This window comes from Ottowia beijingensis (assembly GCF_013423955.1).
GTDB lineage: Bacteria > Pseudomonadota > Gammaproteobacteria > Burkholderiales > Burkholderiaceae_C > Ottowia > Ottowia beijingensis.
Map to the genome: position 1 here is coordinate 3,581,214 of NZ_JACCKX010000001.1, position 57,671 is coordinate 3,638,884.

Consider the following 57,671-nt stretch of genomic DNA (forward strand, 5'->3'; position numbering starts at 1 on the left):
CGCCAACGCCGCTGCGGCCCAGGCTGCCGACGCCGCCGCCACCGCTGCCACGGCTGCTGCTGCCGGCGCCACCAACGCTGCCACGGGCGCCGCCAACGCGGCTGCCACCGCTGCCGAAGCTGCTGCCAGCGCAGCCAAGTAATCGACAGCCAACACGCTCCGGCGCCCTGCGCCGGGCGGTTTGCAAAGCCACCTGCTACAGGTGGCTTTTTTGTTGGTCTGCATCAATGCCGTTGGGCGCTCAGACCGCGAGCCAGCCGCGGCCATGGCGCTGCGTCAGCAACACGTCCTGCTCGCCACAGCCGAGCGCGGCGGCAAACGCGCGGGCCACCAGTTCGGGCCGGTTGTTGCGCTCGCTCAGGTGCGCGGCGACCACGGTGTTCAGCCGATCGTGGCGCAGCACTGCCAGCGCCGCGGCGGCCTGCGCGTTGCTCAGGTGTCCGTGCTGACCGGCCACGCGGCGCTTGAGAAAGTCGGGGTAGGCCGACCGCGCCAGCAGGTCCGGTCGTGGTTGCTCTCCAGCACCAGCGCGTGCACACCGGCCAGGTTCGACAGCGCATGGGCCGTGACGTGCCCCACGTCGGTCATCAGGCCCCAGGCACGGTTGCCATCGGTGCAGCACAGCTGAAGGGGCTCGCGGGCATCGTGCGGCACGGTGAAGGGGCGGAATTCGAGGCCGCGGATGGCGAACACCTGACCGTCGCCCACATGATGCACCGGCGCATCGGCGTCGTGCGGCAGCTTCAGCGATTGCGCGGTGCCGGCGCTGGTCCAGATCGGTACGCGGTAACGCGCGGCCAGCATCGCCACGCAACCGATGTGATCGCCATGCTCGTGCGTGATGAACACGCCATCCAGGTCGGTCGGGCTCAGGCCGTCGGCGGCCAGCGCGGCCTGCAACTGCCGCAGGCCTAAGCCGCAGTCGATGAGCACCCGCGTGGGGTGCAGGCCGTCATGGGCTTCGATGAGCGTGGCGTTGCCCGAGCTGCCGCTGGCCAGGCTGCGAAAACGCAGCATCGGCGGCGGCGCCTTATCTCAGCTCGTCGGCCAGCACCTTGACGATGCGCTGCGCATCGGCCGTGGGCGCCGGCGCGCCGTTGCGGTCGAGCACGGTGACCTGGCTGTTCTGGCCCTCGGAGCGCACGGCGATCTGGTACTGGCTGGTCGGCAACTGCTGGCTGCCGCGGCCGAACATCTTGCCGAAGAAGCCGGGCTCCTTCTTCTCGACCGTCGGGTCGACGTAGCGCACGAAATAGATGCCCTTGCTGCGGTCGCGATCCTCGACGGTGAAGCCGGTGCGATCGAGTGCCAGGCCGACGCGGCGCCAGGCGCGGTCGAACTCCTCGTTCAGCTGCACGGCCGAGGTGCCGCCGGCGGCCACCACGCGCGCCGCCTGGGGTGCGGCTTGGCCTTGTGCCGCGGCGGCCAGTGCGGCCTTGGCCTGCTCCTGCGACACGCCCAGCTTGACCATCAGGCGGCGCAGGAATTCGGCTTCCAGCTCAGGGTCGCGCGCGCGCGGCTGCCAGACGGTGCTGTCGCGGCGTGCCGACGAATACACCTCTTCCATGCCGCGGTGGGTGACGAAGATGTCGGTGCCGCCGGCCGCGTTGCGCTCCAGCCGGGTGCGGAACTTGTCGCGCTCGCCGGTGGAATACAGCGAATCGAACACCTTGCCGATGGTGTTGCGGATGAAGTCCTGCGGGATCTTGGCGCGGTTCTCGGCCCAGTCGGTTTCCATCAGGCCCATGTTGGCCTGGTCCACCGCCATCAGGAAGCCGCTTTCCAGCCAGAAGTCGCGCACCGATCCCCACAGCTTGTCGGGCGTGCGGTCCACGCGCAGCCAGCGCTCGCCGTCCTGGCGCATGAACTGCACGTCGGCGATCTGGTTGGCGGCCGTGGGCGTGCCGGCGGCCTGTGTGGCGGCCTGGCCCGCCTGGTAGCCGGTGGCGGTGACGGTGCCGCTGCTGACGGCATAGCGCGACTGGCCGGGCAGCTGGCTCAGGTCGGGCGGCACCTCGAGCGAGACGCCGCGGCCGGAGCTCTTGTAGTCGATCTTGTCGGGCTCCAGCACCGAGCAGGCGCTCAGCGCCACGGCAGCGGCGGTGCCCAGCAGGGCGAAGGAGATTCGGCGTTCGGCAGACTTCACGTTATCCGTTCCTTATAAGGAAAATAGGGCTCCAGCGCCCGTCCTTGCTGCGCGAGCAGCTATGAATATCAGAGTAAACCAGCGCTCTTCAGGGCTTGCTCGACCACGGGCTCGTTGGCCTTCGACAGGGGCGTCATGGGCAACCGCAGCGTGCCGCCACACAGGCCCATGCGCGCGGCGGCCCACTTCACGGGGATCGGGTTGGCCTCGACGAACAACTGCTTGTGCACGGGCATCAGCTTGAACTGGATCTCCATGGCCTTCTTCACGTCGCCGGCGATGGCGGCCACGCACAGCTCATGCATCAGGCGCGGCGCCACGTTGGCCGTGACGCTGATGTTGCCCTGGCCACCGCACAGCATCAGCGCCACGGCGGTGGGGTCGTCGCCCGAATACACGGCGAAACCCTTGGGCACGTCGCGGATCAGCCATTGCGCGCGCTCGATGTTGCCCGTGGCCTCCTTGATGCCGACGATGCCCGGCACCTGCGCCAAGCGCAGCACCGTGTCATGCAGCATATCGGCCACGCTGCGGCCGGGCACGTTGTACAGCACCATCGGCAGGTCGCCCACGGCTTCGGCAATCGCCTTGAAGTGCTGGTACTGGCCCTCTTGCGTGGGCTTGTTGTAGTAGGGCACCACCTGCAGCTGGCTGTCGGCGCCCACCTTCTTGGCGAACTTCGCCAGCTCGATCGCCTCGGCCGTGGAGTTGGCGCCGCAGCCGGCCATGATGGGCACGCGCCCGGCGGCCTGCTCAACGGCGACGCGGATGATTTCCTGGTGCTCCTCGACGTTCACCGTGGGCGATTCGCCCGTGGTGCCGACCACGCCGATGCAGTCGGTGCCTTCGGCGATGTGCCAGTCGATCAGCTTGCGCAGCGTGGGGTAGTCGACGCTGCCGTCCTCGAGCATGGGGGTGACGAGGGCGACGATGCTGCCGGTGAGAGGTGTCATGAGGTCCGTGTGCTTTGACGGTAAACGATCATTTTAGTGGGCGCGCCAGCTTGGCGACCGCGCTGAGGCCGCGATTCGCCGGTCACAACGGATAACGCGTCGGCGCGCTGCCGGTAGGCATGCCAGGCCGCACTGCCGCGATGCGCTGCACGAAGCGCTCGGGCTGGGGCAAAAAGCCGTCCTCGTAGGCCACCACGTGCCAGTTGGCGCCGCTGCACAGCGCCAGCAACTCGCCCGGGCGCAGCAGAAAGTCGGGCCGCGAGGGTTTGCCCACGGTGTCGTTGCCCTGGGCGAAGGTTTCGTACAGCAGCACGCCGCCGGGGGCCACGGCACCGAGCACGGTCAGCAGCAAGGGGCGCCACAGGTAGTTGGTGACGACCACGGCGCCGAAGTGCCGGTCGGCGAAAGGCCAGGGCCCGTTCTCGATGTCGGCTTCGACCGTTTCACCCCAGGCCCGTGCAGCGCCCAGCGCCTCGGCATCGCGGTCCACCCCCGTCACCGTGTGCCCACGCTGGGCGAACCAGTGCATGTGGCGGCCACGCCCGCAGGCCACGTCGAGCACGCTGGCGCCAGGCTGCACCAGCGGCGAGAAGCGCGTGATCCAGGGCGAAGGCTGCACGCTGGCGTGGGGGTGGCTTCAGTCATGGGCGGAGCATACAGCAACTTCAAATTTCATAGCTTCTCGCGCTTGATGGGTAAGCGCTGGAGGCCTATTTCGCTATGAATCTGGTGCGGCTGCATGCATACCCCTGCCGCACCAATCTGTGTTTGCATCCAGTAATTTCCGGCCCGGCAGGTTAAAATGCGCGGTTATGTCCACGTCACCCGCATCGTTCGCCGCCGGCTATTCCGAGGGTTCCATCAAGGTCCTGAAGGGCCTGGAGCCCGTCAAGCAGCGGCCCGGCATGTACACCCGCACCGACAACCCGCTGCACATCATCCAGGAGGTGATCGACAACGCCGCCGACGAGGCGCTGGCCGGCTTCGGCAAGAAGATCAGGGTGACGGTGCACACCGACCAGTCGGTCAGCGTGGAGGACGATGGCCGCGGCATCCCGTTCGGCCTGCACCCCGAGGAAAAGGCACCGGTGATCGAGTTGGTCTACACGCGCCTGCACGCCGGCGGCAAGTTCGACAAAGGCTCCGGCCATGCCTACAGCTTCTCGGGCGGCCTGCACGGCGTGGGCGTGAGCGTGACCAACGCGCTGTCGAAGCGGCTGGAGGTGAGTTGCCACCGCGAGGGCCAGGTGGCCCGCATCGTGTTCGCGGCGGGTGATGTGATCGAGCCGCTGGCACTGCGCAAACAGGAAGCGGGCGACCGCAAGCAGGGCACCACCGTGCGGGCCTGGCCCGACATGAAGTATTTCGAATCCAGCGCGCTGCCGGTGGGCGATCTGGTGCATCTGCTGCGCAGCAAGGCGGTGCTGATGCCCGGCGTGAGCGTGACGCTGGTGAACGAGAAGACCCGGGAAACGCAAACCTGGCAGTACAAGGGCGGCCTGCGCGACTACCTGGAGCAGACGCTGCCCGCCGACGCCGTGATCCCGGTGTTCGAGGGCGAGGGCTATGCCGACAAGCACTCCGACAGCTTTGCCGATGGCGAGGGCGCCGAGTGGGCCGTGGCCTTCACCGAAGACGGCACGCCGGTGCGCGAGAGCTACGTCAACCTGATCCCCACCACGGCCGGCGGCACGCACGACAGCGGCCTGCGCGACGGGCTGTTCCAGGCCGTCAAGAGCTTCATCGAACTGCACGCGCTGTTGCCCAAGGGCGTGAAGCTGATGCCCGAGGACGTGTTCGCCCGGGCCAGCTACGTGCTGTCGGCCAAGGTGCTCGATCCGCAGTTCCAGGGACAGATCAAGGAGCGGCTGAACTCGCGCGATGCCGTGCGCCTGGTGTCCAGCTTCGTGCGCCCGGCGCTGGAGCTGTGGCTGAACCAGCACGTGGATTACGGCAAGCGGCTGGCCGAGCTGGCCATCAAGGCCGCGCAGACCCGCCAGCGAGCCGGCCAGAAGGTGGAAAAGCGCAAGGGCAGCGGCGTGGCCGTGCTGCCAGGCAAGCTCACCGACTGCGAAAGCCGCGACCTGAGCGTGAACGAGGTGTTCCTAGTCGAGGGCGATTCGGCCGGCGGTTCGGCCAAGATGGGCCGCGACAAGGAAACCCAGGCCGTGCTGCCGCTGCGCGGCAAGGTGCTGAACACCTGGGAGGTGGACCGCGACCGCCTGTTCGCCAACACCGAGATCCACGACATCTCGGTCGCCATCGGCGTCGATCCGCATGGCCCCCAGGACGAGCCCGACCTCTCCGGCCTGCGCTACGGCAAGATCTGCATCCTGTCCGATGCCGACGTGGACGGCTCGCACATCCAGGTGCTGCTGCTCACCCTGTTCTTCCGCCACTTCCCCAAGCTGATCGAGACCGGCCATGTGTACGTGGCGCGCCCGCCGTTGTTCCGGGTCGACGCGCCGGCCCGCGGCAAGAAACCGGCGGCCAAGATGTACGCGCTGGATGACGGTGAGTTGGCAGCCATTCTCGACAAGTTGCGCAAAGATGGCGTATCTGAGGGAAAATGGACGATTGGCCGTTTCAAGGGCCTGGGCGAGATGAACGCGGAACAATTGTGGGAAACCACGCTCAATCCCGACACCCGCCGCTTGTTGCCGGTGCAACTGGGCCCATTTGATTTCGTGCAGACGGCGGCCGAGATGACCAAGCTCATGGGCAAGGGCGAAGCCGCGTCGCGGCGCGAGCTCATGGAACTGCACGGCGACGCCGTGGAAATCGACATCTAGATGACACACCACCATTCAGCCTCCGGCCTCAGCAGGTTCGCGCGTCGCGTGCGCCTGTCGGCACTGGGCGTGGCGCTCTCGGCGCTGCACCTGGGTGCCCATGCCGATCTGTGGACCTATGTGGACGACAAGGGCATCACGCACTTCGCGGCTTCGCAGGTCGACGAGCGCTACCAGCTGTTCTACAAGGGCAGCGATGCCGGCAAGCTCAACCTGACGCAGGGCGGCGCCGCTGCCGCCGCGCTGGCGCCCGAGCCGAAGCAGCCCCGTGTGGGCCTGAAGGCGAAGAAGGGCGAGCCGAAGTTCGAGGTGCCCAGGCGCTTTGCCAACATCGACTCGTCGAAGAGCTACAAGAACGTGCAGAAGCACATGCGCGCGGCGGCCAAGACGCACCAGGTCGATTACGAGTTGCTCAAGGCGGTGATCGCCGCCGAGTCGGGCTTCGACCCCGAGGCGGTGTCGCCCAAGGGCGCCGTCGGCCTGATGCAGCTGATGCCGCCCACGGCGCAGCAGTACGGCGTGGTGGCCGACAGGGATGGCCGCAAGGACCGCAAGGGCAACCCGCTGCCGGCACGCAGTGTGGAAGAAAAACTGACCGACCCGCAGATCAACATCAACGCCGGCGCGCGCTACCTCGCCTACCTGATCAAGCTCTTCAAGGGCGAGCTGGAACTGGCCGTGGCCGCCTACAACGCGGGCGAAGGCGCCGTGCAGCGCGCCGGCAACAAGATCCCGAAATACAAGGAAACGCAGGGCTACGTGAAGACCGTCATGGGCCTGTACGGCGTGTTCAAGCCCGAGCAGACGGTGGTGGCCGACGCCCGTGCCACGCCGGCGCAGCCGGTGGCCAGGGCCGCGGGCCGCGTGGGCGGGCGCGTGCGGGTCGAACTGGCGGGCGCCGGCAAGGCGATCGAGGCCGCCACGCCGGCGGCCGTGGCGCCCGCGGCTGATGCGGCGGCCAGCGTGCTGACGCCGGTGCTGTTCACCGTGCCGCGACTGGGCGCCGACGTGCGGGTCGACAGCACCACCAGCACAAGCAGCGGAAGCTGATTTCCTTTTCTTTTTCCTTTCCTGAATGAACGATCAAACGGTCCTCGATCTGGCCGGGGAGGGCGGCGGGTCGGATGACGACCTGGCGCTGGCCACCTACGCGCAGCGCGCCTACCTCGAATACGCACTGTCCGTCGTCAAGGGTCGAGCCCTGCCCGACGTGGCCGACGGCCAGAAGCCGGTGCAGCGCCGCATCCTGTATGCGATGTCGCGCATGGGCCTGGGCTATGGCGGCACCGGCGGCAACACGCCGGCCACGCCGGTCAAGAGCGCCCGCGTGGTGGGCGACGTGCTCGGCAAGTACCACCCGCACGGCGACACCGCCGCCTACGACGCGCTGGTGCGCATGGCGCAGGACTTCAGCCAGCGCTATCCGCTCATCGACGGCCAGGGCAACTTCGGCAGCCGCGACGGCGACGGCGCCGCCGCCATGCGCTACACCGAGGCGCGGCTGGCCAAGATCACGCGCCTGCTGCTGGAAGAGATCGACGAAGGCACGGTCGACTTCCAGCCCAACTACGACGGCCGCGAGCAGGAGCCGCGCCAACTGCCCGCGCGCCTGCCGTTCGCGTTGCTGAACGGCGCCAGCGGCATCGCCGTGGGCCTGGCCACCGAAATCCCCAGCCACAACCTGCGCGAAGTGGCCGATGCCTGCGTGGCGCTCATCAAGTCGCCCAAGCTGAGCGACGACGAGCTGTTCGCGCTGCTGCCCGGCCCCGACTACCCCGGCGGCGGGCAGATCATCAGCCCCGCCACCGACATTGCCGACGCCTACAAGACCGGACGCGGCAGCCTGAAGGTGCGCGCGCGCTGGAAGATCGAGGACCTGGCGCGTGGCCAGTGGCAGCTGGTCGTCACCGAGCTGCCGCCCGGCACCAGCGCGCAGAAGGTGCTCGAAGAAATTGAGGAACTCACCAACCCCAAGGTCAAGACCGGCAAGAAGGCGCTGACGCCCGAGCAGACGCAGCTCAAGGGCACGGTGCTGGCGGTGCTGGACGAGGTGCGCGACGAATCGAGCAAGGACGCGCCGGTGCGCATCGTGTTCGAGCCCAAGAGCCGCACCATCGGCCAGGACGAACTGATCAACACGCTGCTGGCGCACACCAGCCTGGAAACTTCGTCCTCCATCAACCTGACCAGTGTCGGCCTCGACGGCCGGCCGGTGCAGAAGTCGCTGCGCCAGATGCTGGTGGAATGGATCGACTTTCGCCAGCAGACCATCACCCGCCGCAGCCAGCACCGGCTGCAAAGGTGCTCGATCGCATCCACATCCTCGAAGGCCGGCAGCTGGTGCTGCTGAACATCGACGAGGTGATCGCCATCATCCGCGAGAGCGACGAGCCCAAGGCGGCGCTGATCGCGCGCTTCAACCTGACCGAGCGGCAGGCCGACGACATCCTCGACATCCGCCTGCGCCAGCTGGCACGGCTGGAGGCGATCAAGATCGAGCAGGAGCTGAGCGAGCTGCGCAAGGAGCAGGGGGCCTGGAGGACATCCTGGGCAGTCCGGCCAGCCTGCGCCGCCTGATGGTCAAGGAGATCGAGGCCGATGCGAAGCAGTTCGCCGACGCGCGCCGCACGCTGATCCAAGCCGAGAAGCGCGCCGTGGCCGAGGTCAAGGTGGTCGACGAGCCGGTGACGGTGGTCGTGAGCGAGAAAGGCTGGGTGCGCGCGCGCCAGGGCCACGGGCACGACGCGGCGGCCTTCGCCTTCAAGGCCGGCGACGGGCTGTACGGCACCTTCGAATGCCGCACCGTCGATCACCTGCTGGTGTTCGGCAGCAACGGCCGCGTGTACACCGTGCCGGTGGCCAACCTGCCGGGCGCGCGTGGCGACGGCCAGCCGATCACCACGCTGATCGACCTGGACGCCGGCACGCAGCCGCTGCACTACTTTGCCGGCGCCGAAGCGGTCACGCTGCTGCTGTCGGGCTCGGGCGGCTACGGCTTTCTGGCGCGCATCGAGCACATGCTGTCGCGCCAGCGCGGCGGCAAGGCGTTCATCACTGTGGGTGCGGGCGAGCAGGTCTGCAGGCCGTCGGTGGTGGCTCTGGGTTCAGAGCCGAAATCGACCCCAGCGCCCAGTGGGCAAGCGCAGGCAGTTATCAGTTTCGCAGCGGCCACACACGTGGCTTGTGCCTCCACGGGCGGGCGCATCCTCACCTTCGAGATCGGTGAACTGAAGCTGATGGAAAAGGGCGGCCGCGGCCTGACTCTGATCGACCTGGAGCCCAAGGACACGCTGGCCGGTGCGGCGGCCTACACGCGCAGCGTGCGCATCTTCGGCATCGGCCGCGGCGGCAAGGCGCGCGAGGAGCAGCTGGAAATCCGCAGCCTGAACAACGCCCGCGCCGCCCGCGCGCGCAAGGGCAAGGCGGCCGATCTGGGCTTCAAGCCCACCGGCATCGTGCGGGTGGAGTGAGCATGCAACTCGATCTGTCGTTCTTCGGCGTGTTCATCATGGTGCTGATGGCCGTGGGCAGCTTTCTGCTGGGCCGCTGGCTGTCGCGCCACTGGCGGGCGCGGCGCCGCGCCAGGACATCGCCGCCGCGCGCGCGCAGGAAACGCGCCAGCAGCGCCGGGCGCGCGAACGGCGCGAGCGCGGCTGACGGCCGGCGTTCAGGGCGGCGGGCAGCTGGGCTGCGCCACCACCGGGCACTTGTCGAAGGCCTCGGGCCGCACGCCACCGCCCTTGAGGCGATAACCATCCATGCAGGCGTAGGCCGCGTTGTAGCGCTGCCATTGCGCGGCACAGCTCTGGTCGTCCGGGCGCGGCGCCGATGCACCGGCCTGCGGTGCCGCGGCGGCCGACGCGGCGGAGGCGGCAGGCCGCGCCGGCTGCGCCAGATCGTCGCGGTACTTCTGCAGGCGGGCGTCGGCGGCGGCCTGGTCGGCGGCACTCAGCGGCGGGACGGGCGCGATGCTTTCCACCTGGGTGCCGGGCGCCGTTCTGGTGGGCAGCGCGTCCGAATAGTGCACGACGCCGCGCTCGTCCACCCAGCGCTTGATCTGGGCCGTGGCGGGCAGGGCGGTGGCCAGCAGGCAGGCGGCAAGGGCGGCCAGCGCAGGCCGGTGCGCTGCGGAGGTCAGGAGGGTGTTCATGGCCGGGGTTGTACCCCAGCCGGCCGTGCCTTGCAAAGCACGGCCTGACGTGTGGCGGCAGGCGCCTGATCACGGCCTGCCCATGGAGGTACCAAGGCAGGGGGACTTTGAAAATAATAATGATGACGAAAAACGGCTCTGGCGCTTGTATATCGGGCGCTGGCAGCTCCTGAATCAATACTTGCAAACGGCGTCAAAACGTTGTCGCCTGATATGGCGCGCCTGGCGGCTTGCAGTCCGCCCACGGCCGCGGGGCGCGCGGCTTCAGTCGTTCACCAGCACCAGCTTGCCCTTGACCTCGCGCGAGCCCATGCGCGCGTAGGCAGCTTTCAGCTCGCTCATCGGCATGGTGCGGTCGATCAGCGGCTTGATCCTGCCCTGCGCGTACCAGCCGGCCAGCTCCTGCATCATGGCGGCGTTGGCAGCCGGCTCGCGGCGCGCGAAGTCGCCCCAGAACACGCCGACGATGCTGGCGCCCTTGACCAGCGCCAGGTTGATCTTGATGGCCGGGATGTCGCCCGCAGCGAAGCCCACCACCAGGTGCCGCCCGCGCCAGGCAATCGAGCGGAATGCCGGCTCGGTGAACGGGCCGCCCACCGGGTCGTAGATCACGTCGGGGCCCTTGCCGCCGGTCAGTTCCTTCAGGCGCTCGCGCAGGTCCTCGTTGCTGTAGTTGATGGTTTCGTCGGCGCCCAGTTGCTTGCAGAAGGCGCACTTTTCGTCAGTGGAGGCGGCAGCGATCACCTTCGCGCCCGCGATCTTGGCAATCTGGATCGCCGACATGCCCACGCCGCCGGCCGCGCCCAGCACCAGCACCGTCTCGCCGGCCTTGAGCTGGCCGCGGTCCATCAGCGCGTGGTGGCTGGTGGCGTAGATCATGATGAAGGCCGCCGCATCCACCGGCGGAAAGCCCGGCGGCAGCGGCATGCACAGCTTGGCCGGCGCCAGCGTGTGGGTGCCGAAGCCGCCTGTGCCGCTGAGGCAGGCCACGGCCTGGCCCACCTTCAAGTCCGTCACGCCTTCGCCCACGGCCTCGACGACGCCGGCGTATTCGCTGCCGGGCACGAAGGGCAGCTCGGGCTTGTGCTGGTACTTGTTCTGCACGATCAGCAGGTCAGGAAGTTCAGACTGGCGGCCTGGATGCGGATCAGCACCTGGCCTTTGCCGGGCTGCGGCGTGGGCAGTTCCTTCCAGGTCAGGGCGTCGACACCGACGGGGTTTTCGCAAAGCCAGGCGTGCATGAATCAGGTCTCCTCGAACAATCGGTAAGCTGGCGCCGCGGCACCAGGGTGACGCCGCATGATAGAAGCGGGCACCAGCCGCGCCATGTCTCAGCCGTGACCGCGCCTGCCGGCGATGGCCGGGCGACGGCGCGCCTACAATCCGTTGCATCTGCGCGCACCCCTCCATGAAGATCCTGCTCTGTAACGACGACGGCTACCAGGCCACCGGCATCGTGGCCTTTCACGAGGCCCTGAAGGCGCTGCCGGACGTGCAGGTGGAAGTGGTGGCGCCCGAGCACAACAACAGCGCCAAGTCCAACGCCCTCACGCTGCGCGCGCCGCTGTACGTGTACCAGGCGGCCAACGGCTTTCGCTACGTCAACGGCACGCCGGCCGACTGCGTGCACATCGCGCTGACGGGCCTGCTGGACTACCGGCCCGACCTGGTCGTCTCCGGCATCAACAACGGCGCCAACATGGGCGACGACACCATCTACAGCGGCACCGTGGGCGCGGCCATGGAAGGCTACCTGTTCGGCATCCCGGCCATTGCGTTCTCGCAGATCGAGAAGGGCTGGGGCCACATCGACGCCGCGGCGGCCAAGGCGGCCGAGCTGGTGCAGCGCATCGGCGCGCACCAGCTGGACGGCGGCAAGCCCTGGCTGCTGAACGTGAACATCCCCAACCTGCCGCTCGACCAGATCAAGCCGCCCAGGGTGAGCCGCCTGGGCCGGCGCCACGCGGCCGAGCGCGTGATCACCATGGACAGCCCGCACGGCGACACCATGTACTGGATCGGCGGCGCTGGGCCGGCGGCCGACGCGGCCGAAGGCACCGACTTTCACGCCACGGCCGAGGGCCACATCGCCATCACGCCGCTGAAGGTGGACCTGACCGACCGCGACGCGCTGGGCTACTGGTCGCAGGGCCTCAGGCACATGCTGGGCGGAGGGCACGGCTGATGGCCACGCCACCGCAGCGCCCGGGCTTTCCGGCCCGCATCGACCTGGGCGCGGGCAGCCGCGCGCCGGCCCGGCCGGTGGCGCGGCCCGCCGTGCCTGCGGCCGCCACGCCGCCGCTGACCAGCACCTCGGCACCGCAGGCCGCCAGCATGGCGCGCGACCCGATCCCGGCGCGTGCCCGCATGGTGCAGTTGCTGGCGGCCGAGGGCATCAGCGATGCGCAGGTGCTGCGCGCCATGGGCAGCGTCGACCGCCACCGCTTCGTCGACAGCGCCTTGCTGGCGCAGGCGTACGAGGACACGGCGCTGCCCATCGGCCTGGGCCAGACCATCAGCAAGCCCAGCGTGGTGGCGCGCATGACCGAGCTGCTGCTGCAGGGCGGCCTGCGCGGGCCCGACGGCAAGCTTGGCCGCGTGCTCGACATCGGCACCGGCTGCGGCTACCAGGCCGTGGTGCTGGCGCAGGTGGCCAGCGAGGTCTACAGCATCGAGCGCCTGCGCGACCTGCACGAGAAGGCGCGCGCCAACCTGCGGCCGCTGCGCATCGCCAACGTGCACCTGATCCTGGGCGACGGCATGGCCGGCTTTGCCAAGGGCGCGCCTTACGCGGGCATCATCGCCGCCGCGGGCGGCGAGGCCGTGCCCGACGCCTGGATCGACCAGCTGGCCTACGGCGGGCGCATCGTCGCCCCGGTGGCCACGGCCGGGGCCAGCAGGCACTGATGGTCATAGACAAGTCCCGTCAGGGGATACAGCAGACCATTCTCGAAGCCGTTCACTTCGTGCCTCTAAAATCAGGGGTTGCGTAGAGCGCAAGCAAGAGGAAAGTCTCATATGTATTTCTCAGGTCGCAAGACTTGGATGGCCGCCACCCTGGTGGCGGCCGCGGTGCTGGCGGGATGCTCGTCCACCTCGGTCAATCGGGCTCCGGTGGAAGACCGGGGCACGGCAGGCGCCCCGCGCGTCGACCCGGCCACGCTGCCGGGTGCCGAGAACGCCGGCAAGCCCGGCTTCTACACGGTGCGCCAGGGTGACACGATCATGCGCATCGCCACCGAGGTGAACCAGCCCTGGCGCGACATCGCGCGCTGGAACAACCTCGACAACCCGAACCTCATCGAAGTCGGCCAGGTGCTGCGCGTGGTGCCGCCGGCCGGCACCACGGTGGCATCGGCCCCGGCGCTGACCGAAGGGCCGCGCCCCGCCGCCGGCACCCCGGCACCTGCCCCCGCGCCCGCCAAGCCCGCGGTGCCGGTGGCCACGCAGACCACCCCCGGCGTCACGCCCGCACCGGCGCCTGCGCCGGCCTCGCCCCACCGCCGCCTTCGGCCGGCGCCGACGACGTGGACTTCATCTGGCCCGCCAGCGGCGCGCTGATCGCCGGCTTCGACGAGGCCAAGAACAAGGGCCTGGGCATTGCCGGCAAGGCGGGCGATGCGGTGCTGGCCGCCGCCGATGGCCGCGTGGTGTACGCCGGTGCCGGCCTGCGCGGCTATGGCAACCTGATCATCCTGAAGCACAACAACACATTCCTCACGGCCTACGCGCACAACCAGACGCTGCTGGTGAAGGAAGACCAGACCGTGAAGAAGGGCCAGAAGATCGCCGAAATGGGCTCCACCGACGCCGACCGCGTGAAGCTGCACTTCGAGATCCGCCGCTCGGGCAAGCCGGTGGATCCGGCGCGCTACCTGCCGGCTAGATAAGCTCCCCCTGTGCCGCTGGCGCGGCTTCCCCTGAGGGGGACGGCGCTGGTGGCCGGCGCGGGTCCGGCCACGGCGCCCCCGCATGGCCTGCTCCGCGGCATTTTGTGCGGCTTGCTGCGCAGCCTTCTCCCTCTCCCGCAGGCGGGAGAGGGTTGGGGTGAGGGCAGGGCCGTGCGCCCGTGGGATGCTTCTTTATTCATAGCTGCTCGCGCTTGTCCAGCAAGCGCTGGAGGCCATTTTGACCATAAACACGGAATCCTCCTCGCCTGCGTTTCCGCCCGACTGGCTGCACATCGACGCGATGGACCTGGACGCGCAGGGCATCGCGCGGCGCCCGGACGGCAAGGTGGTGTTCATCGACGGCGCGCTGCCGGGCGAGCTGGTGTCGGCCACTGTCACGAAGCGCAAGAACCAGTGGGAAGCCGCCACGCTGACCGCCGTGCACCGCGAAAGCAGCCAGCGCGTGGCGCCGCGCTGCCCGCACTTCGGGCTGCACCAGGGCGCGTGCGGCGGCTGCAAGATGCAGCACCTGGAGGCGTCTGCCCAGGTCGCCGTCAAGCAGCGTGCGCTGGAGGACAACCTGTGGCACCTGGGCAAGGTGCGGCCCGAGGTCATCCTGCGCGCCATCGAGGGCCCGGCCTGGGGCTACCGCTACCGGGCGCGCCTGTCGGTGCGCTACGTGCAGAAGAAGAACGAGGTGCTGATCGGCTTTCACGAGCGCAAGAGCCGCTACGTGGCCGACATGCGCGAATGCCACGTGCTGCCGCCGCAGGTGAGCGCGCTGCTGCTGCCGCTGCGCGCGCTCATCATGGGTCTGGAGGCGCGCGAGACCTGCCCGCAGATCGAGCTGGCGGCGGGCGACGAGATCACGGCGCTGGTGCTGCGGCATCTGGAGCCGCTCTCCGACGGCGACCGGCAGCAACTGCGCGACTTCGGCGCGCGCCACGGCATCCAGTGGTGGCTGCAGCCCAAGGGGCCGGACACGGTGCACCGGCTGGAAGAGGGCGGCCCGCCGCTCGCGTACGCGCTGCCCGAGTTCGGCATCGCCATGCCGTTCAAGCCGACCGACTTCACCCAGGTCAACCCGCACATCAACCGCGTGCTGGTCACGCGCGCGCTGCGGCTGCTGGGCGCGCAGCGGCACGAGCGCGTGATCGACTGGTTCTGCGGCCTGGGCAACTTCACACTGCCCATTGCCACGCAGGCCGGGCAGGTGCTGGGCGTGGAAGGCAGTGCCGCGCTGGTGGCGCGCGCGCGGCAGAATTGTGAACAAAATCAGGCTTCAGCGCCTGCCCATCAAGCGCTGGCAGCTACTGAATTTGCAGCACGCAACCTGTTCGACATGACCGCCGCGCAACTGGTGGCCGACGGCACGGCCGACCGCTGGCTGGTCGATCCGCCGCGCGAAGGCGCGTTCGCGCTGGTCAAGGCGCTGGCGGCCATCCACCAGGCGCGCATCGGCGCCGAGGATGCCGAGCCGCTGCCGCCCGGCGCCGAAGGCTGGCAGCCGCCGCGCCGCATCGTCTACGTCAGCTGCAACCCGGCCACGCTGGCGCGCGATGCCGGCCTGCTGGTGCACCAGGCGGGCTACCGCTGCAGCGCGGCGGGCGTGGTCAACATGTTCCCGCACACCGCGCACGTGGAGAGCATGGCGGTGTTCGACCTGGCCAACTAAAGCCAGGGGCGCCGAAAGGCGCTCAGCCGTCGCCGCTGCCCTGCTGAATCGCCCGCTGCTGCTCGCGCATGCGCACGCACTGCGGGTGCTGCTGCAGCGCGGGCTTGCCGCACTCGCGCTGCAGGCACAGCGCGTGCGCCAGAAAGCGTGAATCGGCGCACAGGCCCGCGGGTGGGCTGGCGGGCGCGGGCGGTGGCGCGGGCCGGGGCGAGGCCACCTGGGGCGCCGCGGGCGGTGGCGCCGGCGCCGGATCCGGCCGAGGCGCGCGCGGCGCGGGTGCGGGGCGTGCCGGCTTGGGGGCCGCGGGCCGGGTGTCGATCATGGCCGCCGGTGCGGGTGCCGGGGCAGGGGCACTGGCCGGCGCCACCGCGGGCGTGACCGGGGCGCGGCGGCCAGGCTGGGTGCCGGCGTCGGCGCCGGTGCCGCGGGCGCGGGGCGCGGGGCGGGTGTGGTTGTCGCCGGTGCCTCGGCCAGCGGGGCGGGCGTGCGCGCTGCGATGCGGCCGATGCCCCACAGCGCCCCGATGGCGAACACCGCCAGCAGCGCGATCAGCACGGCATGCGGGCGCTTGCCGGGCGCGGTCGCTTCGCCCTCGGCGGGCCGGCGCTTGCGGCGCCGCTTGCGGGTGCTTCAGGCGGCGCAGGTGCCGGGCCCAGCGCGACCAGCTGGTGCGCGCATTTCAGGCAGAACTTGGCGGCATCCCGGTTCTCGGCGCCACACTTCGGACAGATCAAGGCCATGGGTGATGAAGAGGGGGCAGGCGGCAAGCCGGGCAATCACGCGCCTGCCAGCCGTCATGCAACAAAATGTACCTCATGCCCGCAGGGTGCGGGTCCACGCGGCGCACCGGCGCGGTCGTGCGCGCCGGCCAAACGCTGGAAAACTGCACGCAGGCGCCGGCTTCAGGCCGCCGTGTCCTCGGCAGGTGGGTTCACCAGGCGGGCGATCAGCCCCTGCTCGGCCGGGCCGTCGATCGGAATCCACACCCGCAGCGGGTTGCCGGCCGCCACGTCGATGGACTGGCCTTCCGCGTTCTTCATCACGTCGAGCCGCACGGTTCGGTTGCCCTGCGGGGTGATGATCTCGATCCAGTCGCCGACGGCGAAGCGGTTCTTGGTCTCGACCTCGGCCCAACCGTCTTTGGCGCTCTTGATTTCGCCCACGAACTGGCTGCGCGTGGCCACGGAGTGGCCGGTTTCGTAGTTCTGGTAATCCTGCGACGGGCGGCGCTCCAGAAAGCCCGAGGTGTAGCCGCGGTTGGCCAGGCCTTCCAGTTCGGTGATGAGGTGCGGGTTGAAGGGGCGGCCGGCCACGGCGTCGTCGATGGCGCGGCGATACACCTGCGCGGTGCGCGCCACGTAGTACAGGCTCTTGGTGCGGCCTTCCACCTTCAGCGAATCGACGCCGATCTTCGCCAGCTTCTCGACCAGCTCGACCGCGCGCAAATCCTTGCTGTTCATGATGTAGGTGCCGTGCTCGTCCTCCATGATCGGCATCAGCTGGCCGGGGCGGCCTTCCTCCTCGATCAGGTACACCTTGTCGGCCGCGGGGTGGCGCTGGCCGTTGCCGCAGGTCGAATCCTGTTCCGCGCGCTCCGCCTCGGCGGCGAAGTTGAAGCCCTGCAACTGCTCGCCCGCCGCCATCGCCTCGCCCGTGTTGGGGTCGACGGCGGCGTCCATCGTCTTGTAGTTCCAGCGGCAGGCGTTGGTGCAGGTGCCCTGGTTGGGGTCGCGCCGGTTGAAGTAGCCGCTCAGCAGGCAGCGCCCGCTGTAGGCGATGCACAGCGCGCCGTGCACGAACACCTCCAGCTCCATGTCGGGGCATTCCTGGCGGATCTGCTCCACCTCGGCCAGGCTCAACTCGCGCGAAAGAATGATGCGCGCCACGCCCATCTTCTGCCAGAACTTCACCGCCGCCCAGTTGGTGGTGTTGGCCTGCACGCTCAGGTGGATGGGGATGTGCGGCCACTTCTCGCGCACCAGCATGATCAGGCCGGCGTCGGCCATGATGAGCGCGTCGGGCTTCAGCGCCACCACCGGCTCCAGGTCGCGCAGGTAGGTGCGCAGCTTGTCGTTGTGGGCGATCAGGTTGCTGGTGACGAAGAATTTCTTGCCACGCGCGTGCGCTTCGGTGATGCCCTGGGCAATCTGCTCCAGGCGGAATTCGTTGTTGCGTGCGCGCAGGCTGTAGCGCGGCTGGCCAGCGTACACCGCATCGGCACCGAAGTCGTAGGCGGCGCGCATCTTGTCCAGGCTGCCGGCGGGCAGCAGCAGTTCGGGGGCTTTGGGCGTCATGGGGGCGTATTGTCCGCGTTCCCGGTTTTTCCCGTGCGGCGGCGGCCCATGTCTTGACTCGCGTCAAGCCTGCGCCCGGCGCCATGCGCTATGGTGTCGGTGAAGAAGTTTGAAACCACCCCCAAGGAGAACACATGATCCGTGAAGTCGAAGGCGACATTCTGCTCAGCGATGCCCAGGTGATCGCGCATGGCATTGCCACCGCTGATCCGTTCGATTCCGGCCTGGCACTGGCGCTGCGCGAGCGCTTTCCGTCCATGGTCAAGGACTACCGCCACGCCACGCACGCCAAGCAGCCCGACACCGGCGACATCTGGGCCTGGGGCGGCGTCAACGAAGACGGCAGCGTGCGCGGCATCGTCAACCTGTGCACGCAGGGCATGCAAAGCCAGGCCAAGTCGGCCCGCCCGGTCAAGGCCAAGCTGGAAGACGTGAACCGCACGCTGCGCGAACTGGCGACCTGGGTGCGCAAGGAAGATGTCAAGAGCGTGGCGCTGCCGCGCCTGGCCACTGGCGTGGGTGGCCTGGACTGGGCCGACGTGAAACCGCTGATCCAGCAGCACCTGGGCGACCTGGGCATTCCGGTGCTGGTCTACGAGGTGTACCGCAAGGGCGAGAAGGCCGACGAGAAGCTGGCCTGACGCACCCCGCCGCGCTGAAGCGGCGATGAGCAAAGCCCCGCTGTAGGCATCCGCCTACCGGGGCTTTGCCGTGCTGGGCGTACGATGGCTCTTTTCTCGACCGCATCGCACCATGAAAGCATCCTTCATCGTACTGCTGGCCGCGCTGGCCACCAGCGCAGCGCAGGCCCAGGGCCCCACCGGCATGAAAGCCGGCCTGTGGGAAACGCGCACCACCGCCATGAGCCTGGACGGCAAGGACATGCTGCCGCAGATGCTGGCCGCCCGCGAGGAGATGCGCAAATCCCTGGCCAGCCTGCCGCCCGAGCAGCGCAAGAAGATGGCCGCCATGCTGCCGCCCGAAGGCGGCGATCCGCTGTCTCAGCGCATGTGCATCAGCCCCGCCATGGCCGCCCGCGACCAGACCATGGTGCCGCGCCCCAAGGGTGCCGAGTGCGACCCGCCCAAGCTCAACCGCAGCGGCAACCGCACCACGTTCGAATTCGCCTGCAAACAGGGCGGCGGCAAGACCAGCGGCAAGGGCGAGACCGTGGTGGCCGGCGATCTGGTGACCACCAAGGTCGAAACCACCGGCACCGACGCCAGCGGCGCCAAGCACACCATGCGCGCCGAAACGCAGATGAAATACCTGGGCAGCGATTGCGGCCAGGTCAAGCCGATCGAGCAACTGGTGAAAGAAGCCGGCGCCACCGCGCCGCGCGGCGCCCCGCCAGGAAGTGATCTTCATCAGGCAGCCACCAGTATGCTTCTGCTTTGATAGCTGCTAGCGCCCATCCGGCGGGGGCTGAAGGCTGTTTTCATATGAAACCATTTCGCCATGCCCCTGACGGTGGCAGGCCCCGCGCTGGCCTGACACAATGGGTGTGACCCGCCCCGCATGAATTGCCGAACGAAGGAGAACGCCATGGCCACCAAGACATCCCACGCTTTCGCTTCCACCCGCCAGTCGTTCAAGACGGCCTCCGGCAAGAGCGGGCAGTTCTATTCGCTGCCGGCGCTGGCCCGCAAGTACCCCAACATCAAGCGCCTGCCGGTGTCCATCCGCATCGTGCTGGAGTCGGTGCTGCGCCACTGCGACGGCAGCCGCGTGACGGCCGACCACGTGGCGCAACTGGCCAACTGGCAGCCCAAGGCCGCCCGCACCGACGAGATCCCGTTCACCGTGGCCCGCGTGGTGCTGCAGGACTTCACCGGCGTGCCGCTGCTGGCCGACCTGGCGGCCATGCGTTCCACCGCCGTGCGGCTGGGCAAGAACCCGAAGAAGATCGAACCGCTGGTGCCCGTCGATCTGGTGGTCGACCACTCGGTGATGATCGACTACTACGGCAGGAAGAACGCGCTCGACCTGAACATGAAGCTCGAGTTCCTGCGCAACCGCGAGCGCTACGAGTTCATGAAGTGGGGCATGCAGGCCTTCGACACCTTCGGCGTGGTGCCGCCGGGCTTCGGCATCGTGCACCAGGTCAACCTCGAATACCTGGCGCGCGGCGTGCACAAGGGCGCCGATGGCGTCTACTACCCTGACACCCTGGTCGGCACCGACAGCCACACGACGATGATCAACGGCATCGGCGTCGTCGGCTGGGGCGTGGGCGGCATCGAGGCCGAAGCCGCCATGCTGGGCCAACCGGTGTACTTCCTCACGCCCGACGTGGTGGGCTTCGAGCTGACCGGCCGCCTGCGCGAAGGCTGCACCGCCACCGACCTGGTGCTCACCGTCACCGAAATCCTGCGCCAGCACAAGGTGGTCGGCAAGTTCGTCGAATTCTTCGGCGAAGGCACGCGCACCCTCAGCCTGCCGGATCGCGCCACCATCGGCAACATGGCGCCCGAATACGGTGCCACCATGGGCTTCTTCCCGGTCGACGAGCGCACCATCGAATACTTCGAGGGCACGGGCCGCACCAAGGCCGAGATCGAGGCCTTCGAGGCCTACTTCAGGGCGCAGAAGCTGTTCGGCGTGCCCAAGAGCGGCGACATCGACTATTCGCAGGTCGTCACGCTCGACTTGGGTGATGTCACCCCAGCTTGGCCGGCCCCAAGCGCCCGCAGGACCGCATCGAGCTGGGCAACGTGGCGCGCCAGTTCGAATCGCTGTTCAGCCAGCCGATGAGCGCCAACGGCTTCAACCGCCCGCCCGAGCTGTTGCACACCCGCGTGGACGTGGTGCGCGACAACGACCCCGACCACGACGAGCGCGCGCCGGCGCCGCGCCCGATCACCGAAGGCTCGTCGCGCGAGAAGGTCGAGATGGTGGCCAACCGGCCGACGCTCGAATCCGCGCTGTCCGAGGCCGACGTGATCGAGCCCAGCTCGCCCCGCCGCTACACGCTGGGCAACGGCGACGTGCTGATCGCCGCCATCACCAGCTGCACCAACACCAGCAACCCCAGCGTGCTGCTGGCCGCCGGCCTGCTGGCCAAGAAGGCGGTGAAGGCCGGCCTGACGGTGCAGCCGCACATCAAGACCTCGCTGGCGCCCGGCTCGCGCATCGTCACCGAATACCTCACCGAAACCGGCCTGCTGCCGTACCTGGAAAAGCTCGGCTTTGCCGTGGCCGGCTACGGCTGCACCACCTGCATCGGCAACGCGGGCGACTTGGCGCCCGAGATCAACGAGGCCATCACCCGCAACGACCTGGTGTGCGCTGCCGTGCTGTCGGGCAACCGCAACTTCGAGGCGCGCATCCACCCCAACCTGAAGGCCAACTTCCTCGCCAGCCCGCCGCTGGTGGTGGCCTACGCCATCGCCGGCACCGTGCTGACAGACCTGATGACGCAGCCCGTAGGCAAGGGCAAGGGCGGCAAGGACGTGTACCTGGGCGACATCTGGCCGACCAGCGACGAGATCAACAAGCTGCTGAAGTACGCCATGAAGGGCAAGGCCTTCCGCGCCAACTACGCCAAGGTCAAGACCGAGCCCGGCAAGCTGTGGGAGCGCATCGATGGGGTGGAAGGCGATGTCTACACCTGGCCCGACAGCACCTACATCGCCGAGCCACCGTTCTTCGACGAGTTCGACATGGATTACGTGGCCGCCTGCGCCATCGGCGAGGGCGACGAAACCCGCAACTCCTGCGACCCGGTACTGGGCGCGCGCATCATGGCGCTGTTCGGCGACAGCATCACCACCGACCATATCTCGCCCGCCGGCAGCATCAAGGAAAGCTCGCCCGCCGGCCAGTGGCTCATCGCCAATGGCGTGCAAAGGGCCGACTTCAACAGCTACGGCGCGCGCCGCGGCAACCATGAGGTGATGATGCGCGGCACCTTCGCCAACGTGCGCATCAAGAACCTGATGATTCCGCCGCTGGAAGATGGCAGCCGCGAGGAGGGCGGCCTGACCATCTACCAGCAGCCGGGCGAGTTGCAGGGCAGCAAGCAGTTCATCTACGACGCGGCCATGAAGTATTGCGCCGCCGGCGTGCCCACGGTGGTCTTCGCCGGTGAGGAATACGGCACCGGCTCCAGCCGCGACTGGGCTGCCAAGGGCACGCAACTGCTGGGCATCAAGGCCGTGGTCGCCAAGAGCTTCGAGCGCATCCACCGCAGCAACCTGGTCGGCATGGGCGTGCTGCCGCTGCAGTTCAAGGCCGGCGAATCGTGGGAGTCGCTGGGCCTGAAGGGCGACGAGCTGATCGACATCGTGCCCGCCGACGACCTGGCGCCGATGAGCGATGCGCGCCTGGTCATCACGCGCGCCGATGGCTCGAAGAAGGAAACCAGGCTCACGCTGCGTATCGACACGCCGATCGAGGTGGACTACTTCCGCAACGGCGGCATCCTGCCGTATGTGTTGCGGCAGTTGTTGGCATAAGTGAAGCCGCGCTGGTTGCGAAATCCGCGTAGGGCGGAACCCCGAAGGGATTCCGCCGCTTGAGGGTGCGGTGCCCGCATCACGTCTGAATCGCTGCGCGGATCCGACCTACGTTTCGCGATCAAGTTGCGTGACTTCATGCGCTCGGCCGCCACCCCTTCCTCACCGGCTTCATCCTCAGCCTCGCCCTCATCGTGACCATCGGCGCGCAGAACGCCTATGTGTTGCGCCAGGGCCTGCGGCGCGAGACGTGGGTGTGGTGGCGGCGGTGTGTGCACTGCTCGACGCGGCACTGATGGCGACCGGGATGTTCGGGCTGGGCGCGGTGGGCGCCAGCCAGCCGGCGGCACTGCGGCCGGTCGTGCTGGATGGGGGCGTGTGGCGACGCTGCTGTCCGGGCATGGCCTGGGGTTTGCTGCGCCCGGCGCTTGGTTGATATGGTTTTGATAGCTGCTGGCGCTTGCCTGACAAGCGCTGGAGCCCGATTTGGCCTCAAGCCACAGCCAGCGCCCAAGCTTGCCCAATGTCAGCAATTAGTGGCAACGCGCACGGCACAATCGGCGCCATGAGCACCCCTTTGCAATTGTTGATTGCCGGTGGCGGCATCGGCGGGCTGGCGGCCGCGCTGGCCGTGGCGCGCGCCGGCTGGGAAGTTCGCCTGTTCGAGCGCGCGCCTGAATTCACCGAGGTGGGCGCCGGCGTGCAACTTGGCCCGAATGTGACGCGCATCCTGCGCGCCTGGGGCCTGGAGGACGAGCTGCACGCCGTCGCCGCCTTCCCCGACCGGCTGCAGGTGCGCAACGCCACCAGTGGCGCCGACCTGGGCACGCTGGCGCTGGGCGCACGCGCCGTGGAGCGCTATGGCGCGCCGTACGCCACCATCCACCGCGCCGATCTGCACCGCCTGCTGTGCCGCGCCGCCTTGCAGCAGCACGGCGTGCACCTGAACCTGGACCACTGGGTGGCCGGCCTGCACGACGACGGCCGGGCGGTGACGCTGACCACCGTGGCGGGCCAGCAGATCGAAGGCGATGCGCTGCTGGGCGCCGATGGCGTGTGGAGCCACGTGCGCCAGCAGCTGCTGAACGACGGCCCGCCGCGCGTGACCGGGCACCTGGCCTACCGCACCATGCTGCGCCAGTCGGCGCTGCCGGCGGCGCTGCGCACGGCGCAGGTCACGGCTTGGCTGGGCCCGCGCCTGCACGTGGTGCAGTACCCGGTGCGCCGGGGCGAGTGGATGAACGTGGTGGCCATCGTGCACGGCCAGCCGCCGGCCGACGCGCAGGGGTGGGACCACGGCGCCAACCATGCCGATTTGCAGCACGCGCTGGGCGCCACCTGCGCGCCGCTGCGCGAGCTGATCGCCGCCGTGCCCGAGGCCACGGTGAACGACCACGCCTGGCGCCTGTGGGCGCTGGCCGACCGCGCGCCGGTGCAGGGCGCCGAGCAGATGGCGCGCGGCCTGGTGGCGCTGCTGGGCGATGCCGCGCACCCCATGCGGCCGTACCTGGCGCAGGGCGCCGGCATGGCGATAGAGGACGCGGCCGAACTGGCCCGCGCCCTCGCCATGGACGCCGTGGACGTGCCCACGCGCCTGAAGCGCTACGCCCTGGCGCGCTGGCAGCGCTGCGCGCGCGTGCAGGCAAGGTCGATCCGCAATGGCAGCATCTTCCATTCCACCGGGCTGGTGCGCTTTGGGCGCGATGCGTCGATCAAGCTGCTGGGCGAGCGGGTGCTGGATGTACCCTGGCTGTACGGCGGTTGATGCGAATTGGGCTTAAAGAATGCTCGAACATCAAGAAGCCTCCGAAGCCGCGCGGATCGCATCCGCTGTGTGGGAGCGGGCTTGCCCGCGATCAAGCGTTCGTGGCGACGAGGCGCCTCATCGCGGGCAAGCCCGCTCCCACAACGTTGTCTGACACTGGTGACTCCGCCGCCCCCGTGCGGGCATGCCGGCACTGGCAGGCACGACGGCCGCTGCCGGCAAGCAGCTTTTTTGCATCTCCCTTGCATACTGGCTGCCAGCGCCCGTCAAATAAGCGCTTAGCATGGATACTCCCTATGTTTTTCACCAGCGCGCGCTGAGGGCGCCTGCCGTTCGGGGGCAGCAAGCCGGTGTGCATCGGCAGGGCGCGATACTTTCTTGATACTCCCCGTCATGTGCGTTGTGAGCGCTTATGGGGAAAGCGCTGGGAACGAATACTCCCCTTATAGTTGAGAGCATACGCCCAGCCATTCCATCGTTCGCGGCCCTGCAAGCCGATGCCTGTCGGCGTGCTCTGCAGCCCGCAGCCCGCGGACCGGGCGCCATGGCAGGGCTTGTCATTTGTCTTTGTTGGGTATATATATTGTCTCTATTGATGGAGACTGCCATGCCCGCCACGCTTTCCGCCCATGCCCCTCAGGTGTCTGATCGCCTCGGCAGTTACCACGTGCCCGCCCGCGGCACGGCGGCTTACTGGCTGTCGCCCATGGAGCGCTCGCAGCTGGTGAAGCAGGGCGTGCCGGCGCGCGAGGTGGTGGCGCTGGCCGACGCCATGGCGGTGCCGCGCGACCAGCTCATGCGCGTGCTGGGGCTGGCGCGCTCCACCGTGGAGCGCAAGATCGCCCAGCGCGGCCCGCTGTCGCAGCACGAGAGCGAAAAGATGGTGGGCATCGAGCGCCTGATCGGCCAGGTCGACGCCATGGTGCGCGAGGCCGGCGAAGCGCCCGACGACTTCGACGCCGCGCACTGGTTCGCCCGCTGGATGGCCGACCCGGTGCCCGCGCTCGGCGGCCTGGCGCCGCAGGAACTGCTCGACACCGCCGATGGCCGCGAGGCCATCAGCACGCTGCTTTATCAGATGAAATCGGGCGTGTATGCATGACACCCCCTGAGTCGCTTCGCGCTTTCCCCCTCTGCGGCGCCAGGGGGACAACGCCAGTGCCCGGCGCCGGCCCGGGCACGGCGTTCGCTGGCAAGGCCTGCTCCGCGGCCGCTGGCGTGGCGTGATCAAGCCCGCCTTGGCAACGCCTGAATGGCCATGACCGCCGCCACCGAATCCGGCACCGTCAGCGTCTGGCGCATCGCCACCGACACGCCCGACTACACCGCCGACGACCTGAGCGGCGCCGGCGCGCGCATCACCGGCGGCCGCTGGAACGCGCGCGGCACGCCCCTGCTGTACGCCAGCACCTCGCGCGCGCTGGCCTGCCTGGAGACGGTGGTGCACCTGGGCGGCGGCGTGGCGCTGCCGCTCAACCGTTACCTGGTGCGCATCGACGTTCCGGCCGCACTGTGGGCCGCGCGCACCGTGTTCGATGCCGACCAGCATGTCGGCTGGGATGCCTTGCCGGCGGGCCGCGTGAGCATCGCCTGGGGCACGGCCTGGGCGGCGCAGGGCGGCAGCCTGCTGGCGCAGGTGCCCTCGGTCATCGTCCCCGAAGAGCACAACCTGCTCATCAACCCCGCGCACCCGCAGGCCGGCAAGCTGCGCGTGGCCAAGCTGCGCCGCTGGCTGTACGACCCGCGGGCGCTGCGCCTGCCGCTGTGAGGCACGCGCGGGCTCCCTAGAATGCCCGCATGATCACCGCCGCACGCCCCCACGTTCTCATCGCCCGCGCCGTCTTCCCCGAAGTCGTCGACAAGCTCCGCCAGCATTTCGAAGTCGAGGCCAACGCGGCCGACGACATCTGGCCACGCGAGGAGCTGATCCGCCGCCTGCAGGGCAAGCAGGGCGTGTTCACCACCGGCAGCGAGCGCATCGACGCCGAACTGCTGGCCGCCTGCCCGGGCCTGAAGATCTGCGCCAACATGGCCGTGGGCTACAACAACTTCGACGTGCCCGCGATGACGGCCGCCGGCGTGCTGGCCACCAACGCCCCCGGCGTGCTGACCGAGACCACCGCCGACATGGGCTTTGCGCTGCTGATGGCCGCCGCCCGCCGCGTGGCCGAGGGCGAGCACTACCTGCGCGCCCGCAAGTGGGACCGCTGGGCCTACGACATGCTGATTGGCCAGGACGTGCACGGCAGCACGCTCGGCATCATCGGCATGGGCCGCATCGGCCAGGCGATTGCGCGGCGCGGTGCGTTGGGCTTCGGCATGAAGGTGATCTATCACAACCGCTCGCGCCTGCCCGCCGCCGACGAGGCCGCCGTGGGGGCCCGCTACGTGAGCAAGGAAGAATTGCTCAGGACCGCTGACCACGTGGTGCTCGTCGTGCCGTACAGCGCGGAATCGCACCACACCATTGGCGCCGCAGAACTGGCGCTGATGAAGCCTACCGCCACGCTGGTCAACATCGCCCGCGGCGGCATCGTCGACGACGCCGCGCTGGCCCAGGCCCTGCGCGAAGGCCGCATCGCCGCGGCAGGGCTGGACGTGTTCGAGGGCGAACCCAAGGTGCATCCTGATCTTTTGACAGTGCCCAACGTGGTGCTCACCCCGCACATCGGCAGCGCCACCGTGCCCACGCGCAAGGCGATGGCGAATCTGGCGGCGGACAACCTGATCGGCTACCTGGCGCAGGGCAGGGCGGTGACGCCGTTGAATCCTGAAGTCATCGGTGCATGAGCGGGGTTTCAAGTCGTTTTGGCCGGCAGCGCCCGTCCAACAAGCGCGAGCAGCTATGTTTTTGTAGGATCGGGCTTGCCCGCGATGCGGCCTCCGCGCGGTGCGATACGCAGCATCGCGGGCAAGCCCGCTCCCACAATCCATGATCGTTTTCAGGCTGCGGCGCTGGTGTAGAGCGCGCGGCCAGCTATTGAATCAAGAGCATTCATGAATTCCGAACTCCCGCATGGCTGCCCTGGTTGGCGCTGGCCGGCCTGCTGATCAACGCGCTGCTGCTGGTGGTGCTGCTGCTGCGCCGCCCGCGCCGGCCCGACGACGTGGCGTCTCGCGGCGAGGTGCAGCAGCTCATCGGCGCGGCCGTGGGCCAGCACGGCGAGCGGCTCGAGCGCGAGCTGCGGCAGGAGATCGGCGGCAGCGCGCGCGAGGGCCGGCAGGAGCTGGCGCATTCGCTGGCCACGTTTCAGGACGCGGTGGTGCGCCAGGGCGCCGAAGCCAACCGCACGCAGAACGCGCAAGTCGATGCGCTGGCGGCGCAGCTCACGCAGCTGCGCGGCACGCTGGGCGACACGCTGGTGGCGCAGCTGCAGGCGCTGGGCTTGTCGATGGCACAGCAGGCGCAGGAAACCACGCGCACACAGAACGCGCAGATCGACGCCTTCGCGCAGCAGCTGGCGCACCTGCGCGGCTCCTTGAGTGAAACGCTGACGCAGCAGCTGCAATCCTTGAGCGAAACCAACGCCCGCCGCATGGCGGAGGTGCGCGCCACGCTGGAGCAGCAACTGGCGCAGCTGCAGGCCACCAACACCGCCAAGCTCGACGAAATGCGCCAGACCGTGGACGAGAAGCTGCAGTCGACGCTGGAGGCGCGCCTGGGCGAGAGCTTCAAGCAGGTGGCCGACCGGCTGGAGCAGGTGCACAAGGGCCTGGGCGAGATGCAGACGCTGGCGCAGGGCGTGGGCGACCTGAAGCACCTGCTGAGCAACGTGAAGAACCGCGGCACCTTTGGCGAGGCGCAGCTGGGGACATTGCTGGAGCACGTGTTCGCGCCCGAGCAGTACGCGGCGCAGGTGTGCACGCGCCCGGGCAGCCGCCATTTGGTCGATTTCGCCATCCGCCTGCCGGGCCGCGGTGCTGCGGCTTCAGGCGCATCGGAGCCGGTCTGGCTGCCGATCGATGCCAAGTTCCCGAACGAGGACTACGAGCGCCTGCTGGACGCACAGCAGCGCGCCGACGTGGCGGGCGCCGAGTCGGCGGCCAAGGCGCTGGAGGCGCGCATCCGGCTGGAGGCGCGCGGCATGGCCGAGAAGTACGTCGAGCCGCCGCACACCACCGACTTCGCCATCCTGTTTCTGCCCACCGAGGGCCTGTACGCCGAGGTGCTGCGCCGCCCGGCCTGATGGAGGCGCTGCAGCGCGAGCACCGCGTGACGCTGGCCGGGCCGACCACGCTGCTGGCGATGCTCAATTCGCTGCAGATGGGCTTTCGCACGCTGGCGCTGGAAAAGCGCAGCAGCGAGGTGTGGCAGGTGCTGGGCGCGGTGAAGACCGAGTTCGGCAAGTTCGGCGACGTGCTGGCGCGCGTGAAGACCCAGACCCAGACCGTGCTGAACACGCTGGACGCGGCGCAGACGCGCACCAACGTGATGAACCGCGCGCTGAAGAAGGTGGAGGCGCTGCCGGATGGCGAATCGCAGGCGCTGCTACCGGGGTTGGGGGAAGAGGAGGCGGATGGGTGAATGGGGCGGTGGTGCTGAGGTGGCGCTTGTTCGCGGCTTCCGCCGCTCCTACGGCGCATGAGATGCAGGAGCGGCGGAAGCCGCGAATCTCAAACCCAGATCGCATCCCAATGCGAGTAGTCGCCTGCCCGCGCCACCAGACCCGCGCGCACCGGGTTGGCGACCAGATAGCGCGCGGCGGCGCGCAGATCCTCGTCGCGTCGCAGGGCGTGGTCGTGAAAGCCGGCTTGCCACAGGGCTTGTCCCGCGTATCCACGGGCTTGCTGAACCGCTCTCGCTGAACTGGCCTTGAACTGACCCACGGCCTGCGACAGGGTGCCGTGTTCCAGCCGCAGCAGCCAATGCAGGTGGTCGGGCATGAGCACGTAGGCCAGCGTCTGGCATCGGCCCAGCGCATCGCTTTTCTGCAGTTCACCGATGGTCAGGCGCGCCAGTCAGAAATCGGCGAAAACTTGCTCGCGCCTGCGTGTGACGGTGGTGATCTGGTAGACGTAGCCCGGATAGCTGAAGCGGCCCCGGCGCAAGGCATGGGCGTGAGCGGGCATGGGCTGTGCAGGGCGTTTTGTAGGAGCGGCGGAAGCCGCGAAGGGGCGGGTATCGAGGAAGCCCCATTCGCGGCTACCGCCGCTCCTACAGGCAGGAGGGGGGGGAGTTATTCGATTTCGGCGATCAGCTCGATCTCGACGCAGGCCTCCATCGGGATCTGCGCCACGCCGAACGCACTGCGGGCGTGCTGGCCGCGTTCGCCAAACACCTCGCCCAGCAGTTCGGAGCAGCCGTTGGTGACGAGGTGCTGCTCGGTGTAGTCGGGCGTGCTGTTGACCAGGCTCATCACCTTGACGATGCGCTTGACGCGGTTCAGGTCGCCCACGGCGGCGTGCAGCGTGCCCAGCAGGTCGATGGCCACGGAGCGGGCGGCCTGGGCGCCCTCCTCGGTGGTGATGTTGTGGCCCAGCTTGCCCACCCAGGGCTTGCCTTCGTGGCGCGCGATGTGGCCCGACAGGAACACCAGCTTGCCCGTCTGCACGAAGGGCACGTAGGCGGCGGCGGGGGTGGAGACGGGCGGCAGCTGGATGCCGAGCTGCTGGAGTTTGTCGTAGAGGCTCATGGTCAGCGGAAGGGGTCGGTTGGAAGAGGGGCGCCTCGGCCAGCGAGGCGGCGTCGCAGGGTTCCACTGTAACGCCCACATCCAGCTCGTGGCCCGCGCCGCCGTGGATGACGCCGCGCATGGGCGAGATGTCGGCGTAGTCGCGGCCCACGGCCAGGCGCACGAAGTCCTCGCCCGGCGCGCCCCAGCCGTGGCGGTCGTTGGTCGGGTCGAGGTCGTACCAGCCGTGGCCGCCGTGCTGCGCGGCCACGTCGGGCAGGAACACGGCCACCCAGGCGTGCGACGCATCGCTGCCCCCAGGCGCGGCTGGCCGGGCGGCGGCTGGGTGAGCAGGTAGCCCGACACGTAGCGCGCCGGCAGGCCCAGCGAGCGCAGGCAGGCCAGCATGACGTGGCTGAAGTCCTGGCACACGCCGCGGCGCTGCGCCAGCGCCTCGGCGGCGGGGGTGTTGATCTCGGTGCTGCGGCTGGCGTAGGTGAAGTCCTGGTGCACGCGCTGCATCAGCTCGCGCGCGGCGTCGATCAGCGGGCGGCCGGGCGGGAAGGACGGGCGCGCGTAGTCGGCGAACACCTCGCCTGGGTGCACGTAGTGCGATGGGTAGATGAATTCGGCCGCCGGATGCCACTCGGCCCCCACGTGGTAGACGAAGCTGTCGCGCACGGCATCCCAGGCAAGGGTGCTGCCGACGGGATCGGGCGCGTGGGTCTCGACCAGGCTGCTGGCGCGCACCAGCAGCTCGTCGTGCGGGCTGGCGATCTCGAAGAAGGTGCGTACGTTGCGGTAGATGTCGAGCGATTCGGTGATCGAGGCGGGCTGCGGGTGCACCTGGAGCCGGGCGTCGAGCCGGTCCTGGCAGCGCGTGGGCGGCGGCGTCAGGTGCGTCATGTGCACCGCGGTGAGCACGGGCGGCTCGTAGCGGTAGCGGGTGTCGTGGGTGATGCGCAGGCGCATGTCGGTCTCCGCTCAGGCGCCCACGCTGCGGCCCACCTCGGCGGTGTGGGTGAAGTGGCGCAGGCTGATCTCGTTGGAGAGCTGGCCGCCGACCTGCATGAAGTGCGCCAGTAGCGCCTGCAGATGGATGAAGTCGCCAATGTGGTCGGACTCGCACAGCGTGGTCAGGTCGTCGGGCCCCGGGTTGCGCAGGCGTTGCGACAGGTCTTCCAGCGGGTGCGGGTCGTTGGCGTGCAGGCGCCCCAGCTGCCCGCGCAAGCGCTGCACCACCCAGCCGAGCGAGCGCGGGTTCTGGTGGTTCAGCACCACGTGCTCGATCAGCGCCGCCATCGAGCGGCTGCGCTGGTGGCGCGCATGGAAGGAGATGGTGGAATCGAACAGGTCCAGCACCACGCCGTGGCCGGCCGCGTCGTGCACGGCGTTGGTGTAGAAGCCGCGCGACAGCGCCTCCGACAGCCAGCTCAGGCGCTCGATCTGGCGGCCGATGGTCATCAGGCGCCAGCCGTCGTCGCGCCACATGCGGTCCTGCTGCGCGCCGGTGACGGCCGCCAGCGTGCGCGACAGCTGGCCCAGCGCGTGCAGGGCGTCGGCCTCGGCCAGGGTGGCGCTGCCGCGCAGCGGGCGCATTCCTGCGCAAAGCGGTTCTCGGCCAGCTTGATGAAGCTCCAGTGCTCGGGCGACAGGCGCTCGCGCAGCGCCGTGGCGGCCAGGCGCAGCTTGCGCAGGGCGTGGCCCACGCTCGGCAGGTCGGGGTCGGCCAGGTGCTGGATCAGTTGGCGCTCGAACTCGGCGCAATCCTGCAGCGGCGTGGGCGCGCACTGGGGCACCAGGCCGGCCGATTCGGCCAGCTGGCCCAGCCACATCAGCTGGGCGATGGAGGGTTCTTCCTCGCCATGCAGCGCGCCCAGCGTGATGCGCGCCAGGCGGGCGCTGTTCTCGGCGCGCTCGGTGTAGCGGCCGAGCCAGAACAGGTTCTCGGCCGCGCGGCTGGTGACCAGGCGCTCGCGCTGCACCAGCGCGGTGTCGGTGGGGTGATGCCGACCAGCGTGCTGTGGTCGAAGTCGGGCGCTTCCTGCGCCGGCTCCTCGCCCAGCACCCAGGTGTCGGCGCTGCTGCCGCCCAGCGCCATGGTGGCCAGGCCGGCGCTTTCGCCCACCAGGCGCGTCATGCCGCCGGGCAGCACGCGCCAGGCGCCGGCGCCGTCGGTCAGCGCGAACACGCGCAGGATGGCCGCGCGCGGCACGACGCCGGGCTGCGGGCCGCTCTGCCAGGTCGGCATCTGCGACGGCGGCAGGTAGGCCTGCACGGTGTGCTCTTCGGGCCGGCGGCGGATGCTGTCGGCCCAGGAGGCCAGCACCTCGTCGCTCATCAGCGGGCCCACCCCGGCCCGGAAGGTGCCGCGGCTGGTGGACCAGGGGTAGGTGGGCTTGATGACGCACTGGCCCAGCTGCGGCAGCACGTCGCGCAGGGCGGCCGGCTCGCCGCACCACCAGGTGTGCAGGGCGGGCAGCAGCAGTTCCTCGCCCAGCAGCTCGCGCCCCAGGGCCGGCAGAAAGCCCAGCAGCGCGCTGGATTCGAGAAAGCCCGCGCCCGGTGCGTTGGCCACCATCACGTTGCCGGCGCGCACCGCCTGCAGCAGGCCGGGCACGCCCAGGCGCGATTCGGGGCGCATTTCCAGCGGGTCGAGGAAGGCATCGTCCACCCGCTTGATGACGCCGTGCACCGGCTGCAGGCCGTGCAGCGTCTTCAGGTACAGGCGCTGGTTGCGCACCGTCAGGTCGCCGCCTTCGACCAGCGTGACGCCCAGGTAACGCGCCAGGTACGAATGCTCGAAGTAGGTTTCGTTGTACGGCCCCGGCGTCAGCAGCACGATGTGCGAATCGGCGCCGGGCGCCATGGCCTTCAGCGTCTTGATGAAGCCGCGGTAGGTGTCGGCCAGGCGGCGCACGTTCATGGCTTCGAACGCGTCGGGGAACTGGGTGGACACGGCCGAGCGGTTTTCCAGCAGATAGCCCAGGCCCGAGGGCGCCTGCGTGCGCTGCGACACCACCCACCAGAAGCCCCTGGGCCCGCGCGCCAGGTCGAACGCCACCATGTGCAGGTGCTGGCCACCCACCGGCGGCACGCCGTGCATGGCGCGCAGGTAGTCGGGGTGGCCCTGCACCAGCGCGGCGGGCAGCAGGCCGTCCTTCAGCAGGCGGCGCGGGCCGTAGATGTCGGCCATCACAGCCTCGAGCACGCGCACGCGCTGCAGCACACCGGCCTCGATGTGCGCCCAGTCGTCGGCCGGGATCAGCAGCGGGAACAGATCCAGCGGCCAGGGTCGCTGCAGGTTGGCCTCGTCGGCGTAGACGTTGTAGGTGACGCCGTTGTCGCGCAACTGGCGCGCCAGGCGCGTGGCGCGGCGGTTCAGCTCCTGCGGGTCGCCGAGGTCGAAATGGCGGAAGAACTCCTTCCAGGCCGGCGTCAGCGGCAGCGCGCCGGGCGCCGGCACCGCGGCACCCGCGTCGGCGGCCAGCGCAGGCCGGGCGTGCAACTCGTCGAAGTGGGGGTGTCGGCCAGCGGAAACAAGGGGCTGGCCGAAGACAGGGGCGCCGTGGCGGGCAGATCCGGTGCGTTCATCCTCGGTGGAGGCAGTCAACCTCGTGTCATTGTCGCATCCGCACCGCCGTGGTGCGCCGCAGGTCGAGCGTGCACGGAAATTCGCGGCTGCCGGGCAGGGCCAGCGCGGCAGGCGGCGCGGCCGCGCGCCCCGCCGTGTGCCCCATGGGCGCAAAGCGGGCCAGGCGCCGGCTTTCGGCCTCGTAGGCATTGATGGGAAAGCTGTCGTAGCTGCGCCCGCCGGGGTGCGCCACGTGGTAGCGGCAACCGCCCACCGAGCGGCCGTTCCAGGTGTCGAACACATCGAACACCAGCGGCCCGTGCGGCTGGATGGTGGGGTGCAGCGCCGACCAGGGGTTCCAGGCCTTGAAGCGCACGCCGCAGGCGTATTCGCCCTCGGTGCCGAGCGGCTGCAGCGGCAGGGCCTGGCCGTTGCAGGTGAGGGCGTAGCGGCTGTCGTTGAAGCCCGTCACCCGCAGCTGCAGGCGCTCCAGCGATGAATCGACATAGCGCGCCGTGGCGCCGCCGGCGCTTTCCTCGCCCATCACGTGCCAGGGCTCCAGCGCGTTGCGCAGCTCCAGCTGCATGCCCAGCAGCTGCACGTCGCCGACGAAGGGAAAGCGGAACTCGAAATGCGGCGCGAACCAGGCGTCGTCGAAGGCGAAACCGGCCTCGCGCATGTCGCGCATCACGTCGGCGAAGTCGGCCTGCACCCAGGCGGGCAGCATGAAGCGGTCGTGCAGCTGCGTTCCCCAGCGCGTGGCGGGCGCGCGGTACGGCTGGCGCCAGAAGCGCGCCACCAGCGCGCGCATCAGCAACTTCTGGGCGATCGACATGCGGGCGTGCGGCGGCATCTCGAAGGCGCGCAGCTCCAGCAGGCCCAGGCGGCCGGTGGGACCTTCGGGCGAATACAGCTTGTCGATGCAGAACTCGCTGCGGTGCGTGTTGCCGGTGACGTCGATCAGGATGTTTCGCAGCGTGCGGTCCACCAGCCACGGTGGCATCGCGTCACCCTGTTCCTCACTTGCCCGGTGGATTTCCTGCAGCGCGATTTCCAGCTCGTAGAGCTGGTCGTTGCGCGCCTCGTCCACGCGCGGCGCCTGGCTGGTGGGGCCGATGAACAGGCCGCTGAACAGGTACGAGAGCGACGGATGGTTGTGCCAGTAGAGCAGCAGGCTGGCAGCAGATCGGGCCGGCGCAGGAACGGGCTGTCGGCCGGCGTGGCGCCGCCCAGCACGAAGTGGTTGCCGCCGCCGGTGCCGGTGTGGCGGCCGTCGACCATGAACTTCTCGGCCGACAGGCGCGATTCGAACGCCGACTGGTAGAGGAACTCGGTGTTGTCCACCAGCTCGCGCCAGTGGTGCACGGGCTGGATGTTGGCTTCGATCACGCCGGGGTCGGGCGTGATCTGTAGCATCTTCAGGCGCTTGTCGCGCGGCGGCGGGTAGCCCTCCAGCACCACCGGTAGCTGCAGCTGCTCGGCCGTGGCCTCGATGGCGGTGACCAGTGCCAGGTAGTCGTCCACCTCGTCCAGCGGCGGCATGAAGATGTAGACGATGCTCGACTGGCCGGGCTTCAGCGCGTACTTCTCGACCGCCGCCTGGTGCGCGCTGCGCGCGGCGCGTTTGGCGTCGGCGGCCTCGTCGTCGCCTTCGATCTCGGGCAGTTCGGCATCGGCGGTGTGCGAACGCACCGGGTCGCGCACTTCCACGCACAGCGCGGTGCGCGGCACCCAGCGGGCCGACTCGTGGCGGCGCGGTTCGCGGTCCTCGGGGTCGTGCGCCCCGAAGGCTCGTCTTCGGCAGCGGCCAGCGCGTCATTGTCGGCATCGTCGGCATACGGGTCCTTGGGGAAGGCCTTGGGCAGGTCCTCATCGGCCACCCAGGGCAGGCTGTTCAGCGGCAGCCTGAAGCCCATGGGCGAATCGCCCGGCACCAGCACCAGCCGGTTGTCGCGGAACCACCAGCGGCTGGTGAGCCAGCGCGGGCGTTCGGCCCCGGCGGGCTGGGCCGGCCGATCCGGCGCGTGCGCCAGCTCGGACGTGCTGCGCAGCGGCAGCAGCCAGCCGACCACCTTGTCCAGCCCCTGCGTGAACACGCGGCGCAGGCGCGCGCGCTCGGCCTCGTCGGCCAGGCGGCTGTCGAACGGGTCGACGTTGATCGGCAGGCGACGCTCGGCGGCGATGTAGTGCCAGGCGTCTTCGTAGGCGGGCGCGATGGCGGCCGTGCCCACGCCCAGCCGTTCTGCGAGCGCGCGGATGAAGCGCTCGGCGTCCTCGGGCCGGGCCTGCTGCGGCTGGCGCTCGTCGGCCTGCAGCGCGGGGTTGCGCCACAGCGGCTGGCCGTCGGGGCGCCAGAACAGGCTGAGCGCCCAGCGCGGCAACTGCTCGCCGGGGTACCACTTGCCCTGGCCCAGGTGCAGCAGGCCGTTGGGGCCGTAGCGCGCCTTCAGGCGGTGCAGCAGGTCGAGCGCGAACACGCGCTTGGTGGGGCCCAGCGCGGCGGTGTTCCACTCCGGCCCGTCGCGGTCGTCGATGCCGACGAAGGTGGGCTCGCCCCCATGGTCAGGCGCACGTCGTCGGCCTGCAGCTGCAGGTCCACCGCGTCGCCCAGCTGCAGGATGTCGGCCCATTGCGCGTCGCTGTAGGGCAGGGTGACGCGCGGCGATTCGTGGATGCGGGTGACCGCCATGTCGTGGCGGAACTCCACCCGTGCGTCGTCCACCAGCCCCTCGATGGGCGCCGCGCCCGAGGGCTGCGGCGTGCAGGCCAGCGGGATGTGGCCTTCGCCCGCCAGCAGGCCCGATGTGGGATCGAGCCCCACCCAGCCGGCGCCGGGCAGGTACACCTCGGCCCAGGCGTGCAGATCGGTGAAGTCGACCTCGGTGCCGCTGGGGCCGTCGAGCGATTTCTGGTCGGCCTTCAACTGGATCAAGTAGCCCGACACGAAGCGCGCCGCCAGCCCGCAATGGCGCAGCAGCTGCACCAGCAGCCAGCCCGAGTCGCGGCACGAGCCGCTGGCCTTGTGCAACGTCTGCTCGGGCGTCTGCACGCCGGGCTCCAGACGGATCAGGTAGCCAATGTCGTGCTGCAGGCGCTGGTTGAGCCCGACCAGGAAGTCGATGGTGCGCTGCGGGCTGCGGTCGATGCCGGCCACGTAGTGGTTGAACAGATCGCCCTGTGGCGCCCGCGCCAGGTACGGTGCCAGCTCTTCTTTCAATAGCGGGTCGTAGTCGAACGGGAACTGCTCGGCGCCCGGCTCGAGGAAGAAGTCGAACGGGTTGTACACCGCCATCTCGGCCACCAGGTCGACCGTGACCTTGAACTCGGTGGTCTTGTCGGGAAACACCAGCCGCGCCTGCCAGTTGGCGAACGGATCCTGCTGCCAGTTGATGAAGTGCTGGGCGGGCTCGATCTTGAGCGAATACGAGATGATCCTGCTGCGGCAGTGCGGGGCCGGGCGCAGGCGCACCACCTGGGGGCCCAGTTGAACGGGCCGGTCGTAGCGGTAGTGGGTGACGTGGTGAAGTGCGGCGTGGATGGACATCCGGGCTCTGCCTTGGCGTGGGTTACAAACCATCCTAGCAAGCGGCAGGCCAGCGGCGGGTAGGCCATCGCCCCGAATCATTATCAGAACGAAATAGGCTTCCAGAGCGCTTGCAGAAATCGCTGACAGCTCCTGAAATAATAGTGAACGATGGCGTTCGACGTGCATGAAGGCAGCACCGGGGCAGCGACCCTGCGCTGGCGCGGGCAGGCGCTGGCGGCGGCGCTGGCGGGCTGGGTGCTGGGCACGGCGCTGCAGTTGCAGCAGGGCGCGCTGTGGCCGGCCGGGCGCTACCTGGCGCTGGCGATGGCCGCTGGCGCCGTGGTGGTGCTGGCGCTGTGGCATCGGTCGCGCCGCCCGGTGGCTGGCGCGGCGTTGCTGTGGCTGCTGGCGGCGGCGCTGGCCGCGTTCGCCGTCACCGGCGGGCGCGCGCAGCACCGGCTGGCGCAGCAGCTGGCGCCGGCGCTGGAGGGGCGTGACGTGGTGCTGGTGGGCACCATCGCCCGCATGCCGCAGCGCAGCGCGGTGGGCTGGCGCTTTCGCTTCGACGTCGACGAGGCGCGGCTCGACGGCGCCGCGGTGCGCCTGCCGCCGCGGGTGCAGCTGGCCTGGTACGGCTCGGTCAGCACGGCCGACGAAACCGATGCCGCCCGGCCGCTGGCCGCCGACCTGCGCGCGGGCGACCGCTGGCAGCTCACGGCGCGGCTGAAGGCGCCGCACGGCAACCAGAACCCGCACGGCTTCGACTACGAGCTGTGGCTGTGGGAGCAGGGCCTGCGCGCCACCGGCTACGTGCGCACCGGCCCGCGCGATACGCCGCCGCGCCGGCTGGCGGTGGGCGGCTGGTCGGTCGAGCGCTGGCGCCAGTCGGTGCGCGACCGCATCCTGGGCGGTGCCAACGCGCAAGACGCCGACGCGCGGCGCTTTGCCGGCATCGTGGCGGCGCTGGTGACGGGCGACCAGAACGTGATCGAGCGCGCCGACTGGGACGTGTTCCGCGCCACCGGCGTGGCGCACCTGATGAGCATCTCCGGCCTGCACATCACCATGTTCTCGTGGCTCGCTGTGGCGCTGGTGGGGGCGTTGTGGCGGCGGCTGGGGCGCTGGGCCGGCAGCGCGCGCTGGAACCCTGCCTGTGGCTGCCGGCGCCCACGGCGGCGCTGGTCGGCGGCGTGGCGCTGGCGGCGGGCTACGCGCTGTTCAGCGGCTGGGGCGTGCCGGCGCAGCGCACGGTGCTGATGCTGGCAACCTTCGCGGGGCTGCGGCTGTCGGGCCTGCGCTGGCCCTGGTGGCTGACCTGGCTGCTGGCCTGCGCCGTGGTGCTGGCGGCGGACCCGTGGGCGCTGCTGCAGGCCGGGTTCTGGCTCAGCTTCGTCGCGGTGGCGATCCTGTTTGCTACTGATTCAAGAGCTTCTGGCGCCCGTGGGGCGGGCGCTGGAGGCCAATTTTTCATCAAACTTCTGCGCGAGCAATGGGTGGTCACACTGGCGCTCACGCCGCTGTCGCTGATCCTGTTCGGGCAGGCCTCGGTGGTGGGCCTGCTGGCAACCTGCTGGCGATTCCGTGGGTGACGCTGCTGGTCACGCCGCTGGCGCTGGCGGGGGTGCTGTGGGCCCCGCTGTGGCAAGCCGCGGGCTGGGCGCTGGCGCCGCTGGCCTGGGTGCTGCAGGCCCTGGCCGCGTGGCCGTGGGCCAGCGTGCAGATGGCGGCGGCGCCGCTGCTGCCGGGCGTGGCCGCCGTGGCCGGCGGTGTGCTGCTGGCGCTGCGCTGGCCGTGGCCCTGGCGTCTGGCCGGCGTGCCCCTGCTGCTGCCGCTGCTGCTGTGGCAGCCGGCGCGCCCGCCCGCGGGCCAGTTCGAGCTGCTGGCGGCCGACGTGGGGCAGGGCAGCGCCGTCGTCGTGCGCACCGCCGGCCACACGCTGCTGTACGACGCCGGCCCGCGCTATTCGCTGGAGAGCGATGCCGGCCACCGCGTGCTGGTGCCGCTGCTGCGCGCTTTCGGCGAGCGGGTGGACATGCTGCTGCTGAGCCACCGCGACAGCGACCACGTCGGCGGCGCCCGCGCCATCCTGGCCACGCAGCCGGGGGCCAGCGTGCTGTCGTCCATCGAGGACGACCACGAGCTGCAGGGCACGCGCCCTGCCATGCGCTGCCAGGCCGGGCAGCAATGGACGTGGGACGGCGTCGAGTTCAGCGTGCTGCACCCCGACGCCGCCGACTACGCCACCGCAGCCAAGTCCAACGCGCTGAGCTGCGTGCTGCGCGTGCGCGCCGGCGCGCGGGTGGCGCTGCTGGTGGGCGACATCGAGACCGCGCAGGAGCTGCGGCTGGCGGCCCGCCACGACGACCTGCGCGCCGACGTGCTGCTGGTGCCGCACCATGGCAGCCGCACCTCGTCGTCGGCGCCGTTCATCGACGCCGTGCAGCCGCGCTGGGCTCTGGTGCAGTCGGGCTACCGCAACCGCTTCGGCCACCCGGCGCCGGCGGTGCTGGCGCGCTATGCCGAGCGCGGGGCGCGGGTGGTCGATTCGCCCCGTTGTGGTGCCATGCGCTGGCACAGCGGGCGCCCCGACGTGGTGCGCTGCCAGCGCGACGAAGCCCGGCGCTACTGGCACCACGAACCGATGCCGCCCATCGGCGGGCGCTGACGCCGCGCTGGCCCGCGCCTTGCTATCCTTGATCGGTTGGGACTGGATTGGAGGTCGTGGTCATGCACCCGTTCGATGAGATGTATGAAACCCTGGCGGAGGCCGGGACCGCTGGGCATGGCGACGAGGCTGGCCGCCCCATCCGCCCGCACTACCAGGCCTATGCCGGCTGGCTGCGCGCGCAAAGCCACGACGCCATGCGCGCGCGCCGCGACGAGGCCGAGATGATCTTCCGCCGCGTCGGCATCACCTTCGCCGTCTACGGCGCCAAGGACGAGGACGGCGCCGGCACCGAGCGGCTGATTCCGTTCGACCTCATCCCGCGCATCATCCCGGCCGACGAATGGGCCATGTTGGAGCGCGGCCTGGTGCAGCGCGTGACGGCGCTCAACCGCTTCGTCCATGACGTCTACCACGGGCAGGAGATCCTGAAGGCCGGCCTGATCTCGGCCGAGCAGGTGCTGCGCAACAGCCAGTACCGCGCCGTGATGCAGGGCGTGGCGGTGCCCAACCAGATCTATTCGCACATCGCCGGGGTCGACATCGTGCGCGCCGGCAGCGAGGGCGGGCGCGGCCAGTACTACGTGCTGGAGGACAACCTGCGCGTGCCCAGCGGCGTGAGCTACATGCTGGAAGACCGCAAGATGATGATGCGGCTGTTTCCCGGCCTGTTCAGCCAGTACCGCGTGGCGCCCGTGGCGCACTACCCCGACCTGCTGCTGGAAACCCTGCGCGACAGCAGCCCCGCCGCCACCGCCAACCCCACGGTGGTGGTGCTGACGCCCGGCATGTACAACAGCGCCTACTTCGAGCACGCCTTCCTGGCGCAGCAGATGGGTGTGGAACTGGTGGAAGGGCAGGACCTGTTCGTGAAGGATGGCTTCGTCTACATGCGCACCACCGCCGGCCCGCAGCGCGTGGACGTGATCTACCGCCGCGTCGACGACGACTTCATCGACCCGCGGGTGTTCCGCCCCGATTCGACGCTGGGCTGCGCCGGCTTGATGGACGCCTACCGCGCCGGCCACGTGACCATCTGCAACGCCATTGGCACCGGCGTGGCCGACGACAAGTCGATCTACCCCTACGTGCCGAAGATGATCGAGTTCTACCTGGGCGAGCAGCCGATCCTGCACAACGTGCCCACCTACATGTGCCGCGACGCCGACGACCTGAAGTACGTCATGGCCAACATGCACGAGCTGGTGGTGAAAGAGGTGCACGGCGCCGGTGGCTACGGCATGCTGGTGGGCCCGGCCGCCAGCGCGGCCGAGATCGCCGAATTCCGCCGCGCCGTGCAGGCCCGGCCCGACGGCTACATCGCCCAGCCCACGCTCAGCCTGTCGAGCTGCCCGACCTATGTCGACAGCGGCATCGCCCCGCGCCACATCGACCTGCGGCCCTTTGTGCTGTCGGGCAAGGAGGTGCAGATGGTGCCGGGCGGTCTGACGCGCGTGGCGCTGAAGGAAGGCTCGCTGGTCGTCAACTCGTCGCAAGGCGGGGGACGAAGGACACCTGGGTGCTGGAGGAAGAGGCGGCAGGTTCGCAGCATCAGACCCAGTCGCAAGCCGGGCAGTCCCAATGGCAAAGCCAGTCACAAGGCTATTGAGCACCGCGGAGAAAAAATGCTGTCCCGCACCGCCGATCATCTCTTCTGGATGTCCCGCTACACCGAGCGGGCTGTTCTGTCCGCGCCAGCGGACAGGGTGCGCAGCACCACAACACCGCCGCGCGCGCCAGCGCGCCGGGGTTCGAGGCCTTACTGGAACTGACCCATGCTGTCCCGCACCGCCGACCACCTCTTCTGGATGTCCCGCTACACCGAGCGGGCCGAGAACACCGCCCGCATGCTCAGCGTGCACCACGACACCTCGCTGCTGCCGCAGTCGGCGGCGGTGTCGCAGCTCGGCTGGCTGGGCGTGCTGTCGCTCAGCGAGCTGCTGCCCGCCTATGCCGCGCGGCATGGCGAGGTCACGCCCGAGGGCGTGATGCGCTTCATGGTGCTGGACGAGGAGAATCCCGCCTCCATCCTGGCCTGCCTGAAGGCCGCGCGCGAGAACGCCCGCGCCGTGCGCGGCACGCTGACGACCGAGGTGTGGGAGACCCTGAACCAGACCTGGCTGGAGGGCCAGCGCCTGGCGCGCGAGGGCCGCTTCGCGCGCGATCCGGCCGAGTTCTTCGAATGGGTCAAGTTCCGCTCCAACCTGTCGCGCGGCGTCACGCTGGGCACCATGCTGCAGGACGAATCGTTCCACTTCCTGCGCATGGGCACCTTTCTGGAGCGGGCCGACAACACCGCGCGCATCCTGGACGTGAAGTTCCACGCCGTGGAAAGCGAGTTCTTCGGCAGCGCCAGCGAGCGCGATCTGGAGTACGACTTCTACCACTGGTCGGCCATCCTGCGCAGCGTCAGCGCGTTCGAGATCTACCGCCGCGTGTACCGCGACGTCATCGTGCCCGAGCGCGTGGCCGAACTGCTGATGCTGCGCGAGGCCATGCCGCGCTCGCTGCACCACTGCATGAGTGCCGTGATGGACAACCTGCGCCTGGTCGGCGCCGAGCCGCAGGGCGAAACCATGCGCCACGCCGGCCGCCTGCGCTCGGACCTGCGCTACGGCCACATCGACGAAATCCTGGCGACCGGGCTGCACGCCTTTCTGACGCAGTTCCTCGACCGCGTGAACCAGCTGGGCGCGCACATCAGCCGCGATTTCCTGGTGCCTTCGTTGGGGTAAGGCGCGTTTCCGCAGCGTTGGCCGGCTACTCCTTGTTTGATAGCTGGTTGCGCTTGCTGCATATTGATTTCAGAAGAAAATGATCTGAAATCCTTTCTGGGCGTGCGCACGCAGCTATCGTTCTTGAAGTTCAGCCCCGCATCGCCAGCATCACCTCCTGCCCCAGGTCGATCACCGACATGGCGTAGTAGCTGCTCCAGTTGTAGCGCGTGATGACGTAGAAGTTCTCGGTGCCGGCCACGTACTCGGGCTCGTTGCCGGGGCGGGCGGGGTCGCCGTTCTGCAGTTCGATCAGCGCGAACTTGCCGGGGTGCGACAGGCCGCCGTGCATCGGCAGCGCGCCCTTGGCGGCAAAGCTGTCGGCGCTGAAGGAGGGCAGGATGTCGGGTGCCAGCAAGGCGTCCATCTGCGCCTCGGGTGCCAGCCGCACCGGGTAGTGCGTGCGCAGGCCGGGCTGCCAGCCGTGGCCGACGAAGTAGTTGGCCACCGAGCCGATCACGTCGGCCTCGCTGTTCCACAGATCGATGCGGCCATCGCCGTCGTAGTCGATGGCGTACCTGACCCAGCTCGACGGCATGAACTGAGGCATGCCCATGGCGCCGGCGTAGCTGCCCAGGGGGTGAGCGGGTCCATGCCGGTGCGGTGGCTCAAGGACAGGAACTGCTCCAGCTCGTCCTGGAAGAAGGCCTGGCGCGCCTGCGCGCGCGGGTGCTGGGGCGGGAAGTCGAAGGTCAACGTGGCCAGCGCGTCGAGCACGCGGAAGTTGCCCATCACCTGGCCATAGATGGTTTCGACGCCGACGATGCCGACGACGATCTCGGGCGGCACACCGAACTGCGACTGCGCGCGGGCCAGCGTGGTGTGGTTGCGCTCCCAGAAGCGCACGCCAGCGCGGATGCGCACCGGGTCGATGAAGCGGCTGCGGTACACGCGCCAGTTCTTAGCCGTGCCGCGCGGCGCCGGCAGCATCAGGCGCGGTACGTTGGGCAGGAACACCGCCTGGCCGATCATGCCGCGCACCCACTCCGCCGGCAGGCCGCGCCGCGCCGCCAGGTCGTCGGCAAAGCGCATGGCATCCGCGCGCTCGGCGTAGTAGGTCTCGGGAGCCGGCTCGCTGCGCGCCCTTCTTGCACGATTTTGGGCGATGGACGGCGTGGATACGGCGCTAGCAGCTGCACAAAGTGTAGCAAGCAGGCGCCGACGGTCGAACAGGGGAAGGAGCGGACATGAAGAGTTTTAGCGCTGGCGCGGCCAGGCCATGCGTTGAAAGTCGCGCTGCAGTGTAGCGAGGCTGGCACTGCCCGCTGCGGCAGGTGCGTAACGAAGGCGCTCCAGCGCAAGCAGCCAGTCGGTGAGTTGCTGCCGCAGCTCGGGCGGCAGCGCGCTTTGCGATACGCGCTGCACCAGCGCGCGCGGCGGCGCCTGCGGCGGTGTGTCGATGCCGGCTTCGTCCAGCCGGCGGCGCGCGCGCGCCAGCAGGCGCAGCCAGGGTCGTGCTGGCTGCGCTCCCAGCGCGCCCAGGCGAAGCCGCCCAGCGCGGCGGCCGCCAGCAGGCCGGCGATGATGCGGGCCAGGTCCTGCCAGCTCGGGCTTTCGAAGCCCAGGTTCTTGAGCAGGTCGAACTGGCGGCTTTGCGTGTAGTTCAGCACCGACTGGTTCCAGCGGTTGTTCACGGCTTCCCAGGTGGCGCGCAACTGCGCCAGCAGCGTGGGGCTGAGCGTGCCGATGGCACCAGCGATGGCGCCATCCGGCGCGCGCAGACGTTGGTACTGGCCGATGCGGCCCGGCATCACCGAGCCCGTCGGGTCGATGCGTACCCAGCCGCGGCCTTCGAACCACACCTCGGTCCAGGCGTGGGCGTCGGCGTTGCGCACCGTCCAGTAGCCGTCCACGCTGTTCATTTCGCCGCCCTGAAAGCCGGTGACGATGCGTGCCGGCACGCCGGCGGCGCGCAGCAACACCACGAAGGCGGAACTGATGTGCTCGCAGAAGCCTTGTTTTGTGTCGAACCAGAACTCGTCGGCCGTGTGCTGGCCGTAGACGCCGGGCTCCAGCGTGTAGGTGTAGCCGCCGGTGCGCAGGCGCTCCAGTGAGGCGCGCACCACGGCGTCGGGGTCGCCGCCGGTGCTTTGCCGCAGCTCGTCGGCCAGCGCCAGGGTGCGCGGGTTGAAGCCGTTGGGCAACTGCAGATCGGCCGAAAAGTCGCGCCGCGGGCGCTGGTCCCAGCCTGTCAGCCCGTAGCGAAACTGCGGGTGGCTCTCGGCGCGGTAGCGCAGCAGGTCGGTGATGGGGCGGTAAGTCAGCCACTGCATGTCGGCCGTCATGCGGGCATGGCGGTTGGCGGGCAGTTGCAGCGGGGCGCCGGCCACGTCCAGCGTCAGCAGCCAGGGGCGGTTGCTGGGCTCCAGCGTGACCTCGTAGCGGATCGGCTCGCCGCTCACCTGCAGGTCGGCCGGGCCGGGGGCCAAGGCGGCGTCGAAGCCGTCGCCGCCGCCACGCGATGTCCAGTTGCGGCCGTCAAAGCGGGTCAGCACCGGGCCGCGGAAGTACAGCTCGCGCTGCGGCGGAGGCGCGCCGTCGAACTTGATGCGCATGGCAATGCCTTCGTCCAGCGCCAGCTCGGCGACGTTGCCTACCTGCATGCTGGACGACAGCCCGCTGCGCCCGGTGAGCGCATCGCTGGGAATGCCCCACAGCGGCGCAAAGCGCGGGAAGAACACGAACAGCGCAATCATCACCGGCGCGCCCGCCAGCGCCATCTTGCCGGCCACCCAGGCCGATTCACGCAGGCTGGGCTGGCCCACGGGCCGGTGCGCATTGACCAGCGCCGTCAGCAGGCCCAGCAGCGCCACCAGCATGGCGGCGGCCACGGGCAGCGACTGCGAGTAGAAAAAGTTGGTCAGCATGGCGAAGAAGCCGAGGAAGAAGATGACCAGCGCATCGCGCCGGGCGCGCAGTTCCATCGTCTTCAGCGCCAGCAGCATCACCACCAGCGTCACGCCGGCGTCGCGCCCCAGCAGCGTGCGGTGTGTGGCCCAGGTGGCGGCCAGCGTGACCAGCAGCAGCCCCACCAGCCACCAACGGCCCGGCAGCGGCCGGCCGTTCAGCGCCAGCCAGCCGCGCCACACCAGCACCGCCGCCGCCAGCACGCTGGCCCACACCGGCAGGTGGGCGACCTGCGGCAGGATGACCCAGGCCACCACGACCAGCAGGAACAGCGTGTCGCGCGTCTCGCGTGGCAGGTGGGCGAAGCGGCCCAGCAGCGAGGGCCGTGTCGGCGCGGCGGCAGCGGGGCTCAGCATGTGGCCAACGCCTCCAGGCAGCGCAGGCGCTGGGCCGGGCCGCTGGCCGGCTTGATCTCGATGCCGGGCAGGCGCAGGCCGTAGTCCAGCCCTTGCTCGTCGGCCAGCAGCACCCAGGCGGCCAGGCGCGAAAGGCGGCCTTCCACGTCCAGCCCACCGACGCGGGCGAAGTCCAGCCACAGCTCCTGCCGCTGCATGTGCAGCGTGTCGCGGCTGACCAGTTCATCCGACTTGGCGAACTTCTTCCACACGATCAGCTTCATCGGGTCGCCGCGCTGGTAGGCGCGCACGCCGTCGAACTCGCCCGAGGCGCGCGCACCGCCGGCCAGGCCCGCGCCCGAGCGCGGCTCACCGGGCGGCAGGGCCGGCGGCATGGGCTCTGGCGCCGGCCACACCAGCACCTGCGCAGCCGGGCGCCACACCGTCCAGACGCGGAAGGTGCCGAGCGGAAAGCGCGTCTCGGCCGTCAGCGTGGGCACGCGGTGCAAGCCGCGCCGCGCGGGCTTGAAGCTGACCTGGACCGTGGCCTCGCCCTGCGCCGGCACGTCGGCCCACGACCAGTGGTCGGTGTCGAGCAACGCCACGCCAATGGCATGGCGCGGTGTGCGGCGGGCGTTGACCAGCTTCACATCCAGCGTGGCCAGCCCGCCGGCGAACAGCGGCTGCGGCGGCAGCAGGTGCAGCCGCAGGCCGCGCAGCGTGCCGTGGCACACCACCATGCCGGCCGCCGCGCTGCCGGCCAGCAAAAGGTGAGCAGGTAGCCCAGGTTGAGTTGGTAGTTGATGCTGCCGATCAGCAGCACGATCAGCGTGCTGGCCAGCATCCAGCCGGCGCGGGTGGGCAGGATGTAGACGTTGCGCTGCGTCAGCAGCAGGCTGTCGGACAGCGGCAGCCGGTCGTGCCACCACCGGCGCACGCGCGCACTGGCGCGGGCGCGCAGGGCCCACCAGGGCAGGGCAGTGGCGGGGGCAGTGGTCATGGCAGGGATGGAGTCGGCACCGGGCGCGGAGGTTCAACGCGGGCGAATGAAGTTCAATAAAGATAGCTGTTCGCGCTCGTCATTCCTTGATTTCAGATGGTTTTGTCTTGAAATCAAGGTGTGATCAGCGCAAGCCACTATGAAAATAAAAGCATCAGGGCAGCGGCACCGCATCGATCATGGCCCGCACCTGCTCCACCGCGCCACGCCCGGCATCGCTGACGGGAATCATGCGGTGTGCCACGCACTGCGGCAGGATGGCCTGCACGTCGTCCGGCGCCACGTAGTCGCGCCCGGCGATCAGCGCCTGCGCCCGTGCGGCGCGCATCAGCGCGATGCCGGCGCGTGGCGACAGGCCCTGCAAGAACCAGCGGCCGTTGCGCGTGGCGGCGACCAGGTCTTGCACGTAGTCCAGCAGCGGCTCGGCCACGTGCACGCGGCCCACGGCCTGCTGCAGGGTGGCCAACTCCTGGGTGTTCAGCAGCGCCGGCAGCGTCTCCAGCATGTCGCGGCGGCCGTGGCCGGCCAGCAGTTCGCGCTCGGCGGCGCGCTCGGGGTAGCTCAGGCTGATGCGCATCAGGAAGCGATCCAGCTGCGACTCGGGCAACGCATAGGTGCCCAACTGGTCGTGCGGGTTCTGCGTGGCGATGACGAAGAACGGCCAGGGCAGGGCGCGCGTCTCGCCCTCCACGCTGACCTGCTTTTCTTCCATCGCCTCCAGCAGCGCCGACTGCGTCTTGGGGCTGGCGCGGTTGATCTCGTCGGCCAGCAGCACCTGCGCGAACACCGGGCCGGGGTGGAACACGAAGCGCTCCTGCCCGCGGTCGTACACCGACACGCCCGACAGGTCGCTCGGCATCAGGTCGGCCGTGAACTGCACGCGCGAGAACTGCAGCCCGAAGGTGCGCGCCAGCGCGTGCGCCAGCGTGGTCTTGCCCACGCCCGGCACGTCCTCGATCAGCAGGTGCCCACCCGCCAGCAGGCAGGCCACGCCGTCCTGCACCTGGCCCGGCTTGCCGACCATCACCGTGTTAAGCTGATCCAGAATGGTCTGGATTTTTCGTGTCACGTCCATGCAAGTAAGGTAACGGATATTCCATGCCGTATCGTGAAAAGAGGAGACCATCGTGGGTAAAACCGGGTATTTCACACATCCCGATTGCCGCAAGCATGAAATGGGTGCAGGGCACCCCGAATGCCCTGAGCGGCTTGACGCCATCGAAGACCGGCTGCTGATCACCGGCGTCAGCGATGCACTCGACCGGCGCGAGGCCACGCCCGCCGCCATGGGCGAATTGCTGCTGGCGCACGGCCGGCGCCACGTGGCCGCGCTGCGCGGCCTGAACGACATCCTGATCGAGGAAATGGACGCCGGCGGCCCCGACCGCTACTCGCTCGACCCCGACACCTCGATGAACCGCCACACCTACCGCGCCGCGCTGCTGTCGGCCGGTGCCGCCATCGACGCGGTGGACGCGGTGGTCACCGGCGAGCTGGAAAACGCCTTCTGCGCCACGCGCCCGCCCGGTCACCACGCCACGCGCAACCAGGCCATGGGCTTCTGCTTCTTCAGCAACGTGGCGGTGGCCGCCAAGTACGCCTGCGAGCGCCACGGCATGAAGCGCGTGGCCATCATCGACTTCGACGTGCACCACGGCAACGGCACCGAGGACATCGTGGCCGGCGACGAGCGCATCCTGATGTGCAGCTTCTTCCAGCACCCGTTCTACCCCGAGGGTGGCACGCTGAAGAACGACGCCAACCTCGTCAACTGCCCCGTGCCGGCCTACACCAAGGGCATGGACGTGCGCGAGCTGGTCGAGATGATGTGGATGCCGCGCCTGGAAGAACACCAGCCCGAGATGATCTTCATCAGCGCCGGCTTTGACGCCCACCGCGAGGACGACATGGGCCAGCTCGGCCTGACCGAGCAGGACTACGCCTGGATGACCGACCGCATCAAGTCGGTGGCGCAGCGCTTTGCCAAGGGCCGCATCGTCAGCTGCCTGGAAGGCGGCTACAACCTGTCGGCCCTGGCGCGCAGTGTGGAGGCACACCTGCGCGTGCTGGCAGATGTCTGAGTTTCAAGCCAGATTGGCCTGTAGCCGGCGTGGATGCTGCGCAGGCAGCTATTGAAAACACAGTGATCGTGAGGCCTTGAACATGAGCGATGCCGCTGCCGAAGTCGACACCCCGGTGCGCCACGAGCGCGATGCGCGCGGCGTGCACCGGCTGACGCTGAACACCCCGAAATCCTTCAACGTGTTGAGCGAAGCGGTGCTGACCGAGCTGCAGCGCCAGCTTGACCTGATCGCCGCCGACGAGGGCGCGCGCGTGCTGGTCATCGCCGCCGAGGGCAAGGCCTTCTGTGCCGGCCACGATCTCAAGCAGATGAAGGCCAGCCCGCAGCTCGACTACTACCAGCGCCTGTTCGCCCAGTGCAGCAAGATGATGCTGTCGCTGCTGAAACTGCCCGTGCCAGTCATCGCGCGCGTGCAGGGCCTGGCCACGGCGGCCGGCTGCCAGCTGGTGGCCCAGTGCGACCTGGCGGTGGCCGTGGATTCGGCGCGCTTCGGCGTCAACGGCATCGACGTCGGCCTGTTCTGCTCCACCCCAGCGTGCCGCTGGTGCGCAACATGCAGCCCAAGCAGGCCATGGAGATGCTGCTCACCGGCGGCTTCATCGACGCCGCCGAGGCCAGGGCGCGCGGCCTGGTCAACCGCGTGGTGCCGGCCGAACAGCTCGACGCCACGGTGGACGAACTCGTCGGTGCCGTCCTGGCCAAGCCGCGCGAGGCCATTGCCACCGGCAAGCAGTTGTTCTACCAGCAGCGCGAACTCGGCATCGAGGCCGCCTACCAGCTGGCCGGCCAGACCATGGCCTGCAACATGATGTTCGACGCGGCGCAGGAAGGCGTTCAGGCCTTCATCGACAAGCGCGCGCCGGCCTGGCGCCAGGCCGCGGGTTGAGCACGCTGCCTATAATCAAAAAGCACGGTCGTGCGATTCGGCGCGCAGTGTCGCCGGGGCGATGCTGGCGGGCCGCAGCGGCGGGCACTGAACTAGAATGGATTTCAGGCCCGGCGCAACGCCCGGCACGCGAACAAACATCAACACAGGAGATTTCCAGATATGAAAGCACTCGTCGCCGTCAAGCGCGTGGTGGACTACAACGTCAAAGTGCGCGTGAAGTCCGACCAGACCGGCGTGGACATTGCCAACGTCAAGATGAGCATGAACCCCTTCGACGAGATCGCCGTCGAAGAAGCCGTGCGCCTGAAGGAAAAGGGTGTCGTCACTGAAATCATCGCCGTCTCCTGCGGCGACGCCAAGAGCCAGGAAACCCTGCGCACCGCCATGGCCATTGGCGCCGACCGCGGCATCCTGGTCGAGACCAGCGAAGAGCTGCAGCCCCTGGCCGTCGCCAAGCTGCTGAAAGCCGTGCAGGACAAGGAGCAGGCCCAGCTCATCATCCTGGGCAAGCAGGCCATCGACGACGACGCCAACCAGACCGGCCAGATGCTGGCCGCGCTGGCCGACCTGCCGCAAGCGACGTTTGCCAGCAAGGTCGAGATCGAAGGCGACAAGGCCAAGGTCACGCGCGAAGTCGACGGCGGCCTGGAAACCATCGCCATCGGCCTGCCGGCCGTCATCACCACCGACCTGCGCCTGAACGAGCCGCGCTACGTCACGCTGCCCAACATCATGAAGGCCAAGAAGAAGCAGCTCGACGTGATGAAGCCCGAGGACCTGGGCGTCGACGTCACGCCGCGCCTGAAGACCCTGAAAGTCTCCGAGCCGCCCAAGCGCGGCGCCGGCATCAAGGTGCCCGACGTGGCCACGCTGGTCGACAAGCTCAAGAACGAAGCCAAAGTGATCTGAACAAGAGGGTAGACAAGACATGACCGCACTCGTCATCGCCGAACACGACAACGCCAGCATCAAGGGCGCCACCCTCAACACCGTCACCGCCGCCGCAGCCTGCGGGGGCGACGTGCATGTGCTGGTCGCCGGCCACAACGCCGGTGCCGCCGCCGAAGCCGCATCGAAGATCGCCGGTGTGGCCAAGGTGCTGCACGCCGACAGCGAAGCCTTCGCCCACGGCCTGGCCGAGAACGTGGCCGCCCAGGTGCTGGCCGTGGCCGGAAACTACAGCCACATCCTGTTCCCGGCCACCGCCAGCGGCAAGAACGTCGCCCCGCGGGTGGCCGCCAAGCTGGACGTGGCCCAGATCTCCGACATCATCAAGGTCGACGGCCCCGACACCTTCGAGCGCCCGATCTACGCCGGCAACGCCATCGCCACCGTACAGAGCGCCGACGCCACCAAGGTCATCACCGTGCGCACCACCGGCTTCGACGCCGCTGCCGCCTCGGGCGGCAGTGCCGCGGTCGAGACCGTCAGCGCCACCGCCGACAGCGGCAAGAGCAGCTTCGTCGGCCAGGAAATCGCCAAGAGCGACCGCCCCGAGCTGACCGCGGCCAAGATCATCGTCTCCGGCGGCCGCGCCCTGGGCAGCGCCGAGAAGTTCAATGAAGTGATGACCCCGCTGGCCGACAAGCTGGGTGCCGCCATCGGCGCCAGCCGCGCCGCCGTGGATGCGGGCTACGCGCCCAACGACCTGCAGGTCGGCCAGACCGGCAAGATCGTGGCGCCGCAGCTGTACATCGCCGCGGGCATCTCGGGCGCGATCCAGCACCTGGCCGGCATGAAGGACAGCAAGGTCATCGTGGCCATCAACAAGGACCCCGAGGCGCCGATCTTCAGTGTGGCCGACTATGGGCTGGAGGCCGATCTGTTCACGGCGGTGCCGGAGCTGGTCAAGGCCCTTTGATCCGGGGCGCGCCCCGCTGGCCGGGGCGCCACCTGTTGTCTTGCAAGGGCATCGTGCGCGATGCCCTTTGTTTTCCGGAAGAACCCGTTTGAGGAGCGAGCAATGAGCTACAAGGCCCCCGTCAAGGACATGCTGTTCAACATCGAGCATCTGGCGCGCATCGATCAGGTCGCGCAGATGCCCGGCTTCGAGGATGCCGGCCTCGAGACCGCGCAGGCCGTGCTGGAAGAGTGCGCGCGCTTCAACGAGGAGGTGGTGGCGCCGCTCAACTTCGAGGCCGACAAGGCGCCCTCCAGCCATTCGGGCACCAGCGTCACCACCAGCAAGGGCTTCAAGGAAGCCTACAAGCAATACACCGAAGGCGGCTGGCAGGGCCTGCAGCACCCGGCCGATTTCGGCGGCCAGGGCCTGCCCAAGACCATCGGCTCGGCCTGCGGCGAAATCCTGAACTCGGCCAACCTGAGCTTTGCGCTGTGCCCGCTGCTGACCGACGGCGCCATCGAGGCGCTGCTGACGGCCGGCGGCGACGAGCTGAAGGCCACCTATCTCGAGAAGCTGATCTCCGGCGAATGGACCGGCACCATGAACCTGACCGAGCCGCAGGCCGGCAGCGACCTGGCCGCCGTGCGCTCGCGCGCCGAGCCGCAGCCGGACGGCACCTACAAGGTCTTCGGCACCAAGATCTTCATCACCTACGGCGAGCACGACATGGCCGACAACATCGTGCACCTGGTGCTGGCCCGCGTGCAGGGCGCGCCCGAGGGCGTGAAGGGCATCAGCCTGTTCGTGGTGCCGAAGTTCATGGTGAACCAGGACGGCTCGCTGGGCGATCGCAACGACGTCTACTGCGTCAGCATCGAGCACAAGATGGGCATCAAGGCCAGCCCCACCGCCGTGCTGCAGTACGGCGACCACGGCGGCGCCATCGGCTACCTGGTGGGCGAGGAGAACCGTGGCCTCGAATACATGTTCATCATGATGAACGCCGCGCGCTACGCCGTGGGCGTGCAGGGCATCGCCATTGCCGAGCGCGCCTACCAGAAGGCCGTGCAGTACGCGCAGGAGCGCGTGCAGAGCCGCCCGGTCGACGGCAGCGTGAAGGGCGCCGCCACCATCATCCACCACCCCGACGTGCGCCGCATGCTGATGACCATGCGCGCCCTCACCGAAGGCTGCCGCGCCATGTCCAGCGTGGCCGCCGCCGCCTACGACGCCGCGCACCACCACCCCGATGCGGAAGTGCGCAAGCAGAACCAGACCTTCTACGAATTCATGGTGCCGCTGGTCAAGGGCTACAGCACCGAGATGAGCCTGGAAGCCACCGACCTGGGCGTGCAGGTGCACGGCGGCATGGGCTTCATTGAGGAAACCGGCGCCGCGCAGTATTACCGCGACGCCAAGATCCTGACCATCTACGAAGGCACCAGCGCCATCCAGGCCAACGACCTGGTCGGCCGCAAGACGGCGCGCGACGGCGGCCAGACCGCCAAGGCCATTGCGGCGCAGATCGAGGCGACCGAGAAGGAACTGGCCGCCGGCAGCGCCGATGCACAGGCCGTCGCCCGCCGCCTGAAAGCCGCGCGCCAGGCCTTCATCGACGTGGTCGACTTCATCGCCGCGCAGGCCAAGGCCGACCCCAACGCCGCCTACGCCGGCAGCGTGCCCTACATGCTGCTGGCCGGCAACCTGGTGGCTGGCTGGCAACTGGGCCGCGCGCTGCTCGTGGCCGAGAAGGCGCTGGCCGGCGGCAGCAACGATGCCGGCTTCATGAAGGCCAAAATAGCCACCGCGCGCTTCTACGCCGACCACATCCTGACCCGCGCCCCCGGCACGCGCGACGCCATCGTGGAAGGCGCGGACAGCGTGATGGCGCTGCCGATGGACGCGTTCTGAGCGCCAGCCGGCGCCGCTTGAACGAGCGCTTGCTTCGATAACAGGAGCTGCTTGCGCCTTCTGCCATTGGTTTTCAAGTCGATTCGATGCTGAAATCCTTGATGGACGAGCGCAAGCAGCTATCAAAATAGCTTGACTATCAAGAAGTCCCAGATAGCGTTGTGGGAGCGGGCTTGCCCGCGATGAGGCGCCTCGTCGCCACGAACGCTTGATCGCGGGCAAGCCCGCTCCCACAACACTGCTGAGCCTTGTTGCCGATCAAGAAAAATAGATGACGGACAGGCCGCAACCTGCCCGTTCTCCCGCATCCACCCCTCCGCGAGAAAGCCACCATGTCGCGCCTGCCCCCGGTTCTGCAGCAACTGAAGTTTCCCGTCATCGGCTCGCCGCTGTTCATCATCAGCAACCCCAAGCTGGTGATCGCGCAGTGCACGTCCGGCGTGGTCGGCTCCATGCCGGCGCTCAACGCGCGGCCGGCGGCGCAACTCGATGAATGGCTGGCCGAGATCACCGAGGCACTCGCGGCCTGGGACAAGGCGAACCCCGACAACCCCGCCGCGCCCTTCGCCATCAACCAGATCGTGCACAAGAGCAACGACCGGCTGGAGCACGACATGCAACTGTGCGCCAAGTACAAGGTGCCCATCGTCATCACCAGCCTGGGCGCGCGCGAGGACGTGAACCAGGCCGTGCATGGCTGGGGCGGCGTGGTGCTGCACGACGTCATCAACAACGTGTTCGCGCACAAGGCCATCGAGAAGGGCGCCGACGGCCTGATCCCGGTGGCGGCCGGCGCCGGCGGCCACGCCAGCGCCAAGAGCCCGTTCGCCATGGTGCAGGAAATCCGCGAATGGTTCGACGGCCCGGTGGCGCTGTCGGGCGCCATCGCCTCGGGCGGCGCCATCCTGGCGGCGCAGGCGTGCGGGGCCGACTTCGCCTACATCGGCTCGGCCTTCATCGCCACCGAGGAAGCGCGCGCCGTGGATGCCTACAAGCAGATGATCTGCGACAGCGACTCCGACGACATCGTCTACAGCAATTTCTACACCGGCGTGCTGGGCAACTACCTCAAGGGCAGCATCCGCAACGCCGGCATGGACCCGGACAACCTGCCCGAGAGCGACCCGAGCAAGATGAACTTCGGCAGCGCCAGCGGCGATGCGCGCGCCGCCAAGGCCTGGAAGGACATCTGGGGCTGCGGCCAGGGCATCGGCGCCATCAAGCAGGTGGTGCCGGCGGCCGAGCTGATCGCCCGCTTCAAGCGCGAATACGCCGAGGCAAGGCAGCGGCTGGCGCTGTGATGCTGTGACCTCGCGCGCGGCGCCAGCAGGACCTGGCAGGGCGGCGCAATGCCCCTGTGGTGTGGGAGCGCGCTTGCCCGCGATGGGCGCGTCCGCCGCATCACCGCCCCATCGCGGGCAAGCCCGCTCCCACAGGGTAGGGGGCCATCAACGGCGGCGCATGCGGGCGAGATGCAGAGCAAGGGTGCATACTCCCTGTACGTCATCCTGTAACGCCTGTTTATTGGGCGCATGAGACAGATACTCCCTCGTCAATGATGGCGTGGCGCACCGGGCACCCGCCCGCATCATCGGCAGTGGCCACGCCCGCGCATCGGCGCGCGTCATCGAGCGAAGCCCGTCCGCGGGTCCTCTGCGCGCATCCTCAGACGGCGCCCGACCCTCGCAGCGCGCCGTCACGCTGGCCGCCAACGGCCGGCGGTAACATCGCCCCATCTTCAGCAAGGGGCAGGCCATGAGCATCCTGGACTTCATCAAGAAAGAACTCATCGAGATCATCGAGTGGACCGATGACTCGCGCGACACGCTGGCCTACCGCTGGCCCGACGACGACAAGCAGATCAAGAACGGCGCCCAGCTCATCGTGCGCGAATCGCAGGTGGCGCAGTTCGTGGCCGCCGGCCAGTTCGCCGACCTGTTCGGCCCCGGCCGGCACCGGCTGACGACCGAGAACATCCCCGTGCTCTCCACCATCTACGGCTGGAAGTACGGCTTCGAGGCGCCGTTCAAGTGCGACGTCTACTACCTCAACACGCGCCTGTTCACCGGCAACAAGTGGGGCACCGCCAACCCGGTGATGATGCGCGACCCCGACTTCGGCATGGTGCGCCTGCGCGCCTTCGGCACCTACGACTTCCGCATCGTCGAGCCGGCGCGGTTCCTGAAGGAGGTGGCCGGCACCGACCACAACTTCCGCCTGGAGGAGTTTGCCGACACCATGCGCTCGCGCATCGTCAGCGTGTTCACCGAGGCGCTGGCCACCGCCCACGTGCCCGCGCTCGACGTGGCACGCCGCTACGCCGAGCTGGGCCAGGCGCTGCTGCCCATCATCAACCCGGCGATGGGCGAGAAGTACGGGCTGGAGATCACCGCCTTCGTGATCGAGAACATCTCGGTGCCGCCCGAGGTGGAGAAGGCCATCGACGCCCGCTCGTCGATGGGCGCCATCGGCGACCTGAACGCCTACGTGAAGTACCAGATGGGCGCCGGCATGACGCAGGGCGGTGAAGGTGCCGCGGCCGCGGCCGTGCCGGCGCAGATGGCCATCGGCTTCGGCATCGCGCAGGAGATGATGAAGAACATGCAGCCCGGCGCCGCGGCCGCCCAGCCTGCCGCGGCCACGGCTGCCGCCGCCGTGCCCGGCCTGGAAGTGCTGACGCCCGAGCAGGCCGCGCAGGCGCTGGGCGTGGCGGTGGAGGACGTCATGGCCGCCATCGACGCCGGCGAGCTGAAGGCGCGCCGCATAGGCAGCGCCACGCGCATCGCGCGCGAGGCGCTGCAAGCCTTCCTGCGCGGTGAGTGAGCGCGGCGCGACCGGCCTGAGCGCCCCCGCACCCGCGCCCGTGGGCCTGGCGCTGGGCAAGCACCCGTGCCCCGAATGCGGCGGCGACCTGGAGTGGAACGCCGCCCGGCAGGCGCTGCGCTGCCCCTACTGCGGCACCGTGGCCCAGGCGGCACCGCAGGCGGGCGAGGGCGCCGCGCCCATCGTCGAGCACGACCTGGCCGCCGCGCTGGCCAACCCCGCCAGCGGTCGCGGCTGGGGCACGGCGCGGCGCGAGGTCATGTGCCAGAGCTGCCACGCCATCTCGGTCTTCGTCGACGGGCGCGTGGCGCAGCGCTGCGACTTCTGCGGCTCGCCCGCCATCGTGGCGCACGAATCGCAGGGCGACGCCATCACGCCGCAGAGCGTGCTGCCCTTCAAGGTGGGCGAATCGCAGGTGCGCGACGCCATCCGCCGCTGGTACGGCACGCGCTGGTTCGCGCCCAACCGCTTCAGGCGCGCCGCGCTGACCGACACGCTGCACGGCATCTACCTGCCGTACTGGACCTTCGACGCCCACGTGGCGGCCGACTGGACGGCCGAGGCCGGGCACACCTACTACGTCAGCGAAAGCTACATGGAGAACGGCCAGCACCGCACGCGCCAGGTGCCGCGCGTGCGCTGGGTGCCGGCCGCGGGCAGCCTGCGCCACTTCTTCGACGACGAACTGGTGCCCGGCAGCACCGGCGTGCACGCGCCGCTGCTGCGGCAGGTGGAGCCGTTTCCCACCCGCACCGACCTGCGCCCCTACGCGCCCGAGTTCGTGCGCGGCTGGACGGTCGAGCGCTACCAGATCGACCTGCGCCGCGCTGCCGAGCTGAACATGGCCGACATGCAGCGCCAGACCCGCGCCCTGTGCGCCGCCCAGGTGCCCGGCGACACGCAGCGCAACCTGCAGGTGCGCAGCCGCTACCAGGGCCGCAGCTTCAAGCACGTGCTGGTGCCGGTGTGGCTGGTGCGCTACCGCTACGGCAGCCGCGACTTCCAGATCCTGGCCAACGGCTACACCGGCCAGGTGGCCGGCGAGCGGCCGTACAGCTGGGTGAAGATCGCCCTGGCGGCGCTGCTGGCACTGGCCGTGCTGGCGCTGCTGGTGGTGTTCGGGCAGGGCGGGTGAAAGGTGAGGCGGCGCGCGTCGGGACCGAAGGCAGGCGCTGCGCCTCAACCAAGCGCAATCATCACCCCTCAAGATAATGGGGAGTATATGCCTACAGCGCTTGATAGACGGGCGCTGACGGATGGTATGTGTTGGAGTATATGGCCATGCCCGCCGGCTGGCACGGCTTGGCTGCACCTGATTCCATTGCGGCTTCTGAACGTGAACGATCGTCATCCCGGCGAACGCCGGATCCCTGCCGCCCACGCGCGTCGTCTGGATTCCGGCGTTCGCCGGAACGACGAAATCCATGTCGTCGCGATCTGAAAATGGGTTGAACCCGACCTCGGCACAAAAAAGCCTGCGCGCGGCAGGCCTTTTCATTGGTGGCGGATCAGGGCCGCATCACAGGTGCAGTGCCAGCGCGCCCGCCGCCTCGGCGATCTTGCTGCGCTTGGGTGCGCGGGGCCGCGCTGCCTTGCGGGCAACGGTT

General features: G+C 69.3%; 37 protein-coding genes and 15 pseudogenes (1 of these 52 only partly in view). 31 read left to right on the forward strand and 21 right to left on the reverse strand.

Annotated features, from left to right (window positions below):
• Positions 1–142, forward strand: partial view of a hypothetical protein gene (locus tag H0I39_RS17745; RefSeq protein ID WP_180551362.1) — the 3' portion only. 86 nt of this gene lie to the left of the window's left edge; only the last 142 of its 228 coding nucleotides appear in the window; the start codon falls outside the window, past its left edge; it ends in the stop codon at positions 140–142.
• Positions 143–241: 99 nt separating this feature from the next.
• Here H0I39_RS17745 and H0I39_RS17750 read toward each other — a convergent pair.
• From H0I39_RS17750 to H0I39_RS17765, 4 genes and pseudogenes are all read right to left on the reverse strand, one after another.
• A pseudogene (locus H0I39_RS17750) lies at positions 242–1,017 on the reverse strand (MBL fold metallo-hydrolase).
• A 13-nt stretch (positions 1,018–1,030) separates the two neighbouring features.
• Positions 1,031–2,146: an NlpB/DapX family lipoprotein gene (bamC, locus tag H0I39_RS17755; protein ID WP_308645885.1), complete on the reverse strand. Its 1,116-nt coding sequence runs from the start codon at positions 2,144–2,146 to the stop codon at positions 1,031–1,033.
• Positions 2,147–2,214: 68 nt separating this feature from the next.
• Positions 2,215–3,099 (reverse strand): 4-hydroxy-tetrahydrodipicolinate synthase, encoded by an 885-nt coding sequence (gene dapA / locus H0I39_RS17760; RefSeq protein WP_180551363.1) that lies wholly within the window; start codon positions 3,097–3,099, stop codon positions 2,215–2,217.
• An 82-nt stretch (positions 3,100–3,181) separates the two neighbouring features.
• A complete protein-coding gene (locus H0I39_RS17765) occupies positions 3,182–3,718 on the reverse strand; it encodes a class I SAM-dependent methyltransferase (RefSeq protein ID WP_180551364.1) in 537 nt (178 codons plus the stop codon).
• 193 nt (positions 3,719–3,911) lie between these two features.
• Between H0I39_RS17765 and H0I39_RS17770 the strand changes: the two genes are divergently transcribed.
• From H0I39_RS17770 to parC, 3 genes and pseudogenes are all read left to right on the forward strand, one after another.
• Positions 3,912–5,891 (forward strand): DNA topoisomerase IV subunit B, encoded by a 1,980-nt coding sequence (locus H0I39_RS17770; RefSeq protein WP_180551365.1) that lies wholly within the window; start codon positions 3,912–3,914, stop codon positions 5,889–5,891.
• A 48-nt stretch (positions 5,892–5,939) separates the two neighbouring features.
• Positions 5,940–6,941 carry a lytic transglycosylase domain-containing protein gene (locus tag H0I39_RS17775; RefSeq protein ID WP_308645886.1) on the forward strand — a complete coding sequence of 334 codons (1,002 nt, stop codon included), beginning with the start codon at positions 5,940–5,942 and terminating at the stop codon, positions 6,939–6,941.
• A gap of 25 nt (positions 6,942–6,966) precedes the next feature.
• Positions 6,967–9,361 (forward strand): annotated as a pseudogene (gene parC / locus H0I39_RS17780) (DNA topoisomerase IV subunit A).
• Between the two features lie 197 nt (positions 9,362–9,558).
• On the opposite strand, the gene H0I39_RS17785 reads toward parC, so the two are convergent.
• Positions 9,559–10,041, reverse strand: coding sequence for a DUF4124 domain-containing protein (locus tag H0I39_RS17785; protein WP_180551367.1), 483 nt, complete (start codon positions 10,039–10,041; stop codon positions 9,559–9,561).
• A gap of 264 nt (positions 10,042–10,305) precedes the next feature.
• A pseudogene (locus tag H0I39_RS17790) lies at positions 10,306–11,282 on the reverse strand (NADPH:quinone oxidoreductase family protein).
• A 167-nt stretch (positions 11,283–11,449) separates the two neighbouring features.
• On the opposite strand from H0I39_RS17790, the gene surE reads away from it, so the two are divergent.
• The 4 genes and pseudogenes from surE to rlmD all read left to right on the forward strand — a co-directional run bounded on the left by surE (position 11,450) and on the right by rlmD (position 15,606).
• The gene (gene surE, locus H0I39_RS17795) at positions 11,450–12,226 is read left to right on the forward strand and encodes a 5'/3'-nucleotidase SurE (protein WP_180551368.1); all 777 of its coding nucleotides are present in this window, start codon (positions 11,450–11,452) and stop codon (positions 12,224–12,226) included.
• Positions 12,226–13,034, forward strand: a pseudogene (locus H0I39_RS17800) (protein-L-isoaspartate(D-aspartate) O-methyltransferase). Before surE ends, H0I39_RS17800 begins: the two are co-directional and overlap by 1 nt.
• 25 nt (positions 13,035–13,059) lie before the next feature.
• Positions 13,060–13,931: pseudogene (locus H0I39_RS17805) on the forward strand (peptidoglycan DD-metalloendopeptidase family protein).
• A gap of 238 nt (positions 13,932–14,169) precedes the next feature.
• Positions 14,170–15,606, forward strand: coding sequence for a 23S rRNA (uracil(1939)-C(5))-methyltransferase RlmD (rlmD, locus tag H0I39_RS17810; protein ID WP_257645869.1), 1,437 nt, complete (start codon positions 14,170–14,172; stop codon positions 15,604–15,606).
• A gap of 22 nt (positions 15,607–15,628) precedes the next feature.
• On the opposite strand, the gene H0I39_RS17815 is transcribed toward rlmD, so the two are convergent.
• The 4 genes from H0I39_RS17815 to trhP all read right to left on the reverse strand — a co-directional run bounded on the left by H0I39_RS17815 (position 15,629) and on the right by trhP (position 17,900).
• The gene (locus H0I39_RS17815; RefSeq protein ID WP_180551369.1) at positions 15,629–15,928 is read right to left on the reverse strand and encodes a hypothetical protein; all 300 of its coding nucleotides are present in this window, start codon (positions 15,926–15,928) and stop codon (positions 15,629–15,631) included.
• Positions 15,925–16,161 (reverse strand): hypothetical protein, encoded by a 237-nt coding sequence (locus tag H0I39_RS17820; RefSeq protein ID WP_180551370.1) that lies wholly within the window; start codon positions 16,159–16,161, stop codon positions 15,925–15,927. The genes H0I39_RS17815 and H0I39_RS17820 overlap by 4 nt, the downstream gene beginning before the upstream one ends.
• Positions 16,155–16,346, reverse strand: coding sequence for a zinc-ribbon domain-containing protein (locus tag H0I39_RS24295; RefSeq protein ID WP_180551371.1), 192 nt, complete (start codon positions 16,344–16,346; stop codon positions 16,155–16,157). Before H0I39_RS24295 ends, H0I39_RS17820 begins: the two co-directional genes overlap by 7 nt.
• Before the next feature lie 162 nt (positions 16,347–16,508).
• Complete coding sequence (trhP, locus tag H0I39_RS17830; protein WP_180551372.1) at positions 16,509–17,900, reverse strand: prephenate-dependent tRNA uridine(34) hydroxylase TrhP; 1,392 nt, start codon at positions 17,898–17,900, stop codon at positions 16,509–16,511.
• A 134-nt stretch (positions 17,901–18,034) separates the two neighbouring features.
• Between trhP and H0I39_RS17835 the strand changes: the two genes are divergently transcribed.
• The 9 genes and pseudogenes from H0I39_RS17835 to H0I39_RS17875 all read left to right on the forward strand — a co-directional run bounded on the left by H0I39_RS17835 (position 18,035) and on the right by H0I39_RS17875 (position 28,647).
• Positions 18,035–18,541, forward strand: a complete 507-nt coding sequence (locus H0I39_RS17835) for a macro domain-containing protein (RefSeq protein ID WP_180551373.1) — start codon at positions 18,035–18,037, stop codon at positions 18,539–18,541.
• Between the two features lie 112 nt (positions 18,542–18,653).
• On the forward strand, positions 18,654–19,298 hold the full coding sequence (locus tag H0I39_RS17840) for a DUF3617 domain-containing protein (protein ID WP_180551374.1): 645 nt from the start codon (positions 18,654–18,656) through the stop codon (positions 19,296–19,298).
• Positions 19,299–19,445: 147 nt separating this feature from the next.
• Positions 19,446–22,357: pseudogene (locus H0I39_RS17845) on the forward strand (aconitate hydratase).
• Positions 22,358–22,652: 295 nt separating this feature from the next.
• Positions 22,653–22,793 carry a hypothetical protein gene (locus tag H0I39_RS22700; RefSeq protein ID WP_257645870.1) on the forward strand — a complete coding sequence of 47 codons (141 nt, stop codon included), beginning with the start codon at positions 22,653–22,655 and terminating at the stop codon, positions 22,791–22,793.
• Positions 22,794–22,922: 129 nt separating this feature from the next.
• Entirely contained in the window at positions 22,923–24,122 is a 1,200-nt protein-coding gene (locus H0I39_RS17855; RefSeq protein WP_180551375.1) for an FAD-dependent monooxygenase, read from the forward strand.
• 607 nt (positions 24,123–24,729) lie between these two features.
• On the forward strand, positions 24,730–25,224 hold the full coding sequence (locus H0I39_RS17860) for an Xre family toxin-antitoxin system antitoxin (protein ID WP_180551376.1): 495 nt from the start codon (positions 24,730–24,732) through the stop codon (positions 25,222–25,224).
• A gap of 156 nt (positions 25,225–25,380) precedes the next feature.
• Positions 25,381–25,890, forward strand: coding sequence for an RES family NAD+ phosphorylase (locus tag H0I39_RS17865; RefSeq protein ID WP_180551377.1), 510 nt, complete (start codon positions 25,381–25,383; stop codon positions 25,888–25,890).
• A 29-nt stretch (positions 25,891–25,919) separates the two neighbouring features.
• On the forward strand, positions 25,920–26,912 hold the full coding sequence (locus H0I39_RS17870; RefSeq protein WP_180551378.1) for a 2-hydroxyacid dehydrogenase: 993 nt from the start codon (positions 25,920–25,922) through the stop codon (positions 26,910–26,912).
• Between the two features lie 335 nt (positions 26,913–27,247).
• Positions 27,248–28,647: pseudogene (locus tag H0I39_RS17875) on the forward strand (DNA recombination protein RmuC).
• Positions 28,648–28,736: 89 nt separating this feature from the next.
• On the opposite strand, the gene H0I39_RS22705 reads toward H0I39_RS17875, so the two are convergent.
• From H0I39_RS22705 to H0I39_RS22715, 7 genes and pseudogenes are all read right to left on the reverse strand, one after another.
• The gene (locus tag H0I39_RS22705; protein WP_307776922.1) at positions 28,737–29,081 is read right to left on the reverse strand and encodes an REP-associated tyrosine transposase; all 345 of its coding nucleotides are present in this window, start codon (positions 29,079–29,081) and stop codon (positions 28,737–28,739) included.
• Between the two features lie 218 nt (positions 29,082–29,299).
• Positions 29,300–29,755 carry a RidA family protein gene (locus H0I39_RS17885; RefSeq protein ID WP_180551379.1) on the reverse strand — a complete coding sequence of 152 codons (456 nt, stop codon included), beginning with the start codon at positions 29,753–29,755 and terminating at the stop codon, positions 29,300–29,302.
• A gap of 381 nt (positions 29,756–30,136) precedes the next feature.
• Positions 30,137–30,706, reverse strand: a pseudogene (locus H0I39_RS17890) (transglutaminase family protein); the annotation flags it as partial.
• 12 nt (positions 30,707–30,718) lie between these two features.
• Positions 30,719–31,306 (reverse strand): alpha-E domain-containing protein, encoded by a 588-nt coding sequence (locus H0I39_RS17895; RefSeq protein ID WP_257646240.1) that lies wholly within the window; start codon positions 31,304–31,306, stop codon positions 30,719–30,721.
• Positions 31,198–31,677 carry an alpha-E domain-containing protein gene (locus tag H0I39_RS22710; protein ID WP_257646241.1) on the reverse strand — a complete coding sequence of 160 codons (480 nt, stop codon included), beginning with the start codon at positions 31,675–31,677 and terminating at the stop codon, positions 31,198–31,200. The genes H0I39_RS17895 and H0I39_RS22710 overlap by 109 nt, the downstream gene beginning before the upstream one ends.
• On the reverse strand, positions 31,569–33,242 hold the full coding sequence (locus H0I39_RS17900) for a circularly permuted type 2 ATP-grasp protein (RefSeq protein WP_180551381.1): 1,674 nt from the start codon (positions 33,240–33,242) through the stop codon (positions 31,569–31,571). The genes H0I39_RS22710 and H0I39_RS17900 overlap by 109 nt, the downstream gene beginning before the upstream one ends.
• 112 nt (positions 33,243–33,354) lie before the next feature.
• Positions 33,355–37,020 (reverse strand): annotated as a pseudogene (locus H0I39_RS22715) (transglutaminase family protein).
• On the opposite strand from H0I39_RS22715, the gene H0I39_RS23500 reads away from it, so the two are divergent.
• The 6 genes and pseudogenes from H0I39_RS23500 to H0I39_RS17930 all read left to right on the forward strand — a co-directional run bounded on the left by H0I39_RS23500 (position 37,003) and on the right by H0I39_RS17930 (position 42,234).
• Positions 37,003–38,091 (forward strand): ComEC/Rec2 family competence protein, encoded by a 1,089-nt coding sequence (locus H0I39_RS23500; protein ID WP_307776839.1) that lies wholly within the window; start codon positions 37,003–37,005, stop codon positions 38,089–38,091. The pseudogene H0I39_RS22715 and the gene H0I39_RS23500 overlap by 18 nt on opposite strands.
• Positions 37,992–38,566 (forward strand): annotated as a pseudogene (locus tag H0I39_RS23505) (ComEC/Rec2 family competence protein); the annotation flags it as partial. The gene H0I39_RS23500 and the pseudogene H0I39_RS23505, both read left to right, overlap by 100 nt.
• Positions 38,555–39,499, forward strand: a complete 945-nt coding sequence (locus tag H0I39_RS23510; protein ID WP_307776923.1) for a ComEC/Rec2 family competence protein — start codon at positions 38,555–38,557, stop codon at positions 39,497–39,499. The pseudogene H0I39_RS23505 and the gene H0I39_RS23510, both read left to right, overlap by 12 nt.
• 62 nt (positions 39,500–39,561) lie before the next feature.
• Positions 39,562–41,108: pseudogene (locus H0I39_RS17920) on the forward strand (circularly permuted type 2 ATP-grasp protein).
• A gap of 16 nt (positions 41,109–41,124) precedes the next feature.
• A complete protein-coding gene (locus H0I39_RS17925) occupies positions 41,125–41,271 on the forward strand; it encodes an alpha-E domain-containing protein (RefSeq protein ID WP_180551382.1) in 147 nt (48 codons plus the stop codon).
• 3 nt (positions 41,272–41,274) lie between these two features.
• On the forward strand, positions 41,275–42,234 hold the full coding sequence (locus H0I39_RS17930; RefSeq protein ID WP_180551383.1) for an alpha-E domain-containing protein: 960 nt from the start codon (positions 41,275–41,277) through the stop codon (positions 42,232–42,234).
• Between the two features lie 130 nt (positions 42,235–42,364).
• Here the strand turns inward: H0I39_RS17930 and mltB are convergent.
• From mltB to H0I39_RS17950, 4 genes and pseudogenes are all read right to left on the reverse strand, one after another.
• Positions 42,365–43,305, reverse strand: a pseudogene (gene mltB / locus H0I39_RS17935) (lytic murein transglycosylase B).
• Positions 43,306–43,470: 165 nt separating this feature from the next.
• Positions 43,471–45,536: pseudogene (locus tag H0I39_RS17940) on the reverse strand (transglutaminase TgpA family protein).
• Positions 45,530–46,515: pseudogene (locus H0I39_RS17945) on the reverse strand (DUF58 domain-containing protein). The pseudogenes H0I39_RS17940 and H0I39_RS17945 overlap by 7 nt, the downstream one beginning before the upstream one ends.
• A gap of 154 nt (positions 46,516–46,669) precedes the next feature.
• Complete coding sequence (locus tag H0I39_RS17950) at positions 46,670–47,590, reverse strand: AAA family ATPase (RefSeq protein ID WP_180551384.1); 921 nt, start codon at positions 47,588–47,590, stop codon at positions 46,670–46,672.
• A 52-nt stretch (positions 47,591–47,642) separates the two neighbouring features.
• Between H0I39_RS17950 and H0I39_RS17955 the strand changes: the two genes are divergently transcribed.
• The 8 genes and pseudogenes from H0I39_RS17955 (at position 47,643) to H0I39_RS17990 (ending at position 57,199) form a co-directional block, all read left to right on the forward strand.
• Positions 47,643–48,596 carry a histone deacetylase family protein gene (locus tag H0I39_RS17955; RefSeq protein ID WP_180551385.1) on the forward strand — a complete coding sequence of 318 codons (954 nt, stop codon included), beginning with the start codon at positions 47,643–47,645 and terminating at the stop codon, positions 48,594–48,596.
• Positions 48,597–48,678: 82 nt separating this feature from the next.
• Positions 48,679–49,484, forward strand: a pseudogene (locus H0I39_RS17960) (enoyl-CoA hydratase).
• Between the two features lie 162 nt (positions 49,485–49,646).
• Positions 49,647–50,396, forward strand: coding sequence for an electron transfer flavoprotein subunit beta/FixA family protein (locus H0I39_RS17965; RefSeq protein ID WP_180551386.1), 750 nt, complete (start codon positions 49,647–49,649; stop codon positions 50,394–50,396).
• Between the two features lie 19 nt (positions 50,397–50,415).
• The gene (locus tag H0I39_RS17970; RefSeq protein WP_180551387.1) at positions 50,416–51,348 is read left to right on the forward strand and encodes an electron transfer flavoprotein subunit alpha/FixB family protein; all 933 of its coding nucleotides are present in this window, start codon (positions 50,416–50,418) and stop codon (positions 51,346–51,348) included.
• 102 nt (positions 51,349–51,450) lie between these two features.
• Positions 51,451–53,241 (forward strand): acyl-CoA dehydrogenase, encoded by a 1,791-nt coding sequence (locus tag H0I39_RS17975; RefSeq protein ID WP_180551388.1) that lies wholly within the window; start codon positions 51,451–51,453, stop codon positions 53,239–53,241.
• Positions 53,242–53,573: 332 nt separating this feature from the next.
• A complete protein-coding gene (locus H0I39_RS17980) occupies positions 53,574–54,542 on the forward strand; it encodes an NAD(P)H-dependent flavin oxidoreductase (protein WP_180551389.1) in 969 nt (322 codons plus the stop codon).
• Positions 54,543–54,996: 454 nt separating this feature from the next.
• On the forward strand, positions 54,997–56,064 hold the full coding sequence (locus tag H0I39_RS17985) for an SPFH and helix-turn-helix domain-containing protein (RefSeq protein WP_180551390.1): 1,068 nt from the start codon (positions 54,997–54,999) through the stop codon (positions 56,062–56,064).
• On the forward strand, positions 56,057–57,199 hold the full coding sequence (locus H0I39_RS17990) for a TFIIB-type zinc ribbon-containing protein (RefSeq protein WP_373368316.1): 1,143 nt from the start codon (positions 56,057–56,059) through the stop codon (positions 57,197–57,199). The genes H0I39_RS17985 and H0I39_RS17990 overlap by 8 nt, the downstream gene beginning before the upstream one ends.
• Positions 57,200–57,671 lie beyond the last annotated feature (472 nt).

Bases quoted from the DNA above. Each gene is read 5' to 3' on its own strand.
- H0I39_RS17970 (WP_180551387.1), top strand. From the start codon at position 50,416: ATGACCGCACTCGTCATCGCCGAACACGACAACGCCAGCATCAAGGGC.
- surE (WP_180551368.1), top strand. From the start codon at position 11,450: ATGAAGATCCTGCTCTGTAACGACGACGGCTACCAGGCCACCGGCATC.
- H0I39_RS17965 (WP_180551386.1), top strand. From the start codon at position 49,647: ATGAAAGCACTCGTCGCCGTCAAGCGCGTGGTGGACTACAACGTCAAA.
- H0I39_RS17885 (WP_180551379.1), bottom strand. From the start codon at position 29,755: ATGAGCCTCTACGACAAACTCCAGCAGCTCGGCATCCAGCTGCCGCCC.
- H0I39_RS24295 (WP_180551371.1), bottom strand. From the start codon at position 16,346: ATGGCCTTGATCTGTCCGAAGTGTGGCGCCGAGAACCGGGATGCCGCC.
- H0I39_RS17835 (WP_180551373.1), top strand. From the start codon at position 18,035: ATGATCCGTGAAGTCGAAGGCGACATTCTGCTCAGCGATGCCCAGGTG.
- H0I39_RS17855 (WP_180551375.1), top strand. From the start codon at position 22,923: ATGAGCACCCCTTTGCAATTGTTGATTGCCGGTGGCGGCATCGGCGGG.
- H0I39_RS17980 (WP_180551389.1), top strand. From the start codon at position 53,574: ATGTCGCGCCTGCCCCCGGTTCTGCAGCAACTGAAGTTTCCCGTCATC.
- H0I39_RS17925 (WP_180551382.1), top strand. From the start codon at position 41,125: ATGCTGTCCCGCACCGCCGATCATCTCTTCTGGATGTCCCGCTACACC.
- H0I39_RS17975 (WP_180551388.1), top strand. From the start codon at position 51,451: ATGAGCTACAAGGCCCCCGTCAAGGACATGCTGTTCAACATCGAGCAT.
- H0I39_RS17870 (WP_180551378.1), top strand. From the start codon at position 25,920: ATGATCACCGCCGCACGCCCCCACGTTCTCATCGCCCGCGCCGTCTTC.
- H0I39_RS17865 (WP_180551377.1), top strand. From the start codon at position 25,381: ATGACCGCCGCCACCGAATCCGGCACCGTCAGCGTCTGGCGCATCGCC.
- H0I39_RS23500 (WP_307776839.1), top strand. From the start codon at position 37,003: ATGGCGTTCGACGTGCATGAAGGCAGCACCGGGGCAGCGACCCTGCGC.
- dapA (WP_180551363.1), bottom strand. From the start codon at position 3,099: ATGACACCTCTCACCGGCAGCATCGTCGCCCTCGTCACCCCCATGCTC.
- H0I39_RS22700 (WP_257645870.1), top strand. From the start codon at position 22,653: ATGGCGACCGGGATGTTCGGGCTGGGCGCGGTGGGCGCCAGCCAGCCG.
- H0I39_RS17840 (WP_180551374.1), top strand. From the start codon at position 18,654: ATGAAAGCATCCTTCATCGTACTGCTGGCCGCGCTGGCCACCAGCGCA.
- H0I39_RS17985 (WP_180551390.1), top strand. From the start codon at position 54,997: ATGAGCATCCTGGACTTCATCAAGAAAGAACTCATCGAGATCATCGAG.
- H0I39_RS17770 (WP_180551365.1), top strand. From the start codon at position 3,912: ATGTCCACGTCACCCGCATCGTTCGCCGCCGGCTATTCCGAGGGTTCC.
- trhP (WP_180551372.1), bottom strand. From the start codon at position 17,900: ATGACGCCCAAAGCCCCCGAACTGCTGCTGCCCGCCGGCAGCCTGGAC.
- H0I39_RS17785 (WP_180551367.1), bottom strand. From the start codon at position 10,041: ATGAACACCCTCCTGACCTCCGCAGCGCACCGGCCTGCGCTGGCCGCC.
- H0I39_RS17815 (WP_180551369.1), bottom strand. From the start codon at position 15,928: ATGATCGACACCCGGCCCGCGGCCCCCAAGCCGGCACGCCCCGCACCC.
- H0I39_RS17950 (WP_180551384.1), bottom strand. From the start codon at position 47,590: ATGGACGTGACACGAAAAATCCAGACCATTCTGGATCAGCTTAACACG.
- H0I39_RS23510 (WP_307776923.1), top strand. From the start codon at position 38,555: ATGGCGGCGGCGCCGCTGCTGCCGGGCGTGGCCGCCGTGGCCGGCGGT.
- H0I39_RS17930 (WP_180551383.1), top strand. From the start codon at position 41,275: ATGCTGTCCCGCACCGCCGACCACCTCTTCTGGATGTCCCGCTACACC.
- H0I39_RS17860 (WP_180551376.1), top strand. From the start codon at position 24,730: ATGCCCGCCACGCTTTCCGCCCATGCCCCTCAGGTGTCTGATCGCCTC.